General features: G+C 70.2%; 61 protein-coding genes, 2 tRNA genes and 1 pseudogene (1 of these 64 running past the window's edge). 39 read left to right on the top strand and 25 right to left on the bottom strand.

All coding sequences use genetic code 11. The features are described from left to right. Nucleotides 1–1243, top strand: the 3' portion of a protein-coding gene (locus ACIQRW_RS29065) for a sigma-70 family RNA polymerase sigma factor (protein WP_403765538.1). The gene continues 812 nt to the left of window position 1, outside the view; 1243 of the gene's 2055 nt are visible here — the last part of the coding sequence; its start codon lies beyond the left edge, outside the window; its stop codon occupies nucleotides 1241–1243. Continuing rightward, nucleotides 1201–1386 (top strand): annotated as a pseudogene (locus tag ACIQRW_RS29060) (ABC transporter permease); the annotation flags it as partial. The gene ACIQRW_RS29065 and the pseudogene ACIQRW_RS29060, both read left to right, overlap by 43 nt. A gap of 517 nt (nucleotides 1387–1903) precedes the next feature. Here ACIQRW_RS29060 and ACIQRW_RS29055 read toward each other — a convergent pair. Continuing rightward, nucleotides 1904–1976 (bottom strand) — tRNA-Ala (locus ACIQRW_RS29055). A 178-nt stretch (nucleotides 1977–2154) separates the two neighbouring features. Here ACIQRW_RS29055 and ACIQRW_RS29050 point away from each other — a divergent pair. Beyond that, entirely contained in the window at nucleotides 2155–2703 is a 549-nt protein-coding gene (locus ACIQRW_RS29050; RefSeq protein ID WP_403765536.1) for a helix-turn-helix domain-containing protein, read from the top strand. Between the two features lie 141 nt (nucleotides 2704–2844). Beyond that, complete coding sequence (locus ACIQRW_RS29045) at nucleotides 2845–4209, top strand: serine/threonine protein kinase (protein ID WP_403765533.1); 1365 nt, start codon at nucleotides 2845–2847, stop codon at nucleotides 4207–4209. A 20-nt stretch (nucleotides 4210–4229) separates the two neighbouring features. Here ACIQRW_RS29045 and ACIQRW_RS29040 read toward each other — a convergent pair whose 3' ends face one another. Together ACIQRW_RS29040 and ACIQRW_RS29035 are read right to left on the bottom strand one after the other, a co-directional pair. Then, nucleotides 4230–5564, bottom strand: a complete 1335-nt coding sequence (locus ACIQRW_RS29040; protein ID WP_403765894.1) for a hypothetical protein — start codon at nucleotides 5562–5564, stop codon at nucleotides 4230–4232. Nucleotides 5565–5886: 322 nt separating this feature from the next. Further along, the gene (locus ACIQRW_RS29035; protein ID WP_003958712.1) at nucleotides 5887–6021 is read right to left on the bottom strand and encodes a DLW-39 family protein; all 135 of its coding nucleotides are present in this window, start codon (nucleotides 6019–6021) and stop codon (nucleotides 5887–5889) included. A 291-nt stretch (nucleotides 6022–6312) separates the two neighbouring features. Between ACIQRW_RS29035 and ACIQRW_RS29030 the strand changes: the two genes are divergently transcribed. Continuing rightward, on the top strand, nucleotides 6313–6690 hold the full coding sequence (locus ACIQRW_RS29030) for a DUF6344 domain-containing protein (protein WP_403765530.1): 378 nt from the start codon (nucleotides 6313–6315) through the stop codon (nucleotides 6688–6690). Between the two features lie 153 nt (nucleotides 6691–6843). On the opposite strand, the gene ACIQRW_RS29025 is transcribed toward ACIQRW_RS29030, so the two are convergent. The 10 genes from ACIQRW_RS29025 to dnaA form a co-directional block, all read right to left on the bottom strand. Continuing rightward, nucleotides 6844–7116, bottom strand: coding sequence for a DUF3303 family protein (locus tag ACIQRW_RS29025; protein WP_403765527.1), 273 nt, complete (start codon nucleotides 7114–7116; stop codon nucleotides 6844–6846). Nucleotides 7117–7398: 282 nt separating this feature from the next. Beyond that, nucleotides 7399–7475 (bottom strand) — tRNA-Ile (locus tag ACIQRW_RS29020). A 71-nt stretch (nucleotides 7476–7546) separates the two neighbouring features. Beyond that, nucleotides 7547–8155, bottom strand: coding sequence for a DUF3566 domain-containing protein (locus ACIQRW_RS29015; protein ID WP_403765524.1), 609 nt, complete (start codon nucleotides 8153–8155; stop codon nucleotides 7547–7549). Between the two features lie 93 nt (nucleotides 8156–8248). Then, the gene (gene gyrA, locus ACIQRW_RS29010; RefSeq protein ID WP_403765521.1) at nucleotides 8249–10888 is read right to left on the bottom strand and encodes a DNA gyrase subunit A; all 2640 of its coding nucleotides are present in this window, start codon (nucleotides 10886–10888) and stop codon (nucleotides 8249–8251) included. Between the two features lie 47 nt (nucleotides 10889–10935). After that, entirely contained in the window at nucleotides 10936–13005 is a 2070-nt protein-coding gene (gyrB, locus tag ACIQRW_RS29005) for a DNA topoisomerase (ATP-hydrolyzing) subunit B (RefSeq protein ID WP_403765518.1), read from the bottom strand. 448 nt (nucleotides 13006–13453) lie between these two features. Then, nucleotides 13454–13957, bottom strand: a complete 504-nt coding sequence (locus ACIQRW_RS29000) for a DciA family protein (RefSeq protein WP_329356868.1) — start codon at nucleotides 13955–13957, stop codon at nucleotides 13454–13456. 200 nt (nucleotides 13958–14157) lie between these two features. Then, on the bottom strand, nucleotides 14158–15288 hold the full coding sequence (gene recF, locus ACIQRW_RS28995) for a DNA replication/repair protein RecF (protein ID WP_403765515.1): 1131 nt from the start codon (nucleotides 15286–15288) through the stop codon (nucleotides 14158–14160). A gap of 66 nt (nucleotides 15289–15354) precedes the next feature. Beyond that, complete coding sequence (gene gnd, locus ACIQRW_RS28990; RefSeq protein WP_403765512.1) at nucleotides 15355–16239, bottom strand: phosphogluconate dehydrogenase (NAD(+)-dependent, decarboxylating); 885 nt, start codon at nucleotides 16237–16239, stop codon at nucleotides 15355–15357. Between the two features lie 161 nt (nucleotides 16240–16400). Then, entirely contained in the window at nucleotides 16401–17531 is a 1131-nt protein-coding gene (gene dnaN, locus ACIQRW_RS28985) for a DNA polymerase III subunit beta (protein WP_403765509.1), read from the bottom strand. A 961-nt stretch (nucleotides 17532–18492) separates the two neighbouring features. Further along, nucleotides 18493–20361 carry a chromosomal replication initiator protein DnaA gene (gene dnaA / locus ACIQRW_RS28980; RefSeq protein WP_403765506.1) on the bottom strand — a complete coding sequence of 623 codons (1869 nt, stop codon included), beginning with the start codon at nucleotides 20359–20361 and terminating at the stop codon, nucleotides 18493–18495. A 381-nt stretch (nucleotides 20362–20742) separates the two neighbouring features. Here dnaA and rpmH point away from each other — a divergent pair, with 381 nt between their 5' ends. The 9 genes from rpmH (at nucleotide 20743) to ACIQRW_RS28935 (ending at nucleotide 27657) form a co-directional block, all read left to right on the top strand. Then, entirely contained in the window at nucleotides 20743–20880 is a 138-nt protein-coding gene (gene rpmH, locus ACIQRW_RS28975; protein WP_003967884.1) for a 50S ribosomal protein L34, read from the top strand. A 19-nt stretch (nucleotides 20881–20899) separates the two neighbouring features. Continuing rightward, nucleotides 20900–21271, top strand: coding sequence for a ribonuclease P protein component (gene rnpA / locus ACIQRW_RS28970; RefSeq protein ID WP_007447378.1), 372 nt, complete (start codon nucleotides 20900–20902; stop codon nucleotides 21269–21271). Then, a complete protein-coding gene (gene yidD, locus ACIQRW_RS28965; RefSeq protein WP_006125986.1) occupies nucleotides 21268–21627 on the top strand; it encodes a membrane protein insertion efficiency factor YidD in 360 nt (119 codons plus the stop codon). The genes rnpA and yidD overlap by 4 nt, the downstream gene beginning before the upstream one ends. Before the next feature lie 3 nt (nucleotides 21628–21630). Then, nucleotides 21631–22884, top strand: a complete 1254-nt coding sequence (gene yidC / locus ACIQRW_RS28960) for a membrane protein insertase YidC (RefSeq protein WP_403765503.1) — start codon at nucleotides 21631–21633, stop codon at nucleotides 22882–22884. A gap of 14 nt (nucleotides 22885–22898) precedes the next feature. Beyond that, entirely contained in the window at nucleotides 22899–23414 is a 516-nt protein-coding gene (locus ACIQRW_RS28955) for a R3H domain-containing nucleic acid-binding protein (RefSeq protein ID WP_097865601.1), read from the top strand. A 109-nt stretch (nucleotides 23415–23523) separates the two neighbouring features. Further along, nucleotides 23524–24240: a 16S rRNA (guanine(527)-N(7))-methyltransferase RsmG gene (gene rsmG, locus ACIQRW_RS28950; protein WP_403765500.1), complete on the top strand. Its 717-nt coding sequence runs from the start codon at nucleotides 23524–23526 to the stop codon at nucleotides 24238–24240. A 327-nt stretch (nucleotides 24241–24567) separates the two neighbouring features. Then, nucleotides 24568–25644 carry a ParA family protein gene (locus ACIQRW_RS28945; RefSeq protein ID WP_078585112.1) on the top strand — a complete coding sequence of 359 codons (1077 nt, stop codon included), beginning with the start codon at nucleotides 24568–24570 and terminating at the stop codon, nucleotides 25642–25644. Beyond that, the gene (locus ACIQRW_RS28940; RefSeq protein ID WP_403765497.1) at nucleotides 25641–26735 is read left to right on the top strand and encodes a ParB/RepB/Spo0J family partition protein; all 1095 of its coding nucleotides are present in this window, start codon (nucleotides 25641–25643) and stop codon (nucleotides 26733–26735) included. The genes ACIQRW_RS28945 and ACIQRW_RS28940 overlap by 4 nt, the downstream gene beginning before the upstream one ends. Nucleotides 26736–27039: 304 nt before the next feature. Then, nucleotides 27040–27657 (top strand): GNAT family N-acetyltransferase, encoded by a 618-nt coding sequence (locus ACIQRW_RS28935; RefSeq protein ID WP_403765494.1) that lies wholly within the window; start codon nucleotides 27040–27042, stop codon nucleotides 27655–27657. A gap of 102 nt (nucleotides 27658–27759) precedes the next feature. Here ACIQRW_RS28935 and trxA read toward each other — a convergent pair whose 3' ends face one another. The 7 genes from trxA to ACIQRW_RS28900 form a co-directional block, all read right to left on the bottom strand. After that, nucleotides 27760–28092 (bottom strand): thioredoxin, encoded by a 333-nt coding sequence (gene trxA / locus ACIQRW_RS28930; RefSeq protein ID WP_018957328.1) that lies wholly within the window; start codon nucleotides 28090–28092, stop codon nucleotides 27760–27762. Nucleotides 28093–28138: 46 nt separating this feature from the next. After that, entirely contained in the window at nucleotides 28139–29110 is a 972-nt protein-coding gene (trxB, locus tag ACIQRW_RS28925) for a thioredoxin-disulfide reductase (protein ID WP_215103637.1), read from the bottom strand. Between the two features lie 126 nt (nucleotides 29111–29236). Continuing rightward, the gene (locus tag ACIQRW_RS28920) at nucleotides 29237–30205 is read right to left on the bottom strand and encodes a hypothetical protein (protein WP_403765491.1); all 969 of its coding nucleotides are present in this window, start codon (nucleotides 30203–30205) and stop codon (nucleotides 29237–29239) included. After that, on the bottom strand, nucleotides 30202–30918 hold the full coding sequence (gene sigM / locus ACIQRW_RS28915; RefSeq protein ID WP_403765489.1) for an RNA polymerase sigma factor SigM: 717 nt from the start codon (nucleotides 30916–30918) through the stop codon (nucleotides 30202–30204). The genes ACIQRW_RS28920 and sigM overlap by 4 nt, the downstream gene beginning before the upstream one ends. A 210-nt stretch (nucleotides 30919–31128) precedes the next feature. Then, nucleotides 31129–32859, bottom strand: a complete 1731-nt coding sequence (locus ACIQRW_RS28910; RefSeq protein ID WP_403765487.1) for a protein kinase family protein — start codon at nucleotides 32857–32859, stop codon at nucleotides 31129–31131. 129 nt (nucleotides 32860–32988) lie between these two features. Further along, on the bottom strand, nucleotides 32989–35151 hold the full coding sequence (gene murJ / locus ACIQRW_RS28905) for a murein biosynthesis integral membrane protein MurJ (protein ID WP_403765485.1): 2163 nt from the start codon (nucleotides 35149–35151) through the stop codon (nucleotides 32989–32991). 50 nt (nucleotides 35152–35201) lie between these two features. After that, complete coding sequence (locus tag ACIQRW_RS28900) at nucleotides 35202–37496, bottom strand: DUF6049 family protein (RefSeq protein WP_403765483.1); 2295 nt, start codon at nucleotides 37494–37496, stop codon at nucleotides 35202–35204. A gap of 180 nt (nucleotides 37497–37676) precedes the next feature. Here ACIQRW_RS28900 and ACIQRW_RS28895 point away from each other — a divergent pair, with 180 nt between their 5' ends. Next, nucleotides 37677–39119, top strand: a complete 1443-nt coding sequence (locus tag ACIQRW_RS28895) for a CCA tRNA nucleotidyltransferase (protein WP_403765482.1) — start codon at nucleotides 37677–37679, stop codon at nucleotides 39117–39119. 98 nt (nucleotides 39120–39217) lie between these two features. Here the strand turns inward: ACIQRW_RS28895 and ACIQRW_RS28890 are convergent, their stop codons facing one another. From ACIQRW_RS28890 to ACIQRW_RS28875, 4 genes are all read right to left on the bottom strand, one after another. Further along, on the bottom strand, nucleotides 39218–40486 hold the full coding sequence (locus tag ACIQRW_RS28890; RefSeq protein WP_403765480.1) for an MFS transporter: 1269 nt from the start codon (nucleotides 40484–40486) through the stop codon (nucleotides 39218–39220). 228 nt (nucleotides 40487–40714) lie between these two features. Beyond that, nucleotides 40715–42334, bottom strand: a complete 1620-nt coding sequence (locus ACIQRW_RS28885) for a LacI family DNA-binding transcriptional regulator (RefSeq protein ID WP_403765478.1) — start codon at nucleotides 42332–42334, stop codon at nucleotides 40715–40717. A gap of 41 nt (nucleotides 42335–42375) precedes the next feature. Continuing rightward, complete coding sequence (locus ACIQRW_RS28880) at nucleotides 42376–42624, bottom strand: hypothetical protein (RefSeq protein ID WP_403765476.1); 249 nt, start codon at nucleotides 42622–42624, stop codon at nucleotides 42376–42378. Nucleotides 42625–42723: 99 nt separating this feature from the next. Further along, nucleotides 42724–43098 (bottom strand): hypothetical protein, encoded by a 375-nt coding sequence (locus ACIQRW_RS28875; protein WP_403765474.1) that lies wholly within the window; start codon nucleotides 43096–43098, stop codon nucleotides 42724–42726. 620 nt (nucleotides 43099–43718) lie between these two features. On the opposite strand from ACIQRW_RS28875, the gene ACIQRW_RS28870 reads away from it, so the two are divergent. The 19 genes from ACIQRW_RS28870 to ACIQRW_RS28780 all read left to right on the top strand — a co-directional run bounded on the left by ACIQRW_RS28870 (nucleotide 43719) and on the right by ACIQRW_RS28780 (nucleotide 52379). Further along, nucleotides 43719–43931, top strand: a complete 213-nt coding sequence (locus ACIQRW_RS28870) for a helix-turn-helix transcriptional regulator (protein WP_403765472.1) — start codon at nucleotides 43719–43721, stop codon at nucleotides 43929–43931. Then, on the top strand, nucleotides 43931–44215 hold the full coding sequence (locus tag ACIQRW_RS28865; RefSeq protein ID WP_403765470.1) for a hypothetical protein: 285 nt from the start codon (nucleotides 43931–43933) through the stop codon (nucleotides 44213–44215). Before ACIQRW_RS28870 ends, ACIQRW_RS28865 begins: the two co-directional genes overlap by 1 nt. Before the next feature lie 81 nt (nucleotides 44216–44296). After that, a complete protein-coding gene (locus ACIQRW_RS28860; protein ID WP_403765468.1) occupies nucleotides 44297–44659 on the top strand; it encodes a hypothetical protein in 363 nt (120 codons plus the stop codon). Then, nucleotides 44656–45261, top strand: a complete 606-nt coding sequence (locus ACIQRW_RS28855) for a hypothetical protein (RefSeq protein WP_403765466.1) — start codon at nucleotides 44656–44658, stop codon at nucleotides 45259–45261. Before ACIQRW_RS28860 ends, ACIQRW_RS28855 begins: the two co-directional genes overlap by 4 nt. Continuing rightward, nucleotides 45258–45947 carry a hypothetical protein gene (locus ACIQRW_RS28850; RefSeq protein WP_403765464.1) on the top strand — a complete coding sequence of 230 codons (690 nt, stop codon included), beginning with the start codon at nucleotides 45258–45260 and terminating at the stop codon, nucleotides 45945–45947. The genes ACIQRW_RS28855 and ACIQRW_RS28850 overlap by 4 nt, the downstream gene beginning before the upstream one ends. Nucleotides 45948–45951: 4 nt before the next feature. Continuing rightward, nucleotides 45952–46095, top strand: a complete 144-nt coding sequence (locus ACIQRW_RS28845) for a hypothetical protein (RefSeq protein ID WP_403765462.1) — start codon at nucleotides 45952–45954, stop codon at nucleotides 46093–46095. Further along, complete coding sequence (locus tag ACIQRW_RS28840; protein WP_403765460.1) at nucleotides 46092–46505, top strand: hypothetical protein; 414 nt, start codon at nucleotides 46092–46094, stop codon at nucleotides 46503–46505. The genes ACIQRW_RS28845 and ACIQRW_RS28840 overlap by 4 nt, the downstream gene beginning before the upstream one ends. Then, nucleotides 46505–46978, top strand: coding sequence for a hypothetical protein (locus ACIQRW_RS28835; protein WP_403765458.1), 474 nt, complete (start codon nucleotides 46505–46507; stop codon nucleotides 46976–46978). The genes ACIQRW_RS28840 and ACIQRW_RS28835 overlap by 1 nt, the downstream gene beginning before the upstream one ends. Then, nucleotides 46971–47213, top strand: a complete 243-nt coding sequence (locus ACIQRW_RS28830) for a hypothetical protein (RefSeq protein ID WP_403765456.1) — start codon at nucleotides 46971–46973, stop codon at nucleotides 47211–47213. Before ACIQRW_RS28835 ends, ACIQRW_RS28830 begins: the two co-directional genes overlap by 8 nt. Continuing rightward, nucleotides 47210–47431: a hypothetical protein gene (locus tag ACIQRW_RS28825; protein WP_403765454.1), complete on the top strand. Its 222-nt coding sequence runs from the start codon at nucleotides 47210–47212 to the stop codon at nucleotides 47429–47431. Before ACIQRW_RS28830 ends, ACIQRW_RS28825 begins: the two co-directional genes overlap by 4 nt. After that, complete coding sequence (locus ACIQRW_RS28820; RefSeq protein WP_403765452.1) at nucleotides 47428–47832, top strand: hypothetical protein; 405 nt, start codon at nucleotides 47428–47430, stop codon at nucleotides 47830–47832. Before ACIQRW_RS28825 ends, ACIQRW_RS28820 begins: the two co-directional genes overlap by 4 nt. A gap of 17 nt (nucleotides 47833–47849) precedes the next feature. Further along, nucleotides 47850–48314 carry a hypothetical protein gene (locus tag ACIQRW_RS28815; protein ID WP_403765450.1) on the top strand — a complete coding sequence of 155 codons (465 nt, stop codon included), beginning with the start codon at nucleotides 47850–47852 and terminating at the stop codon, nucleotides 48312–48314. Beyond that, nucleotides 48314–49951 carry a hypothetical protein gene (locus ACIQRW_RS28810; RefSeq protein WP_403765448.1) on the top strand — a complete coding sequence of 546 codons (1638 nt, stop codon included), beginning with the start codon at nucleotides 48314–48316 and terminating at the stop codon, nucleotides 49949–49951. Before ACIQRW_RS28815 ends, ACIQRW_RS28810 begins: the two co-directional genes overlap by 1 nt. Then, nucleotides 49948–50262, top strand: coding sequence for a hypothetical protein (locus ACIQRW_RS28805; RefSeq protein WP_403765446.1), 315 nt, complete (start codon nucleotides 49948–49950; stop codon nucleotides 50260–50262). The genes ACIQRW_RS28810 and ACIQRW_RS28805 overlap by 4 nt, the downstream gene beginning before the upstream one ends. Then, complete coding sequence (locus ACIQRW_RS28800; protein ID WP_361324598.1) at nucleotides 50250–50507, top strand: hypothetical protein; 258 nt, start codon at nucleotides 50250–50252, stop codon at nucleotides 50505–50507. The genes ACIQRW_RS28805 and ACIQRW_RS28800 overlap by 13 nt, the downstream gene beginning before the upstream one ends. Continuing rightward, nucleotides 50507–50911, top strand: coding sequence for a hypothetical protein (locus ACIQRW_RS28795; RefSeq protein WP_403765444.1), 405 nt, complete (start codon nucleotides 50507–50509; stop codon nucleotides 50909–50911). Before ACIQRW_RS28800 ends, ACIQRW_RS28795 begins: the two co-directional genes overlap by 1 nt. A gap of 223 nt (nucleotides 50912–51134) precedes the next feature. Next, the gene (locus ACIQRW_RS28790; RefSeq protein WP_403765442.1) at nucleotides 51135–51269 is read left to right on the top strand and encodes a hypothetical protein; all 135 of its coding nucleotides are present in this window, start codon (nucleotides 51135–51137) and stop codon (nucleotides 51267–51269) included. Next, entirely contained in the window at nucleotides 51266–51484 is a 219-nt protein-coding gene (locus ACIQRW_RS28785) for a hypothetical protein (protein ID WP_403765440.1), read from the top strand. The genes ACIQRW_RS28790 and ACIQRW_RS28785 overlap by 4 nt, the downstream gene beginning before the upstream one ends. 136 nt (nucleotides 51485–51620) lie before the next feature. Beyond that, nucleotides 51621–52379, top strand: coding sequence for a hypothetical protein (locus tag ACIQRW_RS28780; RefSeq protein ID WP_403765438.1), 759 nt, complete (start codon nucleotides 51621–51623; stop codon nucleotides 52377–52379). Nucleotides 52380–52451: 72 nt separating this feature from the next. Here the strand turns inward: ACIQRW_RS28780 and ACIQRW_RS28775 are convergent, their stop codons facing one another. Next, nucleotides 52452–52742 (bottom strand): helix-turn-helix domain-containing protein, encoded by a 291-nt coding sequence (locus ACIQRW_RS28775; RefSeq protein WP_403765436.1) that lies wholly within the window; start codon nucleotides 52740–52742, stop codon nucleotides 52452–52454. A gap of 177 nt (nucleotides 52743–52919) precedes the next feature. Here ACIQRW_RS28775 and ACIQRW_RS28770 point away from each other — a divergent pair, with 177 nt between their 5' ends. The 5 genes from ACIQRW_RS28770 (at nucleotide 52920) to ACIQRW_RS28750 (ending at nucleotide 55374) form a co-directional block, all read left to right on the top strand. Then, nucleotides 52920–53270, top strand: coding sequence for a hypothetical protein (locus tag ACIQRW_RS28770; protein ID WP_403765434.1), 351 nt, complete (start codon nucleotides 52920–52922; stop codon nucleotides 53268–53270). Continuing rightward, on the top strand, nucleotides 53270–53569 hold the full coding sequence (locus ACIQRW_RS28765) for a hypothetical protein (RefSeq protein WP_403765432.1): 300 nt from the start codon (nucleotides 53270–53272) through the stop codon (nucleotides 53567–53569). Before ACIQRW_RS28770 ends, ACIQRW_RS28765 begins: the two co-directional genes overlap by 1 nt. Then, nucleotides 53569–53718: a hypothetical protein gene (locus ACIQRW_RS28760; protein ID WP_403765430.1), complete on the top strand. Its 150-nt coding sequence runs from the start codon at nucleotides 53569–53571 to the stop codon at nucleotides 53716–53718. Before ACIQRW_RS28765 ends, ACIQRW_RS28760 begins: the two co-directional genes overlap by 1 nt. 136 nt (nucleotides 53719–53854) lie before the next feature. Next, nucleotides 53855–54721 carry a protein transporter Sec31 gene (locus ACIQRW_RS28755; protein ID WP_403765428.1) on the top strand — a complete coding sequence of 289 codons (867 nt, stop codon included), beginning with the start codon at nucleotides 53855–53857 and terminating at the stop codon, nucleotides 54719–54721. After that, nucleotides 54718–55374, top strand: a complete 657-nt coding sequence (locus tag ACIQRW_RS28750; protein WP_403765426.1) for a hypothetical protein — start codon at nucleotides 54718–54720, stop codon at nucleotides 55372–55374. The genes ACIQRW_RS28755 and ACIQRW_RS28750 overlap by 4 nt, the downstream gene beginning before the upstream one ends. The last annotated feature ends 104 nt before the right edge of the window (nucleotides 55375–55478 follow it).

The raw sequence follows: 55478 nt of genomic DNA, 5'->3' as shown, positions 1-55478 counted from the left end.
CATCCGCCGCGGCTTCACCGCGATGCTGCGCGCCCGAGAGGCCGGTGGAACACCCGGCCCCTACCTGCTGCAGGCCGCGATCGCCGTGAGCCACGCCCAGGCGCGCACCGCCGAGGACACCGACTGGGTGCGGATCGCCGACTTGTACGGGGCACTGGCGCGGCTGCTGCCGACGCCGATCGTCCAGCTCAACCGGGCGGTGGCACTCGGAATGGCGCACGGACCGCAGGCGGGCCTCGACCTGGTCGACTCCCTGATCACCGACCAGGCGCTGCACGACTACCACCTCCTCCCCAGCGTCAGAGGAGACCTGCTCCTCCGCCTGGACCGGCGACAGGAAGCGCGGCTGGAGTTCCTCCGGGCCGTGGCACTCACCGGGAACGCCTCCGAGCGCGCCTTCCTGCGCCGCCGCGCGGAGGAGATCACCGTCACCGGCCCCTCCCTCCCGACCCTCGGGCAGGCCGCGCACGACTTCCTCAGCCGCGACGCCCTGAACGCCACGACCGTCCACTCGTACGGACAGACCCTCCGGCGCCTGTGCCGCGCCCTCGGCGAACACACACCGCTGGACGCCCTGACGGCCGACCAGGTGGCGCAGACGTTCGCGACGGCCTGGGCAGGCGCCGAGGCCAGCACCTGGAACCGCCACCGCTCGGCCGTCCGCTCCTTCAGCACCTGGACGTCGGCGAACGACCTCGCGGCGAAGCTGGACCGCCGTGCCGAGACCCGCCCCCGCGCCCAGCCACTGACAGCAGAACAACTCGACGAGCTGTGGAGCCACCCGGACCTGCCGTTGCGCGAACGGACGCTGTGGCGCCTCCTCCACGAGTCCGCGGCCGGCGTGAAGGCCGTCCTGTCCCTCGACATCGAGAACCTGGACCTGGACGACCGACGGGCCCGCACGAACCGCGGCTGGGTGAGCTGGCGCTCCGGAACCGCCCGGCTCCTGCCCCGACTGCTGGAAGACCGGACCCGCGGCCCGGTCTTCCTCTCCGACCGACGCCCCGGCCCCGCCCGGACGCCCGAGCCCGCGGACCTCTGCCCGGACACAGGCCGCAGGCGCCTGTCCTACGAGCGGGCCGAATATCTGTTCAAGGAGCGGACGAAACTCCTCGACCCGGCACACGACGGCTACACTCTCCGCAGGCTCAAGCCCCCACCGGAACCGAACGGAACCGCCCCGGCGCGACCTCATGCTCCATCGCTCTGCTCGTCGGCGGCGTCGGTGTCACCAATACCATGATCATTCCGGTCCTCGAACGCCGCCACGAGATCGGCCTGCGCCGCTCCCTCGGTGCCACCAGAGGCCAGATCCGCATCCAATTCGTCACCGAATCCCTGATGCTCTCCGGCCTCGGCGGACTCGCTGGCATAGCTCTGGGCGCCAAGCAACGGATGGCAGCGACCGCCCGCCGACGCCTTCAGATACCTCGCAGACCGCGCACTTCGCCCGCCCGAGGGGGGAGCAAGACCTGCTTGCTCGCCCCTCGTCACCACCTCAGTGGTGAGGTTGCGGCAGGCGGCGTCCGCGCCTCTGTGTTGGCCGTCGGCGAGACGGCGGTGGTCGGCCTCGGCGTGCATGCAGGCACGGCGCCTGGGGCGTCGCCGGGACCGTCGGTGAATCACTGCGGCGTAGTCCTCCGGATCCTCCGGCAGCGCCGCCGACGACATCTCATACGCGGCGAACCACTCGGCGGACGGGAACCCACCACACGTACGCGAAAGTTCAACCGATCTTCTTGAAGTCGGTCCGCACCGTCACCGGCACACCCCCGACGGAGAAGTCGACCTTCTCACCGAAACCAGGCCCCCGAAACCACCCGTCGGCACCCGCGTGCTGACACGTCAGCACGAAAAAAGCCCCTCCGAACCGCTTTTCCGCAGGTCAGAGGGGCTGTACGTGTGGAGCCTAGGAGATTCGAACTCCTGACATCTGCCTTGCAAAGGCAGCGCTCTACCAACTGAGCTAAGGCCCCGGGCCACAACGAACGAGGGCAACGCCTGACACGTCCGTGCCAGGGCTACCGTCGCAGACCAGAGTACCGGGTGACCCCCCTAATCCTGCAAAAGGATAGGGACTCCCCGTGGACGACCACGCTCCGTAAGATGCTCGCAAGGTTCGCAGCAGCGAAGCCGCAGCGATGGGGAGACGCCATGGACGCAGCGCAACAAGAGGCGACGGCAAGAGCCAGAGAACTTCAACGCAGTTGGTACGGGGAGCCGTTGGGGGCGCTCTTCCGTCGGCTGATCGATGATCTCGGCCTGAACCAGGCCCGGCTGGCCGCTGTTCTCGGGCTCTCCGCCCCGATGCTCTCCCAACTGATGAGCGGCCAGCGGGCCAAGATCGGGAATCCCGCGGTGGTCCAGCGCGTCCAGGCCCTCCAGGAGCTGGCGAGCCAGGTGGCCGACGGCAGCGTCAGCGCGGGCGAGGCCACCGACCGCATGGAGGAGATCAAGAAGTCGCAGGGCGGGTCGGTCCTGACCGCCACCGGCCAGACCACCTCCACCGGCGGCGCTCCCACCGTCCGCCGGGTGGTGCGCGAGATCCAGTCCCTGCTGCGGTCGGTCGCGGCGGCCGGCGACATCATCGATGCCGCGGACGCCCTCGCCCCGACCCACCCGGAGCTGGCAGAGTTCCTCAAGGTGTACGGAGCGGGACGCACCGCGGACGCGGTCGCGCACTACGAGGGGCACCAGAGCTAGCGGCTCCGGACCACGACGGACGACGGAGCCAGGGCACGCGCGCACCGTGCGGCGCCCTGGTGCCGGCAGGACGCGGGGTCCGGACACGGGCCGCGGCAGACGCCGCGGCACCACAGGAACGCGGGGAGCGGGCGCAGCACAATGGGTGAGGTCTTCGCTGGTCGGTACGAGCTGATCGATCCGGTCGGACGGGGCGGGGTCGGCGCCGTCTGGCGCGCCTGGGACCACCGCCGCCGCAGGTACGTCGCGGCCAAGGTGCTCCAGCAGAGCGACGCGCACACGCTGCTGCGCTTCGTCCGCGAACAGGCCCTGCGCATCGAGCACCCGCACGTGCTGGCCCCGGCCAGCTGGGCCGCCGACGACGACAAGGTCCTGTTCACCATGGACCTGGTGAGCGGCGGCTCGCTCGCCCATGTCATCGGCGACTACGGCCCGTTGCCTCCGCGCTTCGTCTGCCTGCTGCTGGACCAGCTGCTCTCCGGGCTCTCCACGGTGCACGCCGAAGGGGTGGTGCACCGCGACATCAAACCCGCCAACATCCTGATGGAGGCGACCGGAACGGGCCGCCCGCATCTGCGTCTCTCCGACTTCGGCATCTCGATGCGCAAGGGCGAACCCCGGCTGACCGAGACCAACTACGTGGTCGGTACGCCCGGTTACTTCGCCCCCGAGCAGATGATGGGCGCCGAGCCCGACTTCCCCGCGGACCTCTTCGCGGTCGGTCTGGTCGCGCTCTATCTCCTCCAGGGCCAGAAGCCCGACTCCCGGGCACTGGTGGAGCACTTCGCGGCGCACGGCACCCCGAGCGCCCCCAACGGCATTCCCGAGCCGCTGTGGCAGGTTCTCGCCGGGCTGCTCCAGCCGGACCCGCACGCCCGGTTCCGGACGGCGACGGGCGCCCGCAAGGCCCTGACCGCGGCGGTCGAGATGCTTCCCGAACCCGGCCCGGACGACGAGCCGGTGGAGGTGTTCGACCAGATCGGGCCGCTGCCGGCGGGGTTCGGCCCCGACGGGCCCGTGACCGCCCCTCAGCAGCCCGAGGAGCCCGCACCCGCCCCCACGGCCGCCCCGGCGCGGCCGGCCGTTCCGGGGCCCGGTCAGCAGGCTTCCGCACCGCCCCCCGCGTCGATGTCCGAGACGGGCAGCTTCCACCTGGCGCCCCCACCCGGGGCCTCGCCCCAGCAGCAACAGCCTTACGCACAGCCGGGGTTCCAGCAGCCGTCGGCCGCACCGTTCACGGCGGACGCGCCGCCCCCGTACGCCGCCGGCGCGCCGGATCTCTCCCAGGCACCGACCTCCGGCGTACCGCACGATCCCGTCGCCACCCGCGCCTACACCGCCCAGCAGCGGCAACCACCGGTGCCGGCCCCGCCGGTGCACCACGCCGCGCCCCACGCGCCCGTACGGGTAACGCGTCCGGGACCGTCGCCGAAGGTGGCGGCCGGGGTGCTGGCGGTGGCGCTGATCTGCTTCGCGGTCGGGATCTGGGCCCTGACCCAGATCTGACGGTCCCGCCGCCGGGCCGACTACCAGCCCTGCGGCGGCTGGTGGCCCCCTGCGGCCGGCGAACCGGAGGCCGGGGCCCCGGCGGCGCGGCGGCGGGCCAGCAGCGTCCAGACGCCCAGCCCGAGCACCAGCACGGACCCCGTGCCGATCCCGGCGGCGGCGACCACCGTCATCGGGCCGCTCCGCGCGGCCTGCCGGGCGTTCTTCCCCTTCCGGGCCACTTCCCGGTCCTGGTCGGTGACGCCGAAGACCCCGGCGTCACCCTCGTACGGGGACGCCTCGGCCTTGTTCTTCACCTGGACCGCCAGCTCGAACGGGATCGGCTCGTCGCCGTAGGACTCCTTGAGCTTCGGGCTGAGGGACACCGACAGGTAGTACCAGCCCGCGAAGCGCATGGCACTGACCTGGGTCGAGGTGTCGAACCGGTTGCGGTAGGCCACCGGCGGCAGCGGCCTCAGCGACGCGGAAGCGGGCCCTCCGGAGTACGAGAGCGTGGCGTCGGAGACATGCCCCTGGGCGGGGTTGTCCAGAGACAGGGTGAGCGCGTTGCCCACGAACTCCTTGGTGGCGCCGGTGCTGTTGGAGAGCCCCGCGGTGGCGTGGAGTTGCTGGCCCCAGTCGACCGGCACCCGGTAGAAGCGGGTCTGCCCCGGGGCGACCGTGTCCTGCCAGCGGCCGTTCTCCAGGCTGGTGGCCTCGGAGTACCCCGACCCACCGGACCGCTTCTGCTGCTGCCCGGTCAGCGGCTTCGCCGAGGCCGAGGGCCAGCTTTCGGGCCCGTCGGTCGGCATGGCCGCCCCGCTCTTCAACCGCGGCTCCTGGAGGAAGCGCAACTCCAGGTCCCAGGCGTCGGAGTTGGACGTGTCCTCGCTCTCGCGCTCGACGAGGACGTCGTACTGGCCGCTCTCCTGGCAGGTGGAGCCGCCCTCCTTGACGGTCCGGGAGACGTACGCGGCGATGGGACGCGCGTACGCGCCCGCGCCGAAGTTCGCCTGCTCCGAACCGCACTGGGTGTCGTCGGTCTCCCGGAGACTGACGTTGATGCCGTCGCCGTAGGCGACCGCGCCGCTGTCGCCGGGCACCGCGACCGCCGAGACATAGGCGGTGGAGGCGTCGTCCAGCGTGACCCGGTAGTAGAGCTTCTGGCCCGGCTTGATCGTGCTGCGGTACGGGACGCCCTCGTCCAGCGTGGACGCCTCGACGTTGGTCGCCGCGCCCTGCACGTTCTTCGCGTCGGGGTCGAACGCGTACACCCCGGGGCCCGCCGCGTGCGCCTGCCCCGGCAGGGCCGCCGCCGCGCACATCGCCGCGAGTACCGCGGCCACCACCCGGCCCCTGTTGCGCTGCCTCTTCACGCGCTTCCCCTCGTCGTCCTCACGCGCCGGTGCCGTCGACCGCCCGGCCGCGATGCCGGTCCATCCTGCCCCGCCCGCACCGCCGGTGTCTCCGGCCACAGCCGCATTGCCCCTCTTGTCCGCGTTCCCGCCCTCGCAGACACCCCGCCGGAGTTCACCAGAGCAATTTATGTATGTGCTCCAGTGAACTCAAGAGGCCGGAAGGCCAAGAGGTACGGGCGTCACGCGCTCACGACGAAGGGCCCGCACGCCGACGAACGGGCCCGGACAGCACGAAGCCCCGGCCGCTCAGCGACCGGGGCCCGTAACAGACTGTGCCGTCTCACACACCCGAACCTGCGGGCACGGAGTCGGTCGCCTCCGTCCACAGATCCTGCTCGGCGCGATCCGCCTGGATCTGGCGGTACACGAGGAGCCCGCCGATGGCGGCCAGTGCGACCAGGAGAAGCTTCTTCACCGCGCGACCTCGTCTTTCCTTGGCGTATGGGCCTTCTGTCGCCGACTATACACACCGGCCGATACCGATCGGTTACCTGCCCGGGGGCCCCGGAGCACCCCCTCGACGGCATCCGGAGAGACCTCCGGGCACCCTCTTCCGACCGTCCGCGAGGGCCTGTCCACTCCGGTTGCACCATACGAGTGGTGTTCATCCGAAGATCGGCGCGGAGCGGGCGTCGCTCCTCGAAATCACGGCCCGGGTCCACATGATCGGAGAAGTCAGCAACCGACCGTCCGAAAGCGAGGGGCCATGAGCACCTTCCAGCCCAAGAACCTCTGGACCGCCTTCATCACCGCGTTCTTCGCCCTCCTGGCGTCGCTGGGCCTCGCCACCGCCACGGCGAGCACCGCGAACGCCACGAACGCCGCAGCGCAGCCGAGCACCACGACCCAGGAGCACACGGCAGCCACCGCGGCAACCCCGATCGCCCCCTCGGTCCGATGGACCCTTCCGCGTGACCGTGCCCTGCCGCCCACGATGAAGCAGCGCATCCGCGCCGAGGCCCACGGCTCCTCCCCGGCCACCCGGCACCTGTCCCTCGACCCCGCGGAGGCCGCCCGCACGACCGGCCCGGCCGGCTCCCACCACGCAGCCCCGGAAGGCGACTCCCCGGCGCCACCCCCCTGATCCCGGCGCCCACCGCACTCCGGGGCCCCTGGTCCGGTTCACACCGGCCGGGGGCCCTTTCTACGTGCGGCCCGCGCCGTACGTGGACCCCCGGTCTGCGCATGGATCGCGAAACCGGGTCACCGCGCCGAGCACCTCGGGCGACCGAACAGCTCAGCCCTTCCGCAGCGCGGCAAGGCCCTTCTGCATGTCTTCGCTGTTCATCACCGGCTGGATCTCGATCTTCGCACCGAGCTTCTGGAAGAGCGGCTCCGCGATGGTGGGCAGCAGTGAACTGTCCTGCATGTCGAAGACGAACGTGCAGCACCGTCCGCCCTCGCTGGGCCCGAAGTAGGCCGCCTCCGGCTTCAGCAGCTCCGCCATCGACTTCATGGTCTTCGGCAGTGTGCCGTTCTCGATGGCTTCATTGGAGATCTGCGTGTCCATGTGAGCTCTCAGCATGACCCTCATGGCATCGCTCCTTCCGTCCAGGGCGACCGGCGTGCTTCCGTCCGCGCTCCCTGACCTTCAGTGAGATCGGGATCAGCCTTCCGTGGGTGGTCCCTCGGCGACTTGTCGCCCTCCATCCAGGCTGCCCTTCGTCGTGGCCTGAAGCACCCGGCGCGGTCGCCTCGCGCGGGCGAAACCTCTGGAAGATCCGCTGATCGGACCGATGTCGGTCGGATACGCCGAAGGCCCCCCACCGTCTCCGGTGAGGGGCCTTCAGTCTGGTGGGGCTAACAGGATTTGAACCTGTGGCCTCATCCTTATCAGGGATGCGCTCTAACCAACTGAGCTATAGCCCCGCCGCGCTGTCGCGCTGACTTCTGAAGATTAGCGCACGTCGGGGCCAGTCCCAAAATCGATACTCGGCGCGCTACTCGTCCTCGGCCAGCGTGAGCTCGACGCCGCCCACGAAGCCCGCCGACAGGTTGTAGATGAAAGCGCCCAGCGTCGCCAGCGCGGTGGCCAGCACCACGTCGATCACGGCGATGACCGAGGTGAAGATGAGCACGCGCGGCAGCGACAGGAACGACTGCAGATCGAAGCCGTTGCTCTCGTTCGAGCCGGTGGCCTCGCTGATCGTGCCGCCGACGGTCTCGAAGACGCCCATCGCGTCCATGACCATCCACAGCACCGCCGACGCCACCACCGTGCAGATGCCCAGCGCGATCGACAGCAGGAAGCTGACCTTCATCACCGACCACGGGTCGGCCTTGGCCACCCGCAGACGGGCCTTGCGGGTACGCGGAGTGGTCCGCGCCCCCGTGCGCGGCTTGCGCGTCGCCTGAGCGCCGCCCACGCCCTGCGCGCCGCCGGCCGGCTGTCCGGGGCGCTGGCCGCCCTGGGTGCCGCCGCCGGGCGCCTGGTACGCCTGGGGCGGGTGGTACGGCCCCGACGGCCCCGGTGCGGGCTCACGCTCGCCGGGCAGGGGCCCGGTCGCGTAACCCTCGTACTGGGGCTGAGGCCCTCGTGTGTCCGTCACAGTGCCCCCTTGGGAGTCCGTGGCAGGGCCACGGGCACCGTTCGCTCCAGCTCCGGAAGCGGCCGAACCGGCGCCCGTGGCTCCACTCACGCTCTACTCCTCGTGCTCCCCGGTCGAAGGCTCCGTGCCCTCGACAGTGCCCTCTGTCACGCCCTCGGCGTGAACCTCGGCCAGCTCGCCATCGACGTCATCGGCCCCATCGACCTCTTCCGCCTCACGGCCGGCCTCGGCATTGCGCGCGATGCCGACGACGGCGTCGCGCTTGCCCAGATTGATCAGTTGAACGCCCATGGTGTCACGGCCCGTCTCCCTGACTTCATTGACTCGCGTACGAATCACACCACCGCCGAGCGTGATGGCGAGAATCTCGTCGGTCTCCTCGACCACCAGCGCACCGACGAGCGATCCGCGGTCCTCCACGATCTTGGCGGCCTTGATACCGAGGCCGCCTCGGCCCTGGACGCGGTACTCGTCGACGGGGGTCCGCTTCGCGTACCCGCCGTCGGTAGCGGTGAAGACGAACGTACCGGGCCGGACGACATTCATCGAGAGCAGTTCGTCGCCCTCGCGGAAACTCATCCCCTTGACACCCGAGGTGGCACGGCCCATCGGGCGCAGCGCGTCGTCCGTCGCGGTGAACCGGATCGACTGGGCCTTCTTGCTGATGAGCAGCAGATCGTCCTCGGCCGACACCAGCTCGGCGCCGATCAGCTCGTCGTCGCCGCCGTCCGGCATCTCGCGCAGGTTGATCGCGATGACACCGCCCGAGCGCGGCGAGTCGTAGTCCTTGAGCGCGGTCTTCTTCACCAGACCGCCCTTCGTCGCCAGGATCAGGTACGGCACGGCCTCGTAGTCGCGGATCGCCAGGATCTGGGCGATCTTCTCGTCCGGCTGGAAGGCCAGCAGGTTGGCGACGTGCTGGCCGCGCGCGTCCCGGCCGGCGTCCGGGAGCTCGTACGCCTTGGCCCGGTAGACCCGGCCCTTGTTCGTGAAGAACAGCAGCCAGTGGTGGGTCGTCGAGACGAAGAAGTGGTCGACGATGTCGTCTTCCCGCAGCTTCGTCCCGCGCACACCCTTGCCGCCGCGCTTCTGCGAGCGGTAGTCGTCCGTCTTCGTGCGCTTCACATAACCGCTGCGGGAGATCGTGACGACGATGTCCTCCTCGGCGATCAGGTCCTCGATGGACATGTCACCGTCGAAGGGCACCAGCGCGGAGCGCCGGTCGTCGCCGAACTTGTCGACGATCGCCGCCAGCTCCTCGCTGACGATGGTGCGCTGCTTGGCGGGCGAGGCCAGGATCGCGTTGTACTCGTTGATCTTCGCCTGGAGCTCGTCGTGCTCGGCGGTGATCTTCTGGTGCTCCAGCGCGGCCAGCCGGCGCAGCTGCATCTCCAGGATCGCGTTCGCCTGGAGTTCGTCGATCTCCAGCAGGCCCATCAGGCCCTCGCGTGCGATGTCCACCGTGTTGGAACGCCGGATGAGGGCGATGACCTCGTCGATGGCGTTCAGGGCCTTGAGGAGGCCGCGCAGGATGTGCGCCCGCTCCTCCGCCTTGCGCAGCCGGAACTTCGTCCGCCGGACGATGACCTCGATCTGGTGCGTCACCCAGTGGCGGATGAACGCGTCGATCGACAGCGTGCGCGGCACCCCGTCGACGAGCGCCAGCATGTTCGCGCCGAAGTTCGTCTGGAGGTCGGTGTGCTTGTACAGGTTGTTCAGGACGACCTTGGCGACCGCGTCCCGCTTGAGGACGACGACCAGGCGCTGACCCGTACGCGAGGAGGTCTCGTCGCGGACGTCCGCGATCCCGCCGACCTTGCCGTCCTTGACCAGGTCGGCGATCTTCTGCGCGAGGTTGTCGGGGTTGGTCTGGTACGGAAGCTCCGTGACGACCAGGCACTGACGGCCCTGGATCTCCTCGACCGCGACGACCGCGCGCATCGTGATGGAGCCACGGCCGGTGCGGTACGCCTCCTCGATGCCCTTGCGGCCCACGACCAGCGCGCCGGTGGGGAAGTCGGGGCCCTTGATGCGCTCGATCAGCGCGTCCAGCAGCTCCTCGTGCGAGGCCTCGGGGTGCTCCAGGTACCACTGGGCGCCGGCGGCGACCTCACGGAGGTTGTGCGGCGGGATGTTGGTCGCCATGCCGACCGCGATGCCCGCGGAGCCGTTGACCAGAAGGTTCGGGAAGCGCGCCGGCAGGACCGTCGGCTCCTGGTTGCGGCCGTCGTAGTTGTCCTGGAAGTCGACGGTCTCCTCGTCGATGTCCCGGACCATCTCCATGGACAGCGGCATCATCTTGCACTCGGTGTACCGCATGGCGGCGGCCGGGTCGTTGCCCGGGGAACCGAAGTTGCCGTTGGAGTCCACCAGCGGCATGCGCATCGACCAGTGCTGCGCGAGGCGCACCAGGGCGTCGTAGATGGAGGAGTCGCCGTGCGGGTGGTACGTGCCCATGACGTCGCCGACGACGCGGGCGCACTTGTAGAAGCCCTTCTCGGGGCGGTACCCGCCGTCGTACATCGCGTACAGCACCCGGCGGTGGACGGGCTTGAGGCCGTCCCGTACGTCGGGCAGCGCACGCGAGACGATGACGGACATCGCGTAGTCGAGATAGGAGCGCTGCATCTCCGTCTCGAGCCCGACGGGCTCGACACGCATGCCCACACCGGGGACGATGACTTCCTCGGGCGTCGCGGGTTCAGGTGTCACAGGGGTGTTGTCGTCGGCCATTGCTGGTCAAAGTCCTTTCGAGCTGCGGCGTCGCTGGTACGGCCGACTCAGATGTCGAGGAAGCGGACGTCCTTGGCATTGCGCTGGATGAACGAGCGCCGCGCCTCGACGTCCTCGCCCATGAGCACCGAGAAGAGGTCGTCGGCCTGCGCCGCGTCGTCCAGCGTCACCTGGCCGAGCACCCGGTGGTCGACGTCCATGGTCGTGATGCGCAGCTCTTCGGCGTTCATCTCGCCGAGGCCCTTGAAGCGCTGGATCGAGTCTTCCCTGATCCGCTTGCCGTTCTGCTTGCCGAGGGCCACGAGGGCGTCGCGCTCCCGGTCCGAGTACGCGTACTCGAAGTCGTCCCGGCCCCACTTGATCTTGTAGAGCGGCGGGCGCGAGAGGTAGACGTTGCCCTGCTCCACCAGCGGCCGCATGAAGCGGAAGAGGAACGTCAGCAGCAGGGTGTTGATGTGCTGACCGTCGACGTCGGCGTCCGCCATCAGAATGATCTTGTGATAGCGGAGCTTCTCGATGTCGAAGTCCTCGTGGACCCCGGTGCCGAAGGCCGAGATCAGCGCCTGGACCTCGGTGTTCTGGAGGATCTTGTCGATCCGGGCCTTCTCGACGTTCAGGATCTTGCCGCGGATGGGCAGGATCGCCTGGTACATCGGGTTACGGCCGGACTTCGCCGAACCGCCGGCGGAGTCACCCTCGACGATGAAGATCTCGCACTTGGTGGGGTCGTTCGACTGGCAGTCGCTGAGCTTGCCCGGCAGCGAGGCGCTCTCCAGCAGCCCCTTGCGCCGCGTCAGGTCACGCGCCTTGCGGGCCGCCACACGGGCGGTCGAGGCGGCGATGCCCTTACGGATGATGTCGGCGGCCTCGTTGGGATTCCGGTCGAACCAGTCCGTCAGCTGCTCGTGCACGACCTTCTGCACGAAGGTCTTGGCCTCCGTATTGCCCAGCTTGGTCTTCGTCTGGCCCTCGAACTGCGGCTCGCCCAGCTTCACCGAGATGATCGCGGTGAGGCCCTCGCGGACGTCCTCGCCGGTGAGGTTGTCGTCCTTCTCGCGGAGCAGCTTCTTGTCGCGCGCGTACCGGTTGACCAGCGAGGTCAGCGCCGCACGGAAGCCCTCCTCGTGCGTGCCGCCCTCGTGCGTGTGGATCGCGTTGGCGAAGGAGTAGACGCCCTCGGTGTACTGCGTGTTCCACTGCATGGCGATCTCGGCCGAGAGGAGACGGTCCTTGTCCTCGGCCTCGATGTCGATCACCGACTGGTGAATGACGTCGCCCTTGCGGGAGTTGAGGTACTTCACGAAATCGACGATGCCGTTTTCGTAGTGGTACGTGACCGAACGGGCGGTCTCCTCCTCGGCGGGCTCGACCGCGTCCGCGCTGTCCGCGCCCGCCGTCGCCTTCGCCGACTCCCGCTCGTCGGTGAGCTTGAGGGTGAGGCCCTTGTTGAGGAACGCCATCTCCTGGAAGCGGCGCGAGAGGGTCTCGAAGCTGTACTCGGTGGTCTCGAAGATGTCCCCGTCGGCCCAGAAGGTGACCGTCGTACCGGTCTCATCGGTGGCCTCGTGCTTGGCCAGCGGGGCGGTCGGGACACCGAGCTTGTAGTCCTGGGTCCAACGGTGACCGTCGGTCTTGACCTCGACGGCGACCCGGGTGGACAGGGCGTTGACGACGGAGACGCCGACGCCGTGCAGACCGCCGGAGACGGCGTAGCCGCCGCCGCCGAACTTGCCGCCCGCGTGCAGCACGGTCAGCACGACCTCGACGGCCGGCTTCCCTTCGGACGGCACGATGCCGACCGGGATGCCCCGGCCGTTGTCGATCACACGCACCCCGCCGTCGGGGAGGATCGTGACGTCGATGGTGTCCGCGTGGCCCGCCATCGCCTCGTCGACCGAGTTGTCGACGACTTCCTGCACGAGGTGGTGCAGGCCGCGCTCACCGGTCGAGCCGATGTACATGCCAGGCCGCTTGCGGACCGCGTCCAGCCCTTCCAGCACGGTGATCGCGCTGGCGTCGTACGAGGCGGCGACCTCGCCGTGCTCGCCCGCTGTGGACGGAATGTTCTCGTTGGGGTTGCCGGAATCGGCCACGAAGCGCCCTTTCTGGCACAGCACAGGCCGTTCTCCGGACAGGCGGGAGCGGCTGCGTCGTTCGGCTTGTATCGACGACTCCCGCCTCAGCGGCGGGATTACTCACCAGTCTACCGGTAGCACTGACATGAATGGGGGTTTGCCGGTACCTGAGTACGCATGTGCCGCCCTGAATGAGCGGCTGACGACTCCCCATATTCGGGAAGGGGCTCCAAGAGGCCCTGAAGGGCTTTGAGCGCTTCGGCCTGTCAACCTCTCGCTACGGTGAGGGACGCTCCGGCCGTACCGCCCGGTTTCCTCTCGCGCGAACCCTGACGAACCCACCCATACGCCCGCCCGGTACACGACAAGTTTACGCCAAAAGTGCAGCTCAGCGCGGTGACAGGTGATCCTTACGGAAGTGACGGGAGGAGCGGAAGACCCGACCGCGGGCCCACAGGTGCCCGCCCCCTCCCGTCGGGGGCCCGCACCCTCACCCGTAGGTGTCGCCCGGCCCCTTGCTGCCGGGCGCCCGCAACGGCCCGAACCGGCGCTCCGGGCCCCCCGGCCCGACCACCTTGATCATCCGTACGGTGCCCTGCCCCAGATCCGCGTTCAGCCGGGCCACCAGCTGAGGAGCCAGCAGCCGCAGCTGCGTCGCCCACGCCGTCGAGTCACAGCTGACGGTCAGCACCCGGGCGTCCGGATCGTCGTCGTACCGCAGGGGTACGCAGTGGTTCGCCAGATCGTCGCCGACGATCTGCGGCCACCGCCCCATCACCCCGCCGACCGCCGCGGGCGTCTCCCAGCCCCGCTCGGTGATCAACCGGTTGATCGCGGAGCCCAACGGCTGCGGATCCCGGCCGTCCGCTCGGGCGCCCGAGCGCAGCCCGCCGCCCCGCCGGGCCTGCTTCTTCTGCTGCGCCGCCGCACCCCGCGCCCTGGCCTGCTCCTTCGCGGCCCGCAACGCGACCCGGGCGAGATCGACCCCGGTCACCTCGGGCGGCTTCGGCGCCCCTGCCGGCGCCCCGGAAACAGCCCCGGACGAAGCCCCGGAGGTCGTCCCGGAAGCGGCCGGATCCGGCAACGCCTCCCCCGGCCCACCGGCACGGCCCGCGCCCTTCGCGCGCGACGCTCCCGTACCGCCCGCGCGGGAGGCCGGCCCCCGTCGGCCCGCCCCGCTCTCGCCCCGGCCGGTCATACGCGCTCCACCTCGCCCGAGGACACCGCGTACCGTGCCCCCGCCAGCACGCCCGGAACGTCCTCCGCCACCGCGGCCGTCACGAGCACCTGCTCGCCCGGAGCCACCAGCTCCGCCAGCCGCTCACGGCGACGGGCGTCCAGCTCGGCGAAGACGTCGTCCAGCACCAGCACCGGCTCGTTGCCCTCGGAGCGCAACAGCTCGTAACTGGCCAGCCGCAGCGCCAGCGCGTAGCTCCAGGACTCGCCGTGACTCGCGTACCCCTTCGCCGGCATGCCCCGCAGACCGAGCACCAGATCGTCGCGGTGCGGGCCGACAAGGGTCACGCCCCGCTCGATCTCCTGCTTGCGGACGCCCACGAGCGCCGCGATGAGCTGCTCGTACAGTTCGTCGCGGGTGCGCGCGGGACCCACCTCCCCGCCGACCGAGCTGCGGTACTCCAGCGCCACCGGACCGCCGCCAGGAGCCACGTCCCCGTACGCCTTGTCGGCCAGCGGCTGGAGCGTGGCGATCAGATCGAGGCGCTGGGCGAGCAGCTCCGCGCCCACCCGGCCCAGGTGCTGGTCCCAGACGTCGAGGGTGGACATGTCCATCGAGCGGCCGCCGTGCCGCCGGGCCATCGCCGCGGACTTCAGCAGGGTGTTGCGCTGCTTGAGCACCCGCTCGTAGTCGGAGCGGACCCCGGCCATCCGGGGCGACCGCGCCGTGATCAGCTCGTCCAGGAACCGCCGCCGCTCACCGGGGTCGCCCTTGACCAGGGCAAGATCCTCCGGCGCGAACAGCACGGTCCGTACGATCCCGAGCACGTCCCGCGGTCTGACCTGCGAGGACCTGTTGATACGAGCCCGATTGGCGCGGCCGGGGTTCAGCTCCAGCTCGATCAGCTGGGACCGCTCGCCCTGGGTGACCGCCGCACGGATCACCGCCCGCTCCGCGCCCATCCGCACCAGCGGGGCGTCCGAGGAGACCCGGTGGCTGCCCAGGGTGGCGAGATAGCCGACGGCCTCGACCAAATTGGTCTTGCCCTGCCCGTTGGGCCCCACGAACGCGGTGACGCCCGGGTCGAGAGGGACCTCGACCCGGGCGTACGAGCGGAAGTCGGCCAGCGAGAGATGGGTGACGTGCATGGTGGCCGACCTCTCCCGACAGTGCTTCCAGGTGGTCGCGGCGCCGGCGCGTGGCCGGCGGCGCGATCAGTTCTCGTTCTTGGACTCGACCGCGTGCCCGCCGAACTGGTTGCGCAGCGCCGCGATCATCTTCATCTGCGGAGAGTCGTCCTGGCGCGAGGCGAACCGCGCGAAGAGCGACGCCGTGATCGCGGGCAGCGGCACCGCGTTGTCGATCGCGGCCTCCACGGTCCAGCGGCCCTCGCCCGAGTCGGCGGCGAAGCCCCGGAGCTTCTCCAGGTGCTCGTCGTCGTCGAGCGCGTTGACCGCGAGGTCGAGCAGCCAGGAACGGATGACCGTGCCCTCCTGCCAGGAGCGGAAGACCTCGCGCACGTCGGTGACGGAGTCGACCTTCTCCAGCAGTTCCCAGCCCTCGGCGTAGGCCTGCATCATGGCGTACTCGATGCCGTTGTGGACCATCTTCGCGAAGTGGCCGGCACCGACCTTGCCCGCGTGCACGGAGCCGAAGTCGCCCTCGGGCTTCAGCGCGTCGAAGATCGGCTGGACCTTCGCCACGTTCTCCTCGGTGCCGCCGTACATCAGGGCGTAGCCGTTCTTCAGGCCCCAGACGCCGCCGGAGACTCCGCAGTCGACGAAGCCGATGTCCTTGATGCCCAGCTCGACCGCGTGCTTCTCGTCGTCGGTCCACCGCGAGTTCCCACCGTCGACGACGACGTCGCCGGGCGAGAGCAGGTCGGCGAGCTCGTCGATCGTGGACTGGGTCGCGGCACCGGCCGGGACCATGACCCAGACGACCCGCGGGCCCTTCAGCTTGCCCACAAGCTCTTCGAGACTGTGGACATCGGCGACATCCGGGTTGCGGTCGTAACCGATGACGGTGTGGCCTGCGCGGCGGATGCGCTCGCGCATGTTGCCGCCCATCTTGCCGAGGCCGACGAGACCGAGCTCCATCAGAGATTCCTTAAGCGTCGTGGCGATAAGCGTCGGGGCGTTTGCGCCCAGGACCGAGCCTACGCCCGGCCGGGGACAGCGCGGCGGGCCCGCTCCGCACCGAGCGGGCCCGCCGGGAACTGCCGCGGATACGTCCCCCGATCAGCCGGGGGATGCCGGGATCAGCCGGAGAGGCGCACCGGCATGATCAGGTACTTGTACGCGTCGTTCGCCTCGGCGTCGACGGCCGGGCGCCCGCTGAGCAGAGCGGGCTTGGTCGACGTGGTGAACGAGAGCTGGGCGACCGGGGAGTCGATCGCGCTCAGACCGTCCAGCAGGAACGTCGGGTTGAAGGCGATCGAGATGTCGTCGCCCTCCAGCACCGCGTCGACGCGCTCCACAGCCTGTGCGTCGTCACTGGAACCGGCTTCCAGGATGAGGACACCCTGCTCGAAGCTGAGCCGTACGGGGGTGTTGCGCTCGGCGACCAGGGCCACACGCTTGACGGCCTCGACGAAGGGGGCCGTCTCGATCACCGCGACGGAGTTGAACTCGGTCGGGAAGAGCGTGCGGTACTTCGGCAGATCGCCTTCGAGGAGACGCGTGGTCGTCCGGCGTCCGGCGCCCTCGAAGCCGATCAGGCCCTCGCCCGCTCCGGAGCCGGAGAGCGCCAGGGTGACCGTGTCGCCGCTCGTGAGCGCCTTGGCGGTGTCCAGGAGGGTCTTGGCGGGCACCAGGGCGACCGCCGACGCGTCGGCGTTCTCCGGCTTCCACAGGAACTCGCGGACCGCGAAGCGGTAGCGGTCGGTGGAGGCGAGGGTGACGGTGTCGCCCTCGATCTCGATCCGCACACCGGTGAGCACCGGCAGCGTGTCGTCGCGGCCGGCGGCGATGGCGACCTGGGCGGCGGCCGAGGCGAAGACCTCACCGGGGACGGTGCCCGTGGCGGTCGGCATCTGCGGCAGCGCGGGGTACTCCTCCACAGGCAGTGTGTGGAGGGTGAAGCGGGAGGAGCCGCAGACGACCGTGGCCCGCACACCGTCGGTGGAGATCTCCACCGGGCGGTTGGGCAGGGCGCGGCAGATGTCGGCGAGCAGCCGGCCGGAGACGAGCACCGTGCCGTCCTCGTCGATCTCCGCGTCCACGGAGACCCTGGCGGAGACCTCGTAGTCGAAGCTGGAGAAGCTGAGAGCTCCGTCCTCGGCCTTCAGCAGAAGGCCCGCGAGAACGGGCGCCGGCGGACGGGCCGGGAGGCTGCGGGCCACCCAGGCCACCGCCTCCGCGAGTACATCGCGCTCCACCCGGATCTTCACCGGAACCGCCTCCTGCTGTTGCTCGCTCGCCCTGCTGGCCTTCGTCGTCTGGACCGGAGCTCCCTGCCGAGGGCTGGGGAGGCTCCGGGGTCCAGTCTGACGTACGGCACCGACAGTCGTTGCTGCTCGGGGTCAAGTCGGGCCAAGAGCTTCGCGGCGGTCGAGGGTCGAGTTGTACACAGGCCCCACTTCGAAGCTGATTCCTGGCTAACTCTGGGTGGTAGTAGTAGTAGGCCTTGTGGATACCGTGGATAACGTCGTTTGCGCAGGTCAGCGACTGTTTTTTGTCCACCGGTCCTGTGGGTGGCGCCCGTGGAAAACCGGGGCTTTCTGTGGACGGGCGAAAGTTCTGCACACCCGATGCACAGGAGGGGGCCACTTCTCCCCAGGCCTGTCCCCAGCTTTACCCACGTTCCCCACAGCCCAACCGACCACCTTGGTGTGACGCCTTTCACTCCGGGCGGTGAGGGCGTGTGTTGCGTTGCCGAACAGTGGACAGGGGTGTGGAGAAGCGGGGAGAAGCTGGGGACAACACGGCTCAACCTGTGGGCCGCCGGTGGACAACAACGATCACAGCCTGTGGACGAAAAAACTGTCCACAGGCTGTGGATCACGGTTGACCACAAATCCCCAGCCACGTGACCTGGCCTGATGGAGTATCGGCAGCGCGCCCTGTGGACGCAATATGGACAACTTCCCAGTCCCCAGGCTGTGGACGGAAGATTTCTCCCACATCTGTGGAGAAGGGCCTCTGAGCAGCCCGTATTCGAACAGCGCGGGGCTGACGGGGTGCTCGACGCGGGGCTCGAACAGCCCGACGGGGGCTCCGGACGGCCCGGTGGAAGCTCCGGACGGCCCGCTGCGGGGCCCTGAGAACGCGAAAAGGCGCCTGCCGCGGACCGCGGAGGTCCGTGACAGGCGCCCCTGAGGAACGCTCCGGGAGAAGCCCGGCAATCCGGCGTCAGCCGTTCTTGATGCGGTTGGTCAGCTCAGTGACCTGGTTGTAGATGGAGCGGCGCTCCGCCATCAGCGCCCGGATCTTCCGGTCCGCGTGCATCACCGTCGTATGGTCGCGGCCGCCGAACTGCGCACCGATCTTCGGCAGCGAGAGGTCGGTCAGCTCGCGGCACAGATACATGGCGATCTGGCGCGCCGTCACCAGGACCCGGCTGCGCGAGGATCCGCAGAGGTCGTCCACGGTGAGGCCGAAGTAGTCCGCGGTCGCCGCCATGATGGCCGGCGCGGTGATCTCCGGCGCCGACTCCTCGCCGCCCGGGATCAGGTCCTTCAGAACGATCTCGGTCAGCCCGAGGTCCACCGGCTGCCGGTTCAGCGAGGCGAAGGCGGTCACCCGGATCAGGGCGCCCTCCAGCTCACGGATGTTGCGCGAGATCCGCGAGGCGATGAACTCCAGGACCTCCGGCGGGGCGTTGAGCTGCTCCTGCACCGCCTTCTTCCGGAGGATCGCGATCCGGGTCTCCAGCTCGGGCGGCTGGACGTCGGTCGTCAGACCCCACTCGAAGCGGTTGCGCAGCCGGTCCTCCAACGTCACCAGCTGCTTGGGCGGCCGGTCCGAGGAGAGCACGATCTGCTTGTTCGCGTTGTGCAGCGTATTGAAGGTGTGGAAGAACTCCTCCTGCGTCGACTCCTTGCTCGCCAGGAACTGGATGTCGTCGACCAGCAGGATGTCCACGTCGCGGTACCGCTTGCGGAAGGTGTCGCCCTTGCCGTCGCGGATCGAGTTGATGAACTCGTTGGTGAACTCCTCCGAGCTCACGTACCGCACCCGGGTCCCCGGGTAGAGGCTCCGCGCGTAGTGCCCGATGGCGTGCAGCAGGTGGGTCTTGCCGAGCCCCGACTCCCCATAGATGAAGAGGGGGTTGTACGCCTTCGCCGGAGCCTCGGCGACGGCGACGGCCGCGGCGTGCGCGAACCGGTTGGACGCCCCGATGACGAAGGTGTCGAAGAGGTACTTCGGGTTCAGCCGGGCGTGCGGTTCGCCGGGGCCCGGCGCGGGGGCCGGCTGGGCGCCCATCGGGCCGGGGACCGAACCGCCGGTGCGCCCGGGACCGTGGCCGCCCTGGCGGGGCCCCGGCTGCTGGTCCTGGCGGTCGGGGCGCTGCTGCTCGTACCCCTGGTGCTCGGGAGGCTGCGACCGGTAGTCGTGCTGCTGGGGGCGCCCGGTGCCGTACGGCTCGCGCCACTGCTCCGGGGGCTGCTCCCGGTACTGCTCGTTCTCACGCTCCCGGTACGACTCGCTCTCGCGGTACGGCTCGCCGGAGGGCTGCTCGCGGTCCTGGTACCCGCCGTGCCGCGGCTGCTGCCAGGAGAGGTCCTCCTGGGTACGCGGCCAGGCGCCGGGCTCCGGGCGCTGCTGCTGGTAGTCGGGGTAGGCCGGCCGGGCCGTCGGCATGCCGTCGTCGGAGGGCCGGTGGCCGTATCCGTCGTACGTGTCGCCCCGCGGACCGTCGTCGCGCGGCTGCGCCGGGTAGCGGTGGCCCTGCTGGCTCTGGTGCGACTGGTGCATCGGGGGCGCCGGCGGGGAGGGCGGTTCGCCCGCGGAGTCGTCGACGGTGATCGCGATCCGGATGGGGCGACCGCACTCGCGGGTCAGCGTCTCGCTGATGAGCGGCGCGAGCCGGCCCTCCAGGACGCGCTTGCCCCATTCGTTGGGGACGGCCAGCAGTGCGGTGTCGGCGACGAGTGCCAGGGGCTGGCAGCGCTCGATCCACTGCTTGTCCTTCGGCTCGATGCCCTGCTGACCCTCCCCGAGGAGTTGTTCCAGCACTCGCGGCCACACTGCGGCAAGATCGGCAGGTACGTCAGCCACAAGGCACGCTCTCTCGCATGTCCCACGAATGTGTGGTTCTCGGGACGGGATGGGTCGGGTCGGGTGAGGCCCGGCAGTCGGGAAGGAAAAGAACCGGAGTTCGGCCACGGTAGTCAGGCGGAGCCGCGCGGTTCAAGTTGTTGTCCACAGGCTGTGCACAATGAGGGGTCACGCGAAGCCGGTTTGACCGGATGGCGTAGCCGCGCGTACCGTGACCAGGTCGAGTTGTCGATGGCTGCTGCCGCCTGCCTCCGATGGGCAAAGATCACGATCTGTGATTGTGAAGCGGTGCACTAAGGCGTTTACGCGAGTTCCTCGTGGGCGCACGGTGACAGCCAGGCGATGTCCCGCCAACACACGAATCATTTCTGGAGCCCCCGAGTGAGCAAGCGCACCTTCCAGCCGAACAACCGTCGTCGCGCCAAGACCCATGGCTTCCGGCTGCGCATGCGTACCCGTGCCGGCCGTGCGATTCTCGCGAACCGCCGTGGCAAGGGCCGCAGCAGCCTGTCCGCCTGATCGCCAACAGGTCCATGACGTGCTGCCTACCGAGAATCGGCTGAGGCGGCGCGAGGACTTCGCGACCGCGGTACGACGAGGACGTCGAGCCGGACGTCCACTGCTCGTCGTCCATCTACGCAGCGGTGATACGGACCCGCACGTGACGGGGGAGACTGTTCCCCCGCCGCGTGCGGGTTTCGTTGTCAGCAAGGCCGTGGGGGGCGCAGTCGTCCGTACCGCGGTGAAGCGGAAGCTTCGCCACCTGGTCCGCGACCGGCTGGCTCAGCTGCCCCCCGGTAGCCTTGTTGTCGTACGGGCGCTGCCCGGTGCGGGCGACGCCGATCATGCACAGCTGGCCCGAGACCTGGACGCCGCCCTTCAGCGGCTGCTGGGAGGGGGCGCGCGATGAAGTACCCGCTGCTTGCTCTCATCAAGCTGTACCAGTGGACGATCAGTCCACTCCTCGGGCCTGTCTGCCGCTATTACCCGTCGTGTTCCCACTATGGATATACGTCGATCGACAGGCACGGTGCCATCAAGGGAACAGCGCTGACAGCCTGGCGCATCCTGCGGTGCAATCCGTGGTCACCCGGCGGTGTGGATCATGTCCCGCCACGCAAGCGTCCGCGGTGGCACGAGCTGCTGCGCAATGCCCTGCGCGGCGAAAAGGGCGGGGAGTCCGCCGCTGATGTGCCGTCCGGGGGGTCGGTCTCCGAACCTCCGAGCCCGGCCGCAGAGACCTCGCCCAATGCTCAAGGAGCCTGATTAGTGGACACGATTGCCAGTCTGTTCAGCTTTATCACCACACCCGTCTCATGGGTCATCGTTCAGTTCCACAAGGTCTACGGGGCGCTCTTCGGCGACGACTCCGGCTGGGCCTGGGGTCTGTCGATCGTGTCCCTGGTGGTGCTGATCCGGATCTGCCTGATCCCGCTCTTCGTGAAGCAGATCAAGTCGACCCGCAACATGCAGGTGCTCCAGCCGAAGATGAAGGCGATCCAGGAGCGCTACAAGAACGACAAGCAGCGTCAGTCCGAAGAGATGATGAAGCTGTACAAGGAGACGGGTACCAACCCGCTTTCCTCGTGCCTTCCCATCCTGGCGCAGTCCCCGTTCTTCTTCGCCCTGTATCACGTGCTGTCGTCCATCGCCTCGGGCAAGAAGATCGGGGCGATCAACCAGGACCTGCTGGACAGCGCCCGGCAGGCGCACATCTTCGGTGCCCCGCTGGCCGCGAAGTTCACTGACAGCGTCGAGAAGGTCACCTCGCTCGACGCTTCTCTGATGGACGTCCGGATCGTCACGGCGATCATGATCGTGCTGATGTCGGCGTCGCAGTTCTTCACCCAGCGCCAGCTGATGACGAAGAACGTCGACCTGACGGTGAAGACCCCGTACATGCAGCAGCAGAAGATGCTGATGTACATCTTCCCGGTCATCTTCGCCGTGATGGGCATCAACTTCCCCGTCGGTGTCCTCGTCTACTGGCTGACCACGAACGTCTGGACCATGGGTCAGCAGATGTACGTGATCAACCAGAACCCGACGCCGGGCAGCAAGGCGCAGGACGCCTACCTCCAGCGGGTGCTCAAGAGCGTGACCGCCCACGAGCAGGTGCGCGGCCGGACCCGGCGCAACACCGTCAAGGCCATCGTCGCCAAGGGCCCCGACCGCAACGACATCGAGCGCAAGTTCATCACCGGCCTCGGCAAGCTGGGTCTCGCGGCCCAGGACGACGGCACGGTGCAGAAGAGCGAGACCGCCGCCGCCGACGTCGAGGGCAGCCAGGCGCACAAGCGCCAGCAGCCCAAGCGCCAGACCAAGGCGAAGCGCCAGACGGCCGGTGGAGCCAAGGACACGGAGTCCGCGGACGCCGGCTCCAAGACCTCGCTCGAGAAGCAGGACGCACCGCAGGACGACAAGCCGAAGTCGGCGGGCAAGCCCGCCTCCGGCTCCTCACGCCAAGCCAAATCCGGACAGCGCAAGGGCCCGCAGCGGCCCAAGCACCCGTCCAAGAAGTAAGAAGGAGTCCATCCGTGACGGAAGGCACCACCTCCACGGCCGCCGCTGAGGCCGGCAGCGACACCCTGACCCGCCTGGAGCAGGAGGGCGAGATCGCGGCCGACTATCTTGAGGGACTGCTCGACATCGCCGACCTCGACGGCGACATCGACATGGATGTCGAGGCGGACCGGGCCGCGGTGTCGATCATCAGCGAATCGGCGCGCGACCTCCAGAAGCTCGTGGGCCGCGACGGTGAGGTCCTGGAGGCGCTCCAAGAGCTGACGCGGCTGGCCGTCCACCGGGAGACGGGTGACCGCAGCCGTCTGATGCTGGACATCGGTGGCTTCCGGGCCAAGAAGCGCGAGATCCTCGCGGCGCTGGGTGCCAAGGCCGCGGACGAGGTCAAGAGCTCGGGCGAGCCGGTGAAGCTGGACCCGATGACGCCGTTCGAGCGCAAGGTCGTGCACGACGCGATCGCCGCGGCCGGTCTCCGGAGCGAGTCGGAGGGCGAGGAGCCGCAGCGCTTCGTCGTCGTTCTCCCGGCCTGACCGGATCCTTGTACTGTCGGCCCCGTCTGTTCGCAGGCGGGGCCGATCTTTGTCAGCCTGATAGTCAGCCACCCACAGTGCGCTAGTGCGGTATGGAAGGACGGTCCCCGTGACGGAGGCAGCAGAGCTCCCCCAGGCACCTGCGGAGGCGCAGGCGGTGTTCGGAGAGCTCTTCCCGGAGGCTGTCCGGTACGCGGAGCTTCTTGCGGATGCCGGGGTCAAGCGAGGCCTGATCGGGCCGCGTGAGGTCCCCCGGCTGTGGGAGCGGCACCTGCTGAACTGCGCGGTGCTCTCCGAGGTCGTGCCCAAAGGCGTCACCGTCTGCGATGTGGGCTCCGGCGCGGGGCTTCCCGGCATCCCGCTGGCTCTGGTGCGCCCCGATCTCAAGATCACCTTGCTGGAGCCGCTGCTGCGGCGGACGAACTTCCTCCAGGAAGTCGTCGAACTGCTCGGCCTGGACCATGTGACGGTCGTGCGCGGCCGGGCCGAGGAGGTCCTCGGGACGCTTCAGCCCGTTCACGTGGTGACTGCCCGTGCTGTGGCGCCGCTGGACCGGCTGGCGGGCTGGGGCGTGCCCCTGCTGAAGCCTTACGGGGAGATGCTCGCGCTCAAGGGCGACACCGCCGAGGAGGAGCTCAACGGCGCCAGGGCCGCGCTCAGCAAGCTCGGTGTCCTGGAGACCGAGGTGCTCCAGGTCGGTGAGGGTTTGGTCGATCCGCTCTCCACCGTGGTCCGTGTCGTGGTGGGAGAGAGCCCGGGCGGTGTGAGGTTCGCCGCAAAGAGGGCCAAGGCCGCTCGGACGGAGCGGACGCGCAGGCGTCGCTGAGGGGCACCTCGGGACGGTGGCGACGTCCGGTCGGGAGCTCTGTCCGGTCGGGCGGTATGTGGTTCCTGTTGGTTCTTGCGTCGCTTAGCAGTGGTTCTGCCGGAATGTAGCGATACATACCCCGTGCGGAGTGTCGTGGCCTGGTAGTTGCTTCACGGGGGCATCGTGTTTCACGTGAAACGTCGCTCTCTGCTGCAGGGAATCATCGGCCGCGGTCGTGCGGCTGCCACGCCGCGCGACCGCAAGCCCGGACGGGTTGCCGAGTTGTCCACACGCACGGATTCATCCACAGAACAGCGGGCCTCGCTGGTTCACGACCCCGAAAGCATGGCAGGCTCTGTTCATTGCGAGCCTGAAGTCGAGGAGAGTGAATCCTTGCGGTCCGACGCCAACATCGCGGGACCGATGACCGACCCGGTCCCCGGTCCCCGAACCGAGTCCGTGGGTGAGGGTGTTTCACGTGAAACACCGCCGCCGATGGACGACACACCCATCGGCCGAGCCGCTCAGCTGGCGGTCGAGGCCCTCGGCCGTGCCGGCGAAGGGCTGCCCCGCCCTGACCGCACCCGCGTCATGGTGGTGGCCAACCAGAAGGGCGGGGTCGGGAAGACGACCACGACGGTCAACCTTGCCGCTTCCCTGGCCCTGCACGGTGCACGTGTTCTGGTGGTCGACCTCGACCCGCAGGGCAACGCCTCCACGGCTCTGGGCATCGATCACCACGCCGATGTTCCCTCGATCTATGACGTCCTGGTGGAGAGCCGCCCGCTCTCCGAGGTGGTCCAGCCCGTACCGGACGTAGAGGGTCTCTTCTGTGCCCCCGCCACCATCGATCTCGCCGGTGCGGAGATCGAGCTGGTCTCGCTGGTGGCACGGGAGAGCCGGCTCCAGCGGGCCATCCAGGCGTATGAGCAGCCGCTGGACTACATCCTCATCGACTGCCCGCCCTCACTGGGTCTGTTGACGGTGAACGCGCTGGTGGCCGGGGCCGAGGTGCTGATCCCCATCCAGTGCGAGTACTACGCGCTGGAAGGCCTGGGGCAGCTCCTGCGGAACGTCGACCTGGTGCGGGGCCATCTCAATCCGGACCTGCACGTCTCGACGATCCTGTTGACGATGTACGACGGCCGGACGAGGCTCGCCTCGCAGGTCGCCGAGGAGGTTCGTACCCACTTCGGCAAGGAAGTGCTGCGGACGAGCATCCCGCGGTCGGTGCGCATCTCGGAGGCGCCGAGCTATGGGCAGACCGTGCTGACCTACGACCCGGGGTCCAGCGGTTCGCTCTCGTATCTCGAAGCCGCCCGGGAGATCGCCCTGCGGGGCGTCGGGGTGCACTACGAGGCTCAGCACGCCCACACGAGCAGTCAGAACAGCCAGCAGAACGTTTCGGAGGGCATTCAGTGAGTGAGCGTCGTAGAGGACTGGGGCGTGGGCTCGGTGCGCTGATCCCCGCCGCTCCCCAGGAGAAGCAGGTGTCAGCGCCTGGAGGCGGTGCTGCGTCGTCCGGCGCGGGTCCGGTTCTGACGGCGGAGCGTGGGGTGGCCGCTGCGAAGGTGACCGCGCTGCCTTCCGTCCCGGTGGTGCCGGAGCCTGCGTCCACCCCGGAGGGCCGGTCCGAGCAGGAAGCCGGGACGTCCGGCGCATACTTCGCCGAGCTGCCGATCGGGACGATCACCCCGAACCCCCGCCAGCCTCGTGAGGTCTTCGACGAGGACGCGCTGGCCGAGCTGGTCGTCTCCATCAAGGAAGTCGGTCTTCTCCAGCCGGTCGTGGTCCGGAAGGTGGGCCCGGACAGCTACGAGCTCATCATGGGTGAGCGTCGGTGGAGGGCCTGCCGTGAAGCGGGCCTGGAGCGGATTCCCACCATCGTCCGCGCCACGGACGACGAGAAGCTGCTGCTGGACGCGCTCCTGGAGAACCTCCACCGGGCTCAGCTGAACCCGCTGGAGGAGGCCGCTGCGTACGACCAGCTGCTCAAGGACTTCAAGTGCACCCATGACCAGCTGGCCGACCGGATCGGCCGTTCGCGTCCACAGGTGACGAACACGCTGCGGCTTCTGCGGCTTTCACCGCCGGTGCAGCGCCGGGTCGCCGCGGGCGTTCTTTCGGCCGGCCATGCCCGCGCGCTGCTGTCCGTGGACGATTCCGAGGAGCAGGACCGGCTGGCCCACCGCATCGTGGCCGAGGGGCTTTCGGTGCGCGCGGTCGAGGAGATCGTGACGCTCATGGGTTCGCGCCCCACGAGCGCTGTGAAGCCCAAGGGCCCGAGGGCAGGCGGCCGTCTGTCCCCCGCTCTGACCGACCTGGCGACCCGTCTGTCCGATCGCTTCGAGACCCGGGTGAAGGTCGACCTGGGGCAGAAGAAGGGCAAGATCGTCGTCGAGTTCGCCTCGATGGAGGACCTGGACCGGATCCTCGGCAGTCTCGCCCCGGGCGAGGGCCGTGTGCTGGAGCGTCGGCTTACCGAGACGTCCGAGGAGGACGACGAGGGCTGAGCAGCGGGACCCGAGGAAGGGCGGGCCGTGAGCCGGGTGCATACCGGAACACGGCCCGCCCTTTGCGCTCTCTCGGTATCCGCATCACCTCTGGGTGGATACGATGCGTTCTGGGACGGCGCATCCACGGTGATCGACCTCAGAGGAGGGCGGAGGCCTTGCGAAGAGTGAGCCGCAGTCGGCTCGTCACGGTCGGGCTGGGCCTGGGCGCCGTCGGGGGATTCGTCGGCAGTCTGTTCCATGAACGGAGCACACTGGCAGCCGCACGTGGTGTGGCGGGCGAAGGAAGGGAGGGATCGCTGTCATGGGGCGACGACTCGTACCACTCACCCTGGACAACCTTCCGGATCTCCCCGAGCGTTGCCGCTCGTGCGTCTTCTGGGAGCTTGACCCGGTCAGTGGGGAAGCCGCGGTAAAGGCGGGCAAGCCGGAGCTGGAGAAGGAAGCCTGGATCTCCGCGGTCCTCCTGGAATGGGGGTCCTGCGGCCGGGTGGTCTATGTGGACGACGTGCCGGCGGGCTTCGTGCTCTACGCCCCGCCCGCGTACGTCCCCCGCTCGACGGCGTTCCCGACCAGCCCGGTCTCCCCCGATGCCGTCCAGCTCATCACTGGGCGGATCATTCCCGAGTACCAGGGGCAGGGGCTGGGCCGTGTCATGGTGCAGACGGTGGCGAAGGACGTTCTGCGCCGGGGCTTCAAGGCGATCGAGGCGTTCGGTGACGCGCGGTCCGAGCAAGCCACCTGTGTACTCCCCGCGGATCATCTGCTGGCCGTCGGCTTCAAGACCGTGCGTCCGCATCCCGTGTACCCACGGCTGAGGCTGGATCTGCGGACGACGCTCTCCTGGAAGGAAGACGTGGAGATGGCGCTCGACCGGCTTCTGGGAGCGGTTCAGAAGGAACCGGTGCTGCGGCCGTTGTAAGGCCGGGCCGGCGCTGCCTGCTGTCATGCGAAACGGGCCCACCCCCTCTGAGGGGGTGGGCCCGTTTCACGTGAAACATTGCGCCGATGCGCCGCTGCGCGCTTACGCGCTGATGAAGCCTTCGAGGTCGCGGAGGATCGCGGCCTTCGGCTTGGCGCCGACGATGGTCTTGGCGACCTCGCCGCCCTGGTACACGTTCAGGGTCGGGATGGACATCACGCCGTACTTGGCGGCGGTGGCCGGGTTCTCGTCGATGTTGAGCTTGACGATCTCGATCTGGTCGCCGTGCTCCGCTGCGATCGCCTCCAGCGAGGGGGCGATCTGGCGGCACGGGCCGCACCAGGCGGCCCAGAAGTCCACCAGAACGGGCTTGTCGCTCTTGAGGACGACCTCGTCGAAGGTGTCATCCGTAACGTGCTTCAGGTCGCCGGCCACGGCGGCCTCCTTAGTCTCTGGGGATGGTGGGGTGCGGTGCGGACGTTCAGACGGCCGGGGTCTTCTCCGGCTCGGCGGGCTCCGCGTCGGCCAGGGCCGCGAGGAAGCGCTCGGCGTCCAGGGCGGCGGAGCAGCCGGTGCCCGCTGCCGTGATGGCCTGACGGTAGGTGTGGTCGACCACGTCTCCGGCGCCGAAGACGCCGGTGAGGTTGGTGCGGGTGGAGGGTGCCTCGACCTTCAGGTAACCCTCGTCGTCGAGCTCCAGCTGGCCCTTGAAGAGCTCGGTGCGCGGGTCGTGGCCGACGGCGATGAACAGTCCGGTCACGGGGAGTTCGGATGTCTCGCCGGTCTTCGTGTTGCGCAGGGTCAGACCGGAGAGCTTCTGGTCGCCCTTGACCTCGGCGACCTCGCTGTCCCAGGCGAACTTGATCTTCGGGTCGGCGAAGGCGCGGTCCTGCATGGCCTTGGAGGCGCGCAGGGTGTCACGGCGGTGGACGATCGTGACGGACTTGGCGAAGCGGGAGAGGAAGGTCGCCTCCTCCATCGCGGTGTCGCCGCCGCCGACCACGGCGATGTCGTGGTCCTTGAAGAAGAAGCCGTCGCAGGTGGCGCACCAGGAGACGCCGCGTCCGGAGAGGGCGTCCTCGTTGGGCAGTCCGAGCTTGCGGTGCTGGGAGCCGGTCGTGACGATGACGGCCTTGGCGCGGTGGACGGTGCCCGCGGTGTCGGTGACCGTCTTGACGTCACCGGTGAGGTCGACTGCGACCACGTCGTCGGGGATCAGCTCGGCGCCGAAGCGCTCGGCCTGGGCGCGCATGTTGTCCATGAGCTCGGGGCCCATGATGCCGTCCTGGAAGCCGGGGAAGTTCTCCACGTCGGTGGTGTTCATCAGCGCACCGCCGGCCGTGACGGCGCCCTCGAAGACCAACGGGTTCAGCGAGGCGCGGGCGGTGTACAGCGCGGCGGTGTACCCGGCCGGTCCGGAGCCGATGATGATCACATTACGGACGTCGCTCACGGGTTTCTTCCTCGTTTCTGCAGACTGCCTAACTGCCTACGGGGTCGGTTCAACGACTCACACCCCACCCAACGGATCCTACGGCTGATGCATTCCCGAACGTGCCGCGGCGGTCGCGGACGGTTTTCAGGGGCGGTCGTAGGCGCGGGTGAGCAGCAGCTGCCCCGTGGACTCCGGGGCGGTGTCCACGCAGGAGGAGGCCACGAGATAGGCCTGCACGCGTGAGGGGTCGCTCGGGTGGGGAAGGACGACGAGATAGGCGTCCGTTCCCTGGTACGTCCCCTTATCGAGGGCGAGGGCAGGCGTGGTGCGGCCGGTGGCCTGCTGGACACAGGGGGGAACGGCGACGGCAGGGGCCTGCAAGGGGCTCCTGGACGCCTCGGCGTCGGGGGTGACGGCCTCACTCGTCGACTTGGTGTCCGCGCCCGGCGGCACCTTCTTGGCGCCGGGGCTCTTCTGGGCTGCCCCACTGCCGAGGAGGTCCTGCACCTGGGATTCCAGTGTGCCGTCGGCGTAGGCGTGCGCGCGGCTCTCCCCGGCGCTGACTCCGCTGTCGGCCGCTGTCTTGGAGGAGTCGCCGGACGGGGCGATGGACTGGAGGAAGAAGACGCTCATGCCGATGACCGCCGCGCCGAACGCGGTGCCGAGGACCACAGCGCGCCGCCGCCGACGGGAGGGACGACGGCCCGGTCCGGTGGCGGCGGAGGACCGGCCCTCAGGACGGTCCTGGACGGAGGCGCCGACGCTCCTGGGAGCGGGCTCGCGCGTCGCACGGTCGGTCGTCGTGTCCTCGGCGGTCGTTGTTTCACGTGAAACAACGACCGGCTCGTCCACGGCGGGAGCGGTGGGGCGGGCCTCCGCCGCGAGAGCCGCGTCGATACGGGCGGCGACGTCCGCAGGCATCGGCTCCGGGGCGGGCATCGTTCCGAGGAGCCCACGGATCTCTTCCAGGGAGTCCTGTACCTCCGAGCAGAGTTCGCATCCCGCGACGTGCTGCCGGACTTCCGTCGCCCGGGAAGGGGAGAGCAGTCCCTCGGTGAGATCGGAGATCTCGGAGACCTCCGGGTGCTGAGCCGTGTCGGCCGTGGATGTCACGGGCGCCCACCTCCTCCCTTCGTAGCGGCAGGATCGCTTGCTCCTGCGTCTCTGGGACCTGACGCAGGTGGGACGGATGCCCCGGGCGTCCGGTTCCTTCCGGCCGCGCCGTTCTCCCCGTCGGGGGTCTGCCCCCCGGTTCCCGCGCGCAGATGGCGGACCAGGGGGGCCAGTCTTGCCCGGCCCCGGGCGCATCGGCTTTTCACGGTGCCGGTTGGCACCTCGAGGATGCTGGCTGCCTCCGCGACGGGGTAGCCCTGCATATCGACGAGGACCAGCGCCGCCCGCTGCTCGGCGGGCAGTGTGGCCAGGGCTTCCTGGAGCTGGCGGTGGAGGTCCTGCCGGACCGCGGGGGCCTCGGCCGATTCGTGGGGTTCCAGGAGCTGATCGAGCCGTTCGGCGTCGTCCACCGGGGACGTCCTGCGGGAGGCGGCCTTGCGGACCCGGTCGAGGCAGGCGTTGACGGTGATCCGGTGCAGCCAGGTGGTGACCGCGGACTGGCCGCGGAAGGTGTGGGCGGCGCGGAAGGCGTTGACGAGGGCGTCCTGGACGGCGTCGGCCGCCTCTTCCCTGTCCCCCAGGGTGCGCAGCGCCACGGCCCAGAGCCGGTCGCGGTGGCGCCGTACGAGCTCACCGAAGGCGTCGGGGTCGCCCGCCACATGCTGGGCGAGCAGGGCCGAGTCGCTCGGTGCCTCTGGTGGAACGGAATCCACCGTGCTCCCCCCTCCGAACCGGATCCGATGTCACATGCGGGCCGCACCCGGTGAAGCGGTGCGACGGGGAGAAGCCTGCCGTCACGGGTGTGACGGCCGCAACCCTTGTCGCCGCAGGCGCTCGGTGGTGCGGGCGATCCGCCCCACAGTAACGGGCGGGTGGGGCCGGTGATCACGGGCCGGCACGGGTGGCCCGGGCCGGCCCGTACGTCAGCCGAGGACGGAGATGTCGGTGATGCCGCCGCGGTAGCCGCCGGTGCCGTCCGAGGGGAGTTCCGTGACGTGGATCAGGACGTAGCGCGTGCGGACGGGCTGGTCCAGCTTTTCCTCGAGCGTCTTTCCCGCGACCGTCCGCTTGACGATCGACTGGTCGAAGTCGGCCGTCGTGGAGGGGGACGAGGCGTCCGGGGAGGCGGCGAGGACAGTCGTCGTCTGCCCGCGCCGGTACATGGACACCTCGACGCCGGAGACGTCCCGCACCTTGCCGAGGTCGAGGATGATTCCGCTGCCCTGCTTGCGCTGGGGGAGGTTCCCGAAGTTGGCGAACCCCTCGTACCGGGGGGTGACCCAGTGGGTTCCGGAATCGCCGTCGATGGTGTTCTGCACCTCCCGCTCCTTGATGCCGGAGCCGTCGGGCATGAACTCGGTGGCCCCCGCGATGTCCAGCGGTTCGGCGGACGGCGCGGGCTTGTCGTCCTTGTTCTTGTCGTCCTCGTTCGGTTCGGTGACGCCGGTGTCCTCGGAGCCCTTGGTGCGGTCGAGCAACGCCTCCGCGAGCTGCCAGCTGCCGAGGCCCAGCGCGGCGATGAGGAGCGCCGAGACGGTCCACTTGAGCGCGCGGCCGGCACGGCTCTGCAGGGGGGCCGGAGGGACGGGCATCACGGGCTGGACGACGGCGGACGGGTGGGAGGACGGCCGTCCGTACGTGCCCTGCTGATAGGTCGTGCGCTGGTAGGCCGGCGGCGCGGTGAACGTGGGTTCCGGAGGAAGGATGCGCGGCATGGCCGCGACGGCCTTGGCCAGCTCGTCCGGGGTGGTGCAGGGCGGTTCCTGCCGGGAGGCGGTGGCGCCGTCGTTGGCGAGCGCCCGCATGGCGAGCTCGGAGAGACCGCGGTGGACGCCGGCCCGGACCTGGTCCGGGGCGATGAGTCCCATGCCCTTGGGCAGCCCGGCGAGGCCGTGGGCGTCGTCCCCGTACGGCCAGCGGTGGGTCAGTGCGGCGTACAGCAGGGCGCCGATCGCCTCGGTGTCCGTCCGGAGGGGGCGCTCCGCGGTGATGCCGCGCAGGGCGGCGTTCACGGCGAGGCCACGGATGCGGTACTGCCCGGTGGAGCTGCGCAGGACCGCGCCGGGGGTGAGGCGCAGATGGGACAGGCCCTCGCGGTGGGCGGCGGCCATCGCCTGGGAGAGCTGGCTGACGAGCTGGTAGGCGTCGTGGGCCTCCATCGGCCCGGTGGCCAGCAGAGCGGTGAGCTCGGTGGCGTCCGGCAGCCATTCGTGGACCACGTAGACGAGGTCGTTCTCCTCGACGGCGTCCAGGACCTGGACGAATCGGGGGTCGCCGAGCAGAGCTGAGGAGCGGGCGGCGGCCAGCACGGAGCGGGCCCGCGGGTGGTCCGCGGGCAGCAGGTGCACGCCCACCGCGCGGCGGAGCTTCTCGTCGACAGCACGCCAGCTGCTGAAGCCGTCCAGACGGGTGACGCACTCCTCCAGGCGGTAGCGCCCGGCGAGTTTGTGACCGCTGTGCAGATCGGGTGAGGCCGGAACGGCCTCGGAACGCTCCCGCCCACCGTCCGTTTTCTCGGTGTCCTTGGGGCTCGCGCCCTCGGTTTCCTCGGCTTGCGCCGTCCCGTCGGTCGTGGCCTCGTCCGCCTTGGCGGTCAGCGGCTCGTCGCCGCTGTTGTCAGCCACGTCGACGGCAGCCGTGCTACGTTCCGCCACCGTCGTTCCTGCCTCCCCATCCGTTGCGCGATGCCAGCCAGCTCTGCACAGTCACGCCAATTGTGCCCACACTCCGGCGCTATGCACGACACGCGGAGTGCGGCGATGGTTGTGCGGGCGAGCGCTCATTCAGCGTCCGAGCCGTCCACGGACCATGCCGACCAGGCCGTTGACCTCTTCGATGCGCATCTTTTTCGCCGCGACGAAGAAGATGCCCAGGAGGATGACGCCGCCGCAGATCAGCGCGGCCAGTGAGCCGAGTGCGCCGATGCCGACGAGTTCCAGGATCCCGAATCCGACGGCGCCGCCGACCAGGGCGGCGGGCACCGCGGCCATGCAGAGGCGCGCGTAGGTCCGCACGATGTGCGCGCCGTCCAGGTCGCCGCCCAGCCGGTTGCGCAGTCGGCGCCAGGCGACACCGACGCCGACCGCGTAGGCCAGACCGTAGGAGAAGGCCATGCCGACGACAGCCCAGCGGGCGGGCAGGACGACGTAACAGAGTGCGGAGGCGGCGGCGTTGACGGCGGCCACGATGACCGTGTTGTAGAAGGGGGTGCGGGTGTCCTCGTAGGCGTAGAACCCGCGGAGGACGACGTACTGCACGGAGTACGGGATCAGGCCGAGCGCGAAGGCCATGAGGATGAAGCCCATGGAGCGGGCGGCCTCGATGCCGCTGGAGGCGTACAGCAGGGTGGCCATCGGCAGGCCGAGCGCGAGGAACGCGAAGGCCACCGGCACGATGGCGACGGCCGAGTTGCGCAGGCCCTGCGAGATGTCGTCGCGGACCGCGCCAGGGTCGTTGTCATGGGCGGCCCGGGAGATGCGGGGCAGCAGTGCGGCCATGACCGAGACGGTGATGATGGCCTGCGGCATGCCCCAGATCAGCTGGGCGTTGGAGTAGGCCAGGAACCCGGTGCCGTCGTGACCCGAGGCCGTGCCGGCCGCGGTGGCGAGCTGGGTGACGACCAGGACGCCCGCCTGGTTGGCCAGGACGAACAGCACGGTCCACTTGGCGAGCTTGACGGTCTTGCCGAGCCCGTGGCCCTTCCAGTCGAACCGGGGGCGGAAGCGGAAGCCCGTCTCGCGCAGGTACGGGATCATCGCCAAGGACTGGACGACGAGGCCGAGCAGGGTGCCGATGCCCAGCAGCCGGACGCCTTCCGGCGGGATGGTGTCGACGCCCATCCGCGATTCGGCGGAGGTTCCGTAGACCCAGATGAACAGCCCGAACGTGATGATCATGACGATGTTGTTGAGGACCGGGGTCCACATCATCGCGCCGAACTTGCCACGGGCGTTGAGGATCTGACCCATCACCACGTGCACGCCCATGAAGAAGATGGTGGGCAGGCAGTAGCGGGCGAAGGTGACGGCGACACTGTTGGCGGCCACGTCATCGGCGATCGTGCTGGACATCAGCTTGATCAGCACCGGTGCGACGAGGACCGCTGCGGCGACGATCAGGCCGAGCGCGACCATCACCAGGGTCAGGAGCCGGTTGGCGAAGGCCTCACCGCCGTCCTCGTCGTCCTTCATGGCACGGACGAGCTGCGGGACGAAGACCGAGTTGAGGCCACCGCCGACGGTGAGGATGTAGATCATCGTCGGCAGGGTGTAGGCGATGGTGAAGCTGTCGCCCAGCAGCGCGGCACCGAGTGCGGCGGTGATCACCAGGGACCGCACGAAGCCGGTGAGCCGGGAGACGAGCGTGCCGGCGGCCATGACCGCGCTGGACTTGAGGAGCCCGGAGACCTTGCCACCGCCGCTCTTGGCGGGCACGGGTGCGGGAGCCGGTTCGGGCTGGGGCGGTACCGGGGGCTTCCCCGATCCCTCCTGGTCCCGGAAGAGGTGGGCGAAGGCGTCCGGTTCCTGCCGGTCGTCCGACGCCTGGGTGACGAGCGCGTCGACGCCGACGAACTGCGTGGTCGCCGGGCGGTCCCCGTACGGCAGGTGCCGTGAGGGCCCCGCCGGCTCGGGGGGCGGGGTCTGGGCCCAGATGCGCGGGTCGGGGGCGTAGGGGGCGGCGGGCGGCTGCTGGTAGAGCGGCCCCGGCTCCTGGTACGTGCCGGGAGGCGGCGGCGGGTGCGCGGCGCGGTCGTAGAGCGCCTCGCCCACCGGGTCCTGGGCGGCCAGGTCCTGTGCCCGGTAGGGGTCGTCCTCGTAGGCGTGCTGGAGGTAGGGGTCCGGCGGCACTGAGCCGTCCTGGCCCGCGTCCGGAGGAACCGGAGGCCCGCCCGGAGACGCTGCTCCGCCCGCGCCCTGCCCGCGGTCACCGTCGTACGGCGCGTTCATCGAAACCCCTACCTCATCGTCCCCGGCCGACCGGCCACGACAGACATCGCTCAACGGTCCACTTTCTCACCCGTTCCCGACGGGGCCCCGCTTTCCGGACCGGTGTCCGGAGCCGGGTCACTCGGCTGCTCGGGTCCGTCGCCGTTTCCGTCCGCCGTGTCGCTTGCCACGGCGCGCTTGCGGTGGCTGTACATCCTGATACCCGCCAGCACCAGGAGCAGCAGGCCGCCGGCGATGACCAGCAGCACGGTGGGCGTCACCTCGGAGACCTTCACGGTGAAGGTCATCTCCTCGCCGTACTGGGTGCCGTCCTCCGTGTACAGCCGGGCGGTCACCTGGGCGCGGCCGTTGGCGCTGGTCGCCGTGTCGAACTTCACCGACTGGCTGTGGCCGCCCGCGATGCTGACCGGAAGTTCGGCCATGCTCCCGTCGTCGTTGAACTTGAGCCGGATGTTGTCCGATGTCAGCTGGAGAACCAGCCGGTCCACGCCCTGCACCAGCTTGTTCTGCACGGTGACCGGGATCGTCGCGCTGCGCCCGGAGAGCGTGACGTCGGACTTCTCGATGAGCTGCACCTCGGAGGTGAGGCTCTGCAGATAGTCGCGGACCGCGTCGCGGTACTGCTGCGCCTCCAGGGACCGGCCGCGCCAGGACGTCGACATCGAGCGGTTGACGGCGTTGCCGAAGGGAGTCACCACGCGCTCGGGCTGCGTCAGGATCGTCTCGAAGCTGTCGAGCGAGCCTTGGGTGGTGCGGATGTCCTGGAACGCCTGAGTGGGCAGTTCCTGGGCTCGGAGCTTCTTGGGGTACGCGGAGGCCCGGGGGACTTTGGTGGTGGCCCTCGGGTCGGGCTTCACCTCGGCGGCGGCGACGAGGTCCAGTGGCTGCGTCCAGCGGTTGCCCGCCAGGCCCTCCAGCGCGCGGGCCATTGTCTGGGCCTGTGCGGCGGTGGGCATCCGCGGCGGGGCCACGACGATGCTGCGCTCGTTGTCCGGCGCCTGCTCGGTCAGTGCGAGGGTCTGGGCGAGGAACTTCTGGACCGCGCGGGTGGAGGAGTCCGCCCTCGACATGTCGCCGTCGAACAAGGTCGACAGCCGGGCGTCCGCGACGACCGCGGTGGTGCCGCCGCCGATCGGCCGCGCCGCGGTCGGCGTGTAGGGAATTTCCGTGGTCTCCCGGAAGCTGTCGCTGCGGGCGATCACGTTGTGGGCCCCCGCCGAGGTCGCCACATCGACGATGGACGAGTCCACGGCGCCGTTCACGGGCCAGGCGAAGTCGGTGGACGGCTTCACATGGAGGATGGTCTCCACGGTGGTCGCGGCCACGGCGGAGGCGTTCTGCAGGTGGCTGAGCGTTCCGGAGACGTTCTTGCCGCGGTGCGCGATGGAGGCCAGATCGGGGTCGGCGAACGGCAGCGCGATCACCTTGCCGTCCTCGACCACCTTCTCCAGCGCGCTGAGCCACTGCTTGGCGACGGCCTGGTTCTTGCCCGGGACGGTCGTGTCACCCGACTCGACCTCGTACTTCCCGGCCATCGCCGCGACGCTCGCCAGGAGGTCCGGGTCGACGACCCAGGTCACGGGGAGCCGACTGCCCAGGGACACCAGCTGTTCCAGCCGGCCACCGGGCGCCAGCTCCTTGGCCAGGTCGTCGTCGGTGAACACGGGGGTCTGCTGCTCGTCCGAGCGGGTCTCCGCCGTGACGTGGGGGGACGCGATCAGCGGCCAGAGGAAGGTGAGCTTCGTCCTGCTGTCGCTCGCCTCGGGCTGCCAGGGCAGGAACGAGCGCTCGATGCCCAGCACCTGCTCGTAGGGGGTGGCGGTCGTACGGCCGGAGACCGAGACGCCGAGCTGGTAGACGCCCGGGTCGTCCAGGCCGAGCTTGTCGACGGGCACGGTGAGCGTGAAGTCCTGGCTGATCCCCTTGGCGAGCTTGGGGAACTTCACTGTGTACTTGTCCCCGACGGTGACCGGGTCGACGCCGGGAACGTACGCGGAGCGCTTCGCGGCGTCGTCGACCTCTCCGCGGCCGGAGAGCCGGGGCCCGACCCGCAGGTCGACCTCGGCGCTGCTGATCGTCTCCTTGCCCTTGTTGGTGAGCGTTCCGGAGACGGTCAGGGTGTCGTCCTCCTTCGGAACGCTCGGGGAGAGCGTGTTCAGGGACACATCGACCGTACGGGAGCCGGTGGGGGCCTTGGCGGGCTCGGCGGCCGGGGCGGCACCGGCCGCCGGAACGGCCAGGAGACCGGCCAGCAGCGGTGCTCCGAGCACCGCCGAGGCCGTGCGCCGGAGCCACCGGCGGGCAGGAGAGGGACGAGTCCCCTGGAAGTCTGCCGCCTCGGCCACGCGCCTACCCGTCCCTCGTCGTCATCAGATGCTGTCGATCGTTCGGTCCTGCGTCCCCGCATGGTAACGAGGTGCGGCGGGCCGAAGTGCTGGGGTCCATCGCACATGATCGCGGGTATCCCGCAGGGCCCCCGTAAACGATGACGCCGTGGCCGGTCCGTGCACGTACCCTTTTCTGTTGTGCCGAACGCCAACGAAGAGAACGCCAGTGCACTGAGCCAGGTGCAGCACCGCGCGGTGAGTGAGCTGCTGCGGGTGTCCCCGGTCGCCGACGACCTCGCCCGTCGATTCCAGGAGGCCGGATTCGGCCTCGCGCTGGTCGGCGGCTCGGTCCGCGACGCACTGCTGGGCAGGCTCGGGAACGACTTGGACTTCACCACCGACGCCCGCCCCGAGGACGTGCTCAAGATCGTCCGCCCCTGGGCCGACTCGGTGTGGGAGGTCGGGATCGCCTTCGGCACCGTCGGTTCCCAGAAGGACGGCTATCAGATCGAGGTCACGACCTACCGGTCCGAGGCCTACGACCGGACCTCGCGCAAGCCGGAGGTCTCCTACGGCGACTCCATCGAGGACGACCTCGTGCGCCGTGACTTCACGGTCAACGCGATGGCCGTGGCTCTGCCGCAGAAGGAGTTCGTCGATCCGTACGGAGGGCTGAAGGACCTCGCCGAGCGGGTGCTCCGCACGCCGGGAACGCCCGAGGCGTCCTTCTCCGACGACCCGCTGCGCATGCTCCGCGCCGCCCGCTTCGCCGCGCAGCTCGACTTCGAGGTCGCCCCCGACGTCGTGACCGCGATGACGGAGATGGCCGCGCGGATCGGCATCGTCTCCGCCGAGCGGGTCCGCGACGAACTCAACAAGCTGCTGCTCTCCCAGCACCCGCGCAAGGGTCTGGGGCTGCTGGTCGACACGGGACTGGCCGAGCAGGTGCTGCCCGAGCTCCCCGCGCTGCGCCTGGAGAGTGACGAGCATCACCGTCACAAGGACGTCTACGAGCACTCGCTGACCGTCCTGGAGCAGGCCATCGACCTGGAGGAGGACGGACCCGACCTCGTGCTGCGTCTGGCCGCACTGCTCCATGACATCGGCAAGCCGAGGACCCGCCGCTTCGAGAAGGACGGCAGGGTCTCCTTCCATCACCACGAGGTGGTGGGCGCGAAGATGACGAAGAAGCGCATGACCGAGCTCAAGTACTCCAACGAGCTGGTCAAGGACGTGTCGAAACTGGTGGAGCTGCACCTGCGCTTCCACGGGTACGGGGACGGTGAGTGGACCGACTCCGCGGTGCGTCGGTATGTGCGCGACGCGGGGCCGCTGCTCGAACGCCTCCACAAGCTGACCCGATCGGACTGCACGACCCGGAACAAGCGCAAGGCGAACGCGCTCTCCCGCACCTACGACGGGCTGGAGGAGCGCATTGCCCAGCTGCAGGAGCAGGAGGAGCTCGACTCGATCCGCCCCGATCTGGACGGCAACGAGATCATGCGGATCCTTGAGGTCGGCCCCGGTCCGGTGATCGGCAAGGCGTACGGGTTCCTGCTGGAGCTGCGCCTGGAGCACGGGCCCATGGAGCGGGACGCCGCTGCGGCCGCGCTCAAGGAGTGGTGGGCGCGGCAGAACTGAGCCCGGTGGGCGTTGTTTCACGTGAAACATCACCCACCGGATGTGGCGAGGGGCGTTGTTTCACGTGAAACAACGCCCCTCGCCACATCCATGACCGGCTACCGATATCCGTCGATCCGTCGCCGACGGAACATCGCCACCGCGACCACCGCGTACAGCACCGACACGACCACCACGACGACGACCGATCTGCCGTCCGGCGGGAGCATGAGAGCCGCCACCCCTGCGGCGCTCACGAACGCGACGTTGAAGAGCACGTCGTAGAGCGAGAAGACCCGGCCGCGGAAGGAGTCGTCGACCGAGGTCTGCACCACCGTGTCGGTCGCGATCTTCGACCCTTGGGTGACGACGCCGAGCACGAACGCGGCGATCAGCATCGGGAAGGGGGCGAAGGAGAGGCCCAGGGCGGGTACCAGGACCGCCGCCGCGGCGGGGCAGCCCACGATCCATCCGTACCGGCCGAGCTGCCCCACCGCCCATGGGGTGAGGACGGCGGCGACGAAGAATCCCGCACCGGACACCCCGACCGCCAGGCCGAGCAGGGCCAGCCCGTCGGACTCGGTGTCCGACCAGGCGTATCGGCACAGCATGAGCACCATCACGGTGAGGGCGCCGTAACAGAAGCGGATCACGGTCATCGCGGCCAGGGCCCCGGCCGCGTGTCTCCGCTGTGCCAGATGGCGAAGCCCGGCGACGAGCCCGCGCGCGGTGACGGCCAGAGCGGCCCGCAGTCGCAGGGGGCTCCCGTCGGTATCCGGTCCCAGCAGGGCGCGGGGCAGGCTCAGGGACGCCAGCGCGGAGAGCAGATAGAGCATCGACCCCAACAGCACGACCGCCGCGTCGGACTCGTCGGCCACCAGCCGTACGACGAAAGCGAGACCGCCTCCCGCGGTGGCCGCCAGAGTGCCGGCGGTCGGAGACAGGGAGTTGGCGACGACGAGGCGATCGGTGTCGACCACCCGGGGCAGGGCGGCGGAGAGACCGGCCAGTACGAAACGGTTGACGGCGGTGACGCAGAGGGCCGAGGCGTAGAAGAGCCAGTCGGGCACCGAGGCGAGAATCAGCAGGGCCGTGGAGCAGGCCAGAGCGGCCCGCAGGAGGTTCCCGTAGAGAAAGACCTGGCGTCGGGGCCAGCGGTCCAGCAGAACCCCCGCGAAGGGGCCGATCAGGGAGTAGGGCAGGAGGAGCACGGCCATCGCGGAAGCGATGGCGGCGGCCGACGCCTGCTTCTCGGGGGAGAAGACGACGTACGCGGCGAGGGCGACCTGGTAGACGCCGTCGGCGGACTGGGACAGCAGCCGCACGGTGAGCAGGCGGCGAAAGTTCCGCAGGCGCAGCAGGGTGCGCAGATCACGCGCGACAGACATGGGAGCAAGCGTCACACACGTCGGGGGTCCGCGGGCGGATTGCCCGGGGACCCCCGACGTGCGGCAGGAAGAGGTGAGCGTCTTCGCTCAGCGCTCCGGTGAGGCTTGTCGGCCGAGAGGGCCGGTTCAGCTCTCGGTGTCGCCGTTGATGAACCGCTCGACGTTCTCGCGGGCCTCGTCGTCGAAGTACTGCACCGGCGGGCTCTTCATGAAGTAGGAAGTCCGCTGCTACGCAACCCATGTGGAAACATGCAGGTCAGGCAGTGATTCCATCCGCCTGATGGTCTGGGAGATGACCCGCTGGGGAGAATTTCGGGAGAGCTGCTCTGCCGAGTGCTCCTGTAGCAGGCGATCCAGCACCGCCACGGGAGAGCGGGGAGACATAGCCGCCCGCGCAGCCAGCGACTCTACCCAGAGCCTGTTCAGGTCGGCCAGCAGGCGCACCCGCATCTCCGGCAGGACGTGCTTGTAGCGGCCGGGCGTGGATCCGTCCACGTGTCCCATCCGCTCGTTCGCCAGGACCGGCGGCGTGCCGATGTCCTCGAGCATCGCGCCGTGAAGGTGGCGCAGTCCGTGCTGGGTGAGCCCCTTGGCGACTGGCGCCCAGCAGGCGGTCGACTGACCGGCCGAGTACCGGCCCTTGACGACAGTGCCGGGCCACGTGTCGCCAGCCACCACGCACACGGGGCGTGCAGGCTCCGCGACCCCCTTGGCCGGGTACCAGCCAGTCGCTGCCGGTTCGATGATCCGGCGGCGGTGGTCGTTCCTGCCCCAATGCGACACGTACTGCTCTGGGGCTGGCTCGTGGTCGATGACGCTCAGCTCGATCATCGCGGCGTGAACCCGGTCGCGTGTGCGCTGGCTGGTCATCTCTGGCCGAGTGCGCACGCGGGATACCGTTACCGGCGAGACACCAGCGAGGGCCGCGATGTCCTCGCGTCGCACTCGCAGCTCCTGGCGCAGATCGGCAGCGCGGAACACCGTACGTACGCCGTGGCACGGGCAGGGCACCGGCGGACGCTGGCGGACGTGGTCGCGGAGGAGCCGGTCCAGGAAGGCCGGGGTGTCGACGGTGCGGAAGCTGTCGTTCTTCGGCGCGCCCCGGGCGAACGAGCCGTCGTTCAGCTCGTACAGCTGCTCTTGGACCTGGATGCCACCAGGCGTGACGTACTGCCGGTCCAGTCCCACCGTCTCCCCCCACCGGATGCCCGTGTACGAGACGGCCACCTCCTGGACGAACTCGTCGTCCCTGCCCGAGAGAAGAGCTGCTCGCTCGGCGACCAGCAGCGCGCCCAGCGCCGTCGTAACGACCTTCTCCGGGCTCCGGTTCGCAGCCCGGCCCGCACGGCGGCCGCGGTTCCGCCGGCGCTTCGCCGGGTTCTTGACCATCGCGTCGATGTCCTCGACCGCGTCCTCAAGGATGAGGTGGAGGATGCTCCGGTACCCGTTCACGCTGGCAAGGGCATACGGCACCGCACGTTGGGCGTTGTACCAGATCTCTACGTCCTCCCTGCTGATGTCTGTGATCAGCTTGTCGCCGAAGAACGGGAGCAGGTGGCCCTCGATCGTGGCCGGGTAGTTCTGCATGGTCGACGGGGCGAGATCCTGGCGCGCCCACCACCGCTGGACGTACTCGGCGAACGTCGGGATTACCGACCGGTCGATGTGAGTGCCGGCGCGGACGGTCACCTCGGCTGCGTCGGCGGCCTGCTCTGCTTCACGTTTCTTCTTGAAGCGGATCGTCCGGCCGTCGTCGTCCTTGACCGTGCCATAGCTCCCCGGCGCGATCTTGTACCGGCCGCGGTAGTACGTTCCGGCTCCCGTACCACGCTTCTCGGCGTATCCCACGTCGCCCTCCTCGGCGCCCCCCGCCGGCGCCGGGCGGATGCTCAGCGCTGGCGTACTACGCGGCCCAGGACGGACGGTTCTGCGATGTCCGTCCCGAGCTCCACGATCTCCCCGTTCCACATCTGGAACGTGGCCACGGTCTGCAGCGACAGAGCTGACGCTGCGGTGAGGGCCTTGGCCTGCTCTGGCAGGAACATCCCTCGGTTCAGCACATAGGTCATCCCGCCGCGGTAGACCTTTACGTAGGTCGGTCCCGGAAGGTCACTCTCTGCGAGCCTGAAATTGATCACGTGCCCCGTCCTCACGTTGACGCATATGACAGACGCACTTCGTACGCGCGTTCGGTCACGATACAGACACCAGGGGTGATCAAGAAGGGGTGTGGCGAGTCACTCCTGGCTGCGGGCCCGTTCGTCCGCCTCGATCATCGCCCGCCATCGCCGCGCGTTCTCTGGCGGCATTCCCGCCAGGTGGGACACGACGACCCGCACGTCGTCAGAGAACCCGCCCAGCTCCCGCGCTTCGTAGTCGAGGAACTGGCGAGCGGCGGCAGCCTTGACCATCTGCAAGGGCATGTTGAGGCCGGCCGCGATGCCCGGCACGTTCTCCTTCTTGAGCGTGGTCGCTGCGTTCGTGCCCAGCTTCTGAAAGAACGGTTTCGAAAGCGGGTGCCCGGCCGTAGCGGACCGGTCGGCCATGGCCTGGTACGTCACTCCGGAGTCGTTGACCTGGCGCACCAGCTGGCTCAGCTCGTCCGAATCCATCTCCTGGGCTAGCCGTGCAGGGATGGTGTCGTGTTGTCGCCGCCCTGGCTCCGCTTCCATGACTGCCTCTCCGCGCCTCCCGGCGCTCCGCGTCTCGGGCCACGCTGTCTCTGTCTCAGGGGTGGGGCATCTAAAAAATTACTGGTCACCGCGTACAACCATCCCGGATCTGTAGACGAATCGTCTACAGATCACGGTACCGCCGTGACCTCTTTCACGGAAACACCACATCCAGCCAGCCGTTCGGATTCGTAGCCAGATCGTCTACGGTGTGCTTAAGTGTTCCCGAACGTAGTCAATGCGTTCTGATTTGGAGCCGCCGTGAGAGTCCGCTACCACCTCCGCGACCGGAGCGCACTGCTCTATGTCATGGAGAACCCCGGCCGGGGTGCCCCCTATAGCGTCCGCCAACTGGCAGACGCTGCAGGGCTGGCACCTGCCACGGTCGGGCACCTGGTCAGCGGACGCATGGCGACATGCGACATGGAGGCTGCTCACTCCCTCTCGGAGGCGCTCGGCGTCGCGGTGCTGGTTCTTTTCGCGCCGCCCGCGTCTCCAGATCCGAACAAACTGGCTCCGGGCTATGGCCCGGCAGCCACCGAGACCAGAAGGGTCGACCCGTGCGAACACGCCCGAGCCCCCCACCCGGCCTGATCTACATCGGAGACAGCGCGTCCGGTCCTGGAATCGCCAGCCGCCTGGGCATCACCCCCGGGACCGTCCGAAAGTGGCGCTCCGCCGGCCGTGGACCGCAGACCTTCAAGGTCGGTGGCCGCGTCGTCGCCCGCGAGCACGTGGTTACCGAGTACATCGCCGCGCTGGAGCGGGCCTGATGTCCGCTCTCCCGTCTCTCCACACTCCGGAGGACGTCGCCGAGTCACTGCACGTGTCCGCGTGGTGGGTTCGGGAGCAGGCCCGCAAGGGGCACGTCCACGCCGTCAAGGTCGCGGGGGCCTGGCGTTTCACGGACGCCCAGTACCAGGAACTCCTGGAGCTCCACACCACGACCCCCGTGCCTGCCGTCGCCGACGTGATCCCGCGCCGGCAGCGCCGCACCGAACAGCCCGCCGAGCTTCGGCTCGTCGCCCGGCTTCCGAAGCGGGCGGCTGGCTCCTGACATACGTCGGGGCCGCCGGGACCGGGCCTGGTCCCAAGACGGCCCCTCAACCGGCACATCTCAACTGACTGAGAGGTAACCGTGTCCACCGAGACTATCGGCACCACCCCCCAGCCCGCACCGGCGCCTACGTGGCAGGCGGGTCTGCAGCTGGCGATGAACGCCACGTGGAAGGCGATCGGTATCCCGACGACCGCCCAGCCGTTCCACGCTGGTCAGACGTCCTGGGGCCGCACCGGCGACTACGTCGGCGATGTCCACTACCTGCTGCTCGCCCCGCTCCGGGAGATCGCCGCCGCGTACGACGTCCCGGTGACCGAGACGCGGCCCGCCGGCGGCGGCACGACCTACACGGTCGTCGTCCCGGTCGACGGTGTCGACGTCCACATCTGGACCACCAACCCGGCCGACGCCCCGACCACCACGTCGGCGGTGGCGGAATGAGCACGCTCACGGACTCCTACCTGGCGTGGGACGGGCTCGCCCACCGGCCCGGCTGCGCCAAGCCGTCCTGGACCGTCGACACGCGAACCGAGGATGGGGCGTTCCGCACCGTCATCGGCGGCCCCTCGCACGCCTGCCCCAACGAGGAGTGCGGGCACAGCCAGCGGTACACCAAGACGTCCCTGCGCGTCGTCTGCTCCTCCTGCGGCCTGGCCCTGATCATGTCCGGCGACTCCGACGGCCTGCAGCGGACGAGCACGAAGGAGCTCGGCTACGGGCAGCCACCCAAGAAGGCCGGCGCCCTGTGGCTGTACCCCGGCGCCCCGCTCCTCTTCGGCTGGGGCCACGGCGAGCACGAGGAGCCCGAGGGCTACCTCGTCACCCGGACCCGCGTCGACCGCGTCACCGTCGACAACGTCATCGGCTCCATCCACAAGGCCAGCGGCCCTCGCCAGGGTGTGCAGTGGTCGGCCGCCGCCGTCCCCGACCCCAAGGGCGAGTACGGATACGGCCTCGTCCGCTGGGCCCGGGCGTGCGGCGAATTGCGCTCGCTCACCGCCGCCGCCAAGTGGATCGCAGCCCAGGCCGGTGAGACCGCATGAACCTCCACACCCAGATCACCGGCGCGATCCTCGGTGTCCTGCCCGGCGCGTGCCCGGAGGCGCGGGTCACCGTGGAGCAGCCGCTCCAAACCGGCCGGGACACCTGGACCGGCACCGTGACCGGCCTCGCGCAGCGGATCGCCGACGACATCGAGGGGAAGGACACCCGCACTGCGGGCGGGTCCACCCCGACGATCTCCGCCCGCGATGCCCGTACGACCGTCCTTGTCGCGATCGCCCGGGCCCTGCGTGAGCAGCCCACCGGGGCCCGGCTCCTCGACGGCCTGGACGAGCTCGGCGAAGCCGTCGTCCAGGCGGACCTCGGCGAGATCGCCGCGTGGGCGGACGCACTCGCCAGCCTGGCCCACATCGACGACGCCCTCGGCGCCGCCACCGCGCAGCCCGCGGCCGCCCACACGGACTACCGGGCCCAGCACGAGAGCATCCACGTCGGCCACTACACCACCGAGGCCGAGGCCCGCAGGCACTGCGAGGCCCTCGTCAGCGACGAACACCCGGCCGACCGGACCCTTCTCTTCACCTGGGCCGGCCTCGGCGACGACGACGGCGACCCCGACGACCCGTCCGAACTCGTCGTCCAAGTCGACGGCGGCCCGCAGCAGTTCACCGGGTACGTCGTCGTCCCGCTGGCGGTCGCCGCCGAGCACGACCCCGACGCCGAGTGATGCCGTGCCCGGCCACCTCTGGCTCCTCTGCTCCGTGATCGGTCTCGGCCTGGCCATCGGCGTCCTGATCGCCGTCGGCTGGGCCGCCGACCACCGCGTCAACACCGCCCGTAAGCACCGCAAGTCCCGTGAAGGGGGAGCGTCATGACGCTCGTACAGCCCGAGGCCAACGCTCGGAAGAAGACCGACACCACCGCCCTGATCGCCCTGGGCCTGGCCGCCATCGCTACGCACCACGAGGAACTGCGGGAGCAGGACCGACTGGACGACGAACGCGCCGTCCGCTACGCCCGGTCGGAAGCCAGGGCCACGTTCGGACCGGACGCCTCCGACGTCCTGGGCGAGTGGCTGCCCTCCTCGGTCATGCCCGAGGGCATGTACCAGGCGGTTGTAGAACTGACCCCGAATACGTCCCTGATCTGCACGGCCCCGCGCGACGAGAACGCGGCCACGTTCGAGGTGCTGACGTACTGCGGGACGTGCAACAGCCACTCGACCACGGCCGTCGGCTCGCTGGCCGAGTTGGTCGGCGCGCTGCGCACGGCCGGTGTCCGCTGATGGCCTCCCTGCCCCGAGGGTTCAACGACGCACCGTCCTCGCGGATGCGCCGACCGGCGAACGCCAAGTCCGAGGCGCTCGAGGTGTACGGCATGCCCCGGGCGCCGCTGCCGGCGGACCTGCCCGGCACGTGCCGGACCCCGACATGCGGGATCTCGTGCCCGGAACCCGCCCCGTCCGGGTGGGCACGGGTGCAGGTCCTCGGCCGGCGCCCGTCGGCCCGGGCCTGGTGCTCGGCCCAGTGCGCCTCCTACGCCCTGGCCCACCCGACCCGCCGCGCGGTCGGCGGCCCGGGCACCTGCCAGCAGCAGGAGTGCGGCACGGCCGACACCACGGCGGCCGACACGTCCGGGTGGATCCGCACCCAGATCATCGACTCCACCGACGGGGTGCGTCTCTGGTGCTCGGGCCTGTGCGCCGTCTACGGCCTGGCCCTGGCCGAGCTCCGCATGGAGGTCCTCGCCGATGCCTGAACAGATCCCCTTCCTGCTCCTGGCCCTCGGCCTGGTCGCCGTCCTCCGGTGGCTGTCCGCCGCGCTCGCCACCGGACGCGGCGTCGTGGTGGCCCCGGCCCCCGTCCGGGACACCGAGACCCGTATCCACGTGGCCTGCCACCGGCCGAAGTGCGCCCACATCGAGTGGCCGCACGACGTCACCGACGAGGGTCTGCGCTGCACCCACTGCGGCGAGATCAACGCCGACTCGTGAGCGGGTCCGTCCGCCCGTGCGGCGACCTCGACCGACGACACGGCCTGGTCTACGCCCGCCGGTACGTCATCGGCTACCGGTGCGACCGGCACACCCCCTCGGCCGTGCGCGGCCTGCCCGAGCCCCCGCCGGGGCCGGGCTGGCCGCCCGGCAACTACCTCAACCACCCCGACCGCAACCCGCACACGAACCTGCCCGTAGAGGAGCCGCCGTCATGACGACCGCCGCCCGCCCCACCCCGACCCAGATGCCGTCCCGCCGCCGCACCCCGGCCGCCGCCGAGACCCCGACCCTGGACAGTCGGCCGGCACACCGGCAGCCGTGGGAACGGGCCATCCTCGCGTCGTCCCTGCCCGGCAATCACCGCTTCGTCGCCATCGCGCTGTCGACCCACGCCGACGGCCGCGGGCACATCGCCCGCCAGCCCCGGGTGATCGGCCTCGTCCACGCCACCGGGCTGCACGTCAACCAGGTCCGCGTCGCCCTCGCCACCCTCGTCGACCGCGGCTTCCTCCGCCGGCCCCCGGCCGACAGCCCCATCGACAACGTCGACCTGGTCCTCACCCTGCCCCCGGGCGCGCTCGCCCGCGCCCGCCGCGCCCACCAGGCCACCCTGTAAAGCCTCTTGGAGAGCCCGTGACCGAACTTCCGCACGACCCCTACATCACCGCCGTGATCGAGGCCCTGACCGCCGCCGGGCTGGAGCCGGACGCCTGGTGGACGTCCGACGCCGAGATCGACCCCTACGCCACCGGCGACGACGCGGGCTGCATCACGATGCTGAACGCCGTCATCGCCTGGGACGACACCAGGGTCGACGAGGACGACGAGACCGGCCGGGACGGCCTGTTCCTCTTCTGGGACCACCCGGCCGAGCAGTGGCAGTACGCCCGTCCCCGCTCTGAAGGCGGGAACACCGAACCGGAGTACCTGCCCAAGCTCGGCCTCTACTCCGACCCGGACGCCGTCGCGGCCGCCGCCCGCGCCCTGCTGGCCGACCAGCCCTTCCCCGACGGCCACGCCCCGTACTGGCACCCGGCCGACACCCTTCGCGCCGCCGTCACCGCGTGGGCCGACCGCCCCTCGGAGCCGTCGGCCTGATGTCCACTGCTCTGCTCGCCACCGCTGAGCCCCGCCGCACCCGCGGCGGGGCCAACAGTGCTGTGCGCTACAACCGGCCCCGCCGGAGGAGCGAGCAGAGCGTCTGGATCCCCGAGTCCATCTACCGGGGCGACGACTTCAACGACGAGGCCGCGGCCGTCTACATCAAGACGGCCGCCCTGGACGCCCGCCGCTCCTGGCCCGGCGCCCGCCGGGACGAGGACCCGTGCACCGCGTCCGTCGCCGAGCTCGCCGCCGCGCTGGGTATGTCGCCGTCCGCCGTGGAACGCGGCCTCACCCAGCTCAACCGGGACACGCCGGACGGCGGAGAGCCGTGGCTCCGGACGAAGCAGCGCACCCACCGCGGCGGGCGCGGCCGCTCCGCCCTGCGCTACGTCCGCCTCGTCCCACGCGACCAGCCCGCCCTGGAGGTCCCCGTACGTGTCGCCGAGGCCCTCCCGCCGCGCCGTCTGCGCGCCTGGCTCCACCTCGCCCGCGTCACCGCCAAGGGCCTCCCCGTCACTGCGGCCGAGCTCGCCGGGGAACTGCGGCATCACAGCGGTAAGAGCGCGGGGAAGCCGCTGTGCGAGAAGACCGGCCGCCGCCTCATGGACGACCTGGAGGCCGCCGGGTGGCTCACCCTCGGCCGCCGGGCCGGTCAGCAGGCCCGCCACGCCGTCACTGTCAACACCAGCCCCCTGCACTCCGTCCGCGCCACCACCGAACCGGCTGTGGACGAGCCTGTGGACGACGCCCTGTTCCCCGTCTCCGACCTGCTGGCCCCGCCCGCTACGGACATTCATGACGGGGTGGGTCCGGACGATCAAGACGGGTCCCTCGCGACTAGGGAAGACAGCTCCTCTACTACTGACGGGCGCGCGGGGGATCTTTCGATCCGCCGGAGGCGAGACTCGGGTAGTTACGGGCCCCGGGCTGTGGAAAACGTGGCCGGGCCGACGTTCCAGAGCGCGGCTCAAGGCAAAAAGCGCAGCAACGGCGAGGCTGGCACGTACCGCGGGCCGGGACTGCAGCTGTCGCCCCGGGTCTGGCAGGTTCTTGAGCCCGTACGCCACGAGCTCCCCGCCATCAGCCCGTACGTGCTGCGGCGCGTCGGCCAGGAGGTCGGCCGCCAGCTGTCCGCCGGAGTCGGTGCCGAGCGCCTCACCGCCCGCCTCACCGCCCGCTGGGCGTCCACCGAGGATCCGCGCCGCGACGTCGGCCGGTGGCTCCTCGGGGCCGGGCTCGTCCGCCGCGGATGCCGCCTGCCGTCCTGCGAGTCCGGCACCATCTGGGCCACCGGCGAGCGCTGCTCCCTGTGCGCCAACATCGCCGCCGAGGCCGAGCGCCTGGCCGCCGAGGAGGCCCGGGCGCAGCAGCCCGTCCCGACCGAGGCCCCGCCCGAACCGCCGGCCCCGATACGGCCGCCGACGACGTGGCTCCCGATGCCCCCGCCGCCGGACCCCGGGCCCGAGCCTCCGGGCGCGGACGAGCGGGAGCAGCTGCGCGCGGCCGCGACTCCCGAGGCCGTCCGCCAGGCGCTCGCCGAGCACGGCGCGCCCGCCGCCATCCGCCTCTACGGCAGGGCCCTCGTCCTGCCCCACCTCACCGGCCAGCACGACGAAGGGACCACCGCATGAAGCCCGCCAGCCACCACCTCGCCCGCTGCCGCCGCTGCAGCGCCCCGATCGTCTGGTGCCTCACCTCCGCCAACGGGAAGCGGCAGCCGGTCAACGCCGCGCCTGACGCGACCGGGAACGTCGCCGTGATGCAGGGCGCTGACGGCCTGTTGTACGTCCGCACCGTCACCGCCGCCCGCCCGGAGATCCGCCCGGGCGAGTGGCAGGCCATGCCCCATCACGCCACCTGCTCAGCACCTCCGCCGAGGCGCAGCAGCGCGCCGACGTCGCGGGCGACGCAGGGAGTGAGGCCGGTCCCGTGGCAGCGCTGACCCCCGAGGACGCCGCGGTCCTGGAGCGCGCCGAGGCCGGCCGGGAGGAGTGGCCCGACGGTACGTACGCCGGGACCCGTTCCTCGCGTACGGCCGGACAGCCGGACCCGGACGCCGCCGACCACGTCCAGGAGCTCACCGAGGCGCTGGAGGGCTGGCGGGTCGGCACCCGCTCCACCCTCGCCGACCGCGCCGCCAGCCACGTTCCTCCCTCTCAACTGATCACCGAAAAGAGGAAGCCGTGATGATCTCCGCCCGCCTCCGCTACACCGGCATGTCGCTCCTCGCCCTGGCCGCGCTCGTCACCGGCCTGGCCCAGCTGCTGGACCACCACTGGCCCGGTGCGGTCCTCGGCCTGGCCCTCACCGTCGAACTGCTCCTCGGGTGCCGGCGGATCCGGCGCACCGCCGAGCGCCACCAGGACGAGCAGCGCCACCAGCTCGGGGCCCTGCATGCCGAGGAGCTGTCCGCGCCCGCCGAGCACTGCGGCGACCAGCCGTCGGAGGTCTTCACCTGGATCCACCCGGGCCAGTACAGCGAGTGCCTGCTGCGCCCCGGGCACCAGGGCAGCCACGCGGACGAGCACGGGAGGCGCTGGTGGTGGATCGACACCGGACTCCCGCCCCACACCCGGGCGCAGCAGTGGTGAGCCTCTCCCTCGTCATCCACTGCGAGGCCTCGTACGGCTCTCACGGCACCTGCGGGGTCTTCCTGCCGACCGGCACCACCGACGAGACCGAGGCGTACGCGATCGCCGCCCGGGCCGGGTGGAGCACCGGCCCCGACCGCTGCCCCGGCCATGCTCCCCTTCCCCGCACAACCGGCCGCACTGTCCGCCGGCTCCGTCCCGCCACTGAGAGGACCTCGACACGATGACCACCGACCACACCAGCCCGGCCCGCAACGCCGCCGAGCTGCTCGTCGACCAGGGCGAGCACGTCCACTACGTCAGCGAAGGGCAGGCCCTGTGCCTGTCCGGCCGCTGCACCACGGCGGTGGGCCCGTGACCGCCCAGTTCGCCCGCGGGTTCCGGCTCCACCTGCCCCACGGCCAGGTCCTCGACGGCGCCGAGCTCCCCGGCGGCCGCGCATTCGTCATGGACGACCCGACGTGGGGCCTCGGCAGCACCGCCCGCACCGTCGAACTCCTCCAGGCCGGCTACCCCGACGCCCGCATCGAATGGGCCGACCAGCAGCCCACCACGGACGAGGACCCGTGCTGAGCGCGCTTCTGTACCGGCTGCGGTACCACCACCGGTCCGACCGGGCGCGCCGCCGCCGCCCTATCTGTCGCTGTGGCCGGTCCCACCCTGGCCCCCGCTGACCCTTTTGACCCGCCGCACCACCCGGAGCGCCACCATGAACGACATCTGCCTCTCCTGCTTCGGCCGCCTGCCCGACGACTCCCCGCGTACGGGCTGCGAGGCCTGCGAATACAGCGTCCACACGTGGCTCCGGGAGCTTCCCCGCCACCTGGTGCTCCTCGCGGACATGCTGACGCCGGACACCGGCCCCGCCCGCCGCGGCGGCGTCGGCCGCGCCCACGCCCCGCTCCCGATCCGCCTCGAGGTCCTCGACCTCACCGGCCCCGGACAGCCCGTCCTCCTGGACGACCCGCACGGCGACCAGACCGGAGGAGTGCCCATGACCCCGCTGCTGTACGGGTGGGCGCGCTTCCTCGCCGCTGACTACCCGTCGGTGCGCACCGACGCCCACGGCACCGTCCACATCGAGCGGTGCAACAGCGCCCGGGCCCGGGACGGCGCCCGCCTCCGGAACGTTGCCGACGTCCCCGGCCTGTGCCGGTGGCTCGACGCCTACCTCCCGTACGCCGCGACCCGCCCGTGGTGGGACGACATCTACGAGCAGATCGAGCAGCTGCTCCACCGGGTCCGCCGGCTCACCCACACCCGGCCCGTCACCCGGGCCAAAGACGCGCCATGCCCCATCTGCACCGGCTGGTCACTGGTGGAGAAGGAGGACGAGCTCCACATCGTGTGCACGGTCTGCCCTGTCCGCCTCACTCCCGAGGAGTACGACGCCCACCGTGCCCAGGTGATGCCCGCGCTCGCCTCCCTCGCCCTCCGTATCGCTGCCACCCAGCAGACCGCCGCCTGACAGCCGTACGCTTCTCCACAGCACTGCGCCCCCTGCCCGATTCTCACGGGCAGGGGGCGCAGCTGCGTTCGGTCACGCCTCGGGGGCCGGCTTCTTCGGCGGCCGCTTCGTGACTCCGTCGATGATGTCCCGGACACGGCCGAAGGAGATGCCGAGCTCAGCAGCGATGGCGCGCAGGGACATGCCGTCGTCCCGCATCTCGGTCACGGCCTGCTGCCGCATCTCGCGTACCTTCGCCTGCTTCTCCGGCATGGCGTCCAGCAGCTGCGTCAGCCGCTTCGCCCGCGCTGCAGGGGTCTCGGCCGTACCGAGGGCGTCGATGGAGTCGAGCACCTGCTGCACCTCCTGGTCTCTGTCGGCCATACCGCTCCTTCCCGGAGCGCGGATACCGATCTGCTTGTGTGGGGACCCTACACTGTGTAGAGTCCCCACACAACGAACGGGAGCCCGCTCCCATCGCTCAACAAGTAGGCCCCGGCCGGCGGTCGCACGCCATATGGCCGGGGCCAGCCAACCGCCTGAGCTACCAGGAGGATGACCATGCGCGATCGTAACCGTGGGCGTGCCGTACCGGCAGCCCGCAACCCCCAGCCTGACCCCTTCGCCGAGCAGCTGCGCGAGCTCCTCGCACGTCCCAGCCTCTCCGCCCAGCTGCTCCAGCACGCCGCCGAGCACCTGACGGCGATCCGCCCCACCGAGCCGCTCACCCTCGCCGGATGGGGCCGCGCCCTCGCCCGCGCCGACGCCCGGATTCTCTCGGGCTACCCGCCGGCCGTCGCCCAGCACGCCGGACAGCGCGCCATGGCCGCCCTGGACCCCGCCCTGTGGGCTACCTCCCGCACCCGAGGCGAGTGGGCCCTGTGCCTGAACGCCGCCGCCGGAACCGTCTGATGGCCGCTGCCCAGCTCGCCGTCACGAGCTCCCGCACGCTGGCCCACCGGCTCCCCGCGATCCTCACCGCGGCCGCCAGCCGCCTCGAGCAGATGACGCCGCAGGCCGCCATGAGCGAGCAGGCCCGCCGCGCCGAGATCCAGCTCAGCGTCTGGGACCACCACGGCGTCTACAACGATGTCGCCGTCGGCCGGGACATCACCGCCACCCTCGCCGCCGTCCGCGACGTGCCCCTCACCGGCACCCGGGCCGCGTATGCCGCCCGCCTGCGCGCCGCCGCCACGGCGGTGAACCGCTGATGGCCGCCGAGGAGATCCCGGAGGTCAGCCCGGAGCTCGCCGCCGCCCGGTACCTGGCCCGCCAGGAGGTGGCGCTACAGAACCCCTCCACCGCCGAGCCCGACACCGCCCCCACGCAGGGCGACGACGCCAGCACCACCACCTGCTGAACCGCCCGGCCGGGCGCACCCGCTGCGCCCCGCCGGCCCACACCCCGGAGCACCCGATGCACACCGTGCACCCCCTCGCTGTCGCCGTGATCCTCGCGGCCGTCGTCGCCGTCATCCTGTTGAAGCGGTGACCCCGATGCCCCGTACCCGCACCGTCGAGCGCAGCCGCCTCGTCCCGCACACCATCGACGGCACCACCCACCTCGTGCTCGACCGCTACAAGGTCGACGTCCCGCAGCCCCCGCGCGACTGGGACCGCGTCGTCCTGACCGGGGTCACCGCGGCCGCCGCCGTCATCGGCGTCGCCTCGATCATCTGGTCGACCGCGAGCATCGGCAGCCTCCTCGACCTCGTCGTCCCCCTCACCGCCGCCGCCTACGCCGCCGCCCTGGTCTTCGACCTCGTGTGGCTGTCCTGCATGGCCCTGGAGTGGCTCGCCCGCTACGACCAGGACCGCGCCGCCCTCCCGCGCCGCGCCGGATACGTGGCCCTCGGCATCGCCATGGGAGCGGTCGGCGCCCACGGCTGGATCTCCGGCGAGGCCGCGATCGGCTTCGTCGCCGCGACCGTGTCCGGCCTCGCCAAGGTCATGTGGACCGTGGTGCTGCGCCACCACGCCAAGCCCCTCGACAGCCACACCCAGCAGTGGGTCGACGCCGAGCGCGCGAAGGCCGGCGGCCGCCTCGCAATGGTCTCCGTCCGCCGCGAGCTCACCCGCGCCGAACAGGCCGTCGCCGCCGAGCGCGCCGCGATCTCCGGAGCCTCCGGAGAGAATCCGGAGGCCGGTCCGGATCATCCGGAGGATCGAACGGAGCGTCCGGACGACGAGGAAGCACCGGCCGCTACCGGGCCGATGACCATTGCGGATGCCGTCCGGACGGCCGTCTCCAGCGGCATCACCGATCCGGACGCCGTCCTCCGCTACGTCCGGAAGGTCGCGGACGCCAACGCCAAGGAGTCCAGCGTCGAGCGGTACCTCCGGACCGTCCGGAAGCCCGCATGAGCGCCCCGGAGAACGCCGAGAGCAGGCTCAAGGGCTGGCTCCGCGACCGCATCGACGGCCCCGTCGTTGCCGAGCCTGAGCAGCCGCCGCTCGTCCAGGTCCACATCGTCCCGACGCCGGACCCGGCCGCCGAGGACGACGACCAGGAGCAGGACCTCGACGACGCGGCCGCCGCAGAGCCGGAGCCGACGCGCCCGTGGTGGGACGTACGCCCCGCCCCGTTCGGTGGCCGCACTGCGGAGCCCGAGCCCGCGGCCACGCAGCAGACGGTCGAGGCCGCGCCCGGCATCCACGTCACGGTCAACCAGCCGCAGCAGGCGCCGCCTCCGTGGCTGGCCCCGGACCCGGCCGCCGTCCGGGCCGCCGAACGGCTTCACCGTCTCCGGGTCTGGTTCATCTACCACCTCGCCGCAGGCACCGCGGGCTGGGTGTTCGGTCTCGTCGGCCTGATGCACGACGTCCTGGTCGACGCCGGACGGCAGGGGGCCGGCGTCGGCATCGCCATGGGCTTCGTCGCCTGGATCGTCGCCTCCTACCTGCCCGGCCTGCCCTACATGCCCCCGGCCCTGCGCCCCGCTCTCGTCTGGGCCGCCCGTATCCCCGTCAGCTCCGCCGCCCTGGCCCTGGCCCTCTACGGGCCCGGCACCGTCTAGGAGACCCCTCGTCATGTACCTCGCAGCACCCGCCAGCGGCGGCACGTTCGACTACGTCGGCGCCGGTGGACTCGCCCTGATCGCCACGGCCGTCCTGGTCTTCG

It is taken from the genome of Streptomyces sp. NPDC091287 (assembly GCF_044768525.1).
Classification (GTDB): domain Bacteria; phylum Actinomycetota; class Actinomycetes; order Streptomycetales; family Streptomycetaceae; genus Streptomyces.
This window is presented reverse-complemented; position numbering and strand designations above follow the sequence as displayed.

Excerpts from the sequence above, each read along its gene's own strand:
- murJ (WP_403765485.1), bottom strand. The coding sequence starts at position 35,151 with ATGAACGCGCCGTACGACGGTGACCGCGGGCAGGGCGCGGGCGGAGCA.
- ACIQRW_RS28750 (WP_403765426.1), top strand. The coding sequence starts at position 54,718 with ATGAGCGCCCCGGAGAACGCCGAGAGCAGGCTCAAGGGCTGGCTCCGC.
- recF (WP_403765515.1), bottom strand. The coding sequence starts at position 15,288 with ATGCACGTCACCCATCTCTCGCTGGCCGACTTCCGCTCGTACGCCCGG.
- ACIQRW_RS28865 (WP_403765470.1), top strand. The coding sequence starts at position 43,931 with ATGTCCGCTCTCCCGTCTCTCCACACTCCGGAGGACGTCGCCGAGTCA.
- ACIQRW_RS28790 (WP_403765442.1), top strand. The coding sequence starts at position 51,135 with ATGACCACCGACCACACCAGCCCGGCCCGCAACGCCGCCGAGCTGCTC.
- ACIQRW_RS28830 (WP_403765456.1), top strand. The coding sequence starts at position 46,971 with ATGCCTGAACAGATCCCCTTCCTGCTCCTGGCCCTCGGCCTGGTCGCC.
- yidD (WP_006125986.1), top strand. The coding sequence starts at position 21,268 with ATGAAGTACCCGCTGCTTGCTCTCATCAAGCTGTACCAGTGGACGATC.
- ACIQRW_RS28775 (WP_403765436.1), bottom strand. The coding sequence starts at position 52,742 with ATGGCCGACAGAGACCAGGAGGTGCAGCAGGTGCTCGACTCCATCGAC.
- ACIQRW_RS28805 (WP_403765446.1), top strand. The coding sequence starts at position 49,948 with ATGAAGCCCGCCAGCCACCACCTCGCCCGCTGCCGCCGCTGCAGCGCC.
- ACIQRW_RS28770 (WP_403765434.1), top strand. The coding sequence starts at position 52,920 with ATGCGCGATCGTAACCGTGGGCGTGCCGTACCGGCAGCCCGCAACCCC.
- gyrA (WP_403765521.1), bottom strand. The coding sequence starts at position 10,888 with ATGGCCGACGACAACACCCCTGTGACACCTGAACCCGCGACGCCCGAG.
- ACIQRW_RS28765 (WP_403765432.1), top strand. The coding sequence starts at position 53,270 with ATGGCCGCTGCCCAGCTCGCCGTCACGAGCTCCCGCACGCTGGCCCAC.
- ACIQRW_RS28760 (WP_403765430.1), top strand. The coding sequence starts at position 53,569 with ATGGCCGCCGAGGAGATCCCGGAGGTCAGCCCGGAGCTCGCCGCCGCC.
- ACIQRW_RS28835 (WP_403765458.1), top strand. The coding sequence starts at position 46,505 with ATGGCCTCCCTGCCCCGAGGGTTCAACGACGCACCGTCCTCGCGGATG.
- ACIQRW_RS28850 (WP_403765464.1), top strand. The coding sequence starts at position 45,258 with ATGAACCTCCACACCCAGATCACCGGCGCGATCCTCGGTGTCCTGCCC.
- ACIQRW_RS28875 (WP_403765474.1), bottom strand. The coding sequence starts at position 43,098 with ATGGATTCGGACGAGCTGAGCCAGCTGGTGCGCCAGGTCAACGACTCC.
- ACIQRW_RS28820 (WP_403765452.1), top strand. The coding sequence starts at position 47,428 with ATGACGACCGCCGCCCGCCCCACCCCGACCCAGATGCCGTCCCGCCGC.
- ACIQRW_RS29030 (WP_403765530.1), top strand. The coding sequence starts at position 6,313 with ATGAGCACCTTCCAGCCCAAGAACCTCTGGACCGCCTTCATCACCGCG.
- ACIQRW_RS28810 (WP_403765448.1), top strand. The coding sequence starts at position 48,314 with ATGTCCACTGCTCTGCTCGCCACCGCTGAGCCCCGCCGCACCCGCGGC.
- ACIQRW_RS28780 (WP_403765438.1), top strand. The coding sequence starts at position 51,621 with ATGAACGACATCTGCCTCTCCTGCTTCGGCCGCCTGCCCGACGACTCC.
- ACIQRW_RS28855 (WP_403765466.1), top strand. The coding sequence starts at position 44,656 with ATGAGCACGCTCACGGACTCCTACCTGGCGTGGGACGGGCTCGCCCAC.
- gnd (WP_403765512.1), bottom strand. The coding sequence starts at position 16,239 with ATGGAGCTCGGTCTCGTCGGCCTCGGCAAGATGGGCGGCAACATGCGC.
- ACIQRW_RS29050 (WP_403765536.1), top strand. The coding sequence starts at position 2,155 with ATGGACGCAGCGCAACAAGAGGCGACGGCAAGAGCCAGAGAACTTCAA.
- ACIQRW_RS28945 (WP_078585112.1), top strand. The coding sequence starts at position 24,568 with ATGGCAGGCTCTGTTCATTGCGAGCCTGAAGTCGAGGAGAGTGAATCC.
- ACIQRW_RS29045 (WP_403765533.1), top strand. The coding sequence starts at position 2,845 with ATGGGTGAGGTCTTCGCTGGTCGGTACGAGCTGATCGATCCGGTCGGA.
- ACIQRW_RS28890 (WP_403765480.1), bottom strand. The coding sequence starts at position 40,486 with ATGTCTGTCGCGCGTGATCTGCGCACCCTGCTGCGCCTGCGGAACTTT.
- ACIQRW_RS28795 (WP_403765444.1), top strand. The coding sequence starts at position 50,507 with ATGATCTCCGCCCGCCTCCGCTACACCGGCATGTCGCTCCTCGCCCTG.
- ACIQRW_RS28935 (WP_403765494.1), top strand. The coding sequence starts at position 27,040 with ATGGGGCGACGACTCGTACCACTCACCCTGGACAACCTTCCGGATCTC.
- ACIQRW_RS28755 (WP_403765428.1), top strand. The coding sequence starts at position 53,855 with ATGCCCCGTACCCGCACCGTCGAGCGCAGCCGCCTCGTCCCGCACACC.
- ACIQRW_RS28840 (WP_403765460.1), top strand. The coding sequence starts at position 46,092 with ATGACGCTCGTACAGCCCGAGGCCAACGCTCGGAAGAAGACCGACACC.
- ACIQRW_RS29025 (WP_403765527.1), bottom strand. The coding sequence starts at position 7,116 with ATGGACACGCAGATCTCCAATGAAGCCATCGAGAACGGCACACTGCCG.